The 56,474-nt window shown below is 68.9% G+C and carries 56 protein-coding genes and 2 pseudogenes (2 of these 58 only partly in view); 31 read left to right on the forward strand and 27 right to left on the reverse strand.

The genetic code is table 11. The annotated features are described in order from the left end of the window. Positions 1 to 156, forward strand: partial view of a hypothetical protein gene (locus AB0J87_RS21845; protein ID WP_363967660.1) — the 3' end only. The gene continues 264 nt to the left of window position 1, outside the view; only the last 156 of its 420 coding nucleotides appear in the window; the start codon falls outside the window, past its left edge; the stop codon is at positions 154 to 156. 124 nt (positions 157 to 280) lie between these two features. Here AB0J87_RS21845 and AB0J87_RS21850 read toward each other — a convergent pair whose 3' ends face one another. Continuing rightward, positions 281 to 922, reverse strand: a complete 642-nt coding sequence (locus AB0J87_RS21850; protein WP_350724704.1) for a response regulator transcription factor — start codon at positions 920 to 922, stop codon at positions 281 to 283. Next, positions 919 to 2,115 (reverse strand): histidine kinase, encoded by a 1,197-nt coding sequence (locus tag AB0J87_RS21855; RefSeq protein WP_363967662.1) that lies wholly within the window; start codon positions 2,113 to 2,115, stop codon positions 919 to 921. The genes AB0J87_RS21850 and AB0J87_RS21855 overlap by 4 nt, the downstream gene beginning before the upstream one ends. A gap of 113 nt (positions 2,116 to 2,228) precedes the next feature. On the opposite strand from AB0J87_RS21855, the gene AB0J87_RS21860 reads away from it, so the two are divergent. The 3 genes from AB0J87_RS21860 to AB0J87_RS21870 all read left to right on the forward strand — a co-directional run bounded on the left by AB0J87_RS21860 (position 2,229) and on the right by AB0J87_RS21870 (position 5,242). Then, the gene (locus tag AB0J87_RS21860; RefSeq protein WP_350724700.1) at positions 2,229 to 2,948 is read left to right on the forward strand and encodes an ATP-binding cassette domain-containing protein; all 720 of its coding nucleotides are present in this window, start codon (positions 2,229 to 2,231) and stop codon (positions 2,946 to 2,948) included. Next, positions 2,945 to 3,709 (forward strand): ABC transporter permease subunit, encoded by a 765-nt coding sequence (locus AB0J87_RS21865; RefSeq protein WP_363967664.1) that lies wholly within the window; start codon positions 2,945 to 2,947, stop codon positions 3,707 to 3,709. Before AB0J87_RS21860 ends, AB0J87_RS21865 begins: the two co-directional genes overlap by 4 nt. A 756-nt stretch (positions 3,710 to 4,465) precedes the next feature. Then, positions 4,466 to 5,242 (forward strand): ABC transporter permease subunit, encoded by a 777-nt coding sequence (locus AB0J87_RS21870; protein WP_363967666.1) that lies wholly within the window; start codon positions 4,466 to 4,468, stop codon positions 5,240 to 5,242. A 437-nt stretch (positions 5,243 to 5,679) separates the two neighbouring features. Here AB0J87_RS21870 and AB0J87_RS21875 read toward each other — a convergent pair whose 3' ends face one another. The 3 genes from AB0J87_RS21875 to AB0J87_RS21885 all read right to left on the reverse strand — a co-directional run bounded on the left by AB0J87_RS21875 (position 5,680) and on the right by AB0J87_RS21885 (position 9,757). Further along, complete coding sequence (locus tag AB0J87_RS21875) at positions 5,680 to 7,365, reverse strand: ribonuclease J (protein ID WP_363967668.1); 1,686 nt, start codon at positions 7,363 to 7,365, stop codon at positions 5,680 to 5,682. 54 nt (positions 7,366 to 7,419) lie between these two features. Next, positions 7,420 to 8,337, reverse strand: a complete 918-nt coding sequence (gene dapA / locus AB0J87_RS21880) for a 4-hydroxy-tetrahydrodipicolinate synthase (protein WP_363967670.1) — start codon at positions 8,335 to 8,337, stop codon at positions 7,420 to 7,422. A gap of 976 nt (positions 8,338 to 9,313) precedes the next feature. Beyond that, positions 9,314 to 9,757, reverse strand: a complete 444-nt coding sequence (locus AB0J87_RS21885; RefSeq protein ID WP_363967672.1) for a GNAT family N-acetyltransferase — start codon at positions 9,755 to 9,757, stop codon at positions 9,314 to 9,316. A 1,200-nt stretch (positions 9,758 to 10,957) separates the two neighbouring features. On the opposite strand from AB0J87_RS21885, the gene AB0J87_RS21890 reads away from it, so the two are divergent. From AB0J87_RS21890 to AB0J87_RS21915, 6 genes and pseudogenes are all read left to right on the forward strand, one after another. Then, on the forward strand, positions 10,958 to 11,674 hold the full coding sequence (locus AB0J87_RS21890) for a GntR family transcriptional regulator (RefSeq protein ID WP_363967674.1): 717 nt from the start codon (positions 10,958 to 10,960) through the stop codon (positions 11,672 to 11,674). Positions 11,675 to 12,318: 644 nt separating this feature from the next. After that, entirely contained in the window at positions 12,319 to 12,819 is a 501-nt protein-coding gene (locus tag AB0J87_RS21895; RefSeq protein ID WP_363967871.1) for a TetR/AcrR family transcriptional regulator, read from the forward strand. 98 nt (positions 12,820 to 12,917) lie between these two features. Further along, positions 12,918 to 13,574 carry a DNA repair protein RadC gene (gene radC / locus AB0J87_RS21900; RefSeq protein ID WP_363967676.1) on the forward strand — a complete coding sequence of 219 codons (657 nt, stop codon included), beginning with the start codon at positions 12,918 to 12,920 and terminating at the stop codon, positions 13,572 to 13,574. A 415-nt stretch (positions 13,575 to 13,989) separates the two neighbouring features. Next, positions 13,990 to 14,097: pseudogene (locus AB0J87_RS21905) on the forward strand (hypothetical protein); the annotation flags it as partial. A 101-nt stretch (positions 14,098 to 14,198) separates the two neighbouring features. After that, positions 14,199 to 14,318, forward strand: a pseudogene (locus tag AB0J87_RS21910) (transposase); the annotation flags it as partial. A gap of 250 nt (positions 14,319 to 14,568) precedes the next feature. After that, positions 14,569 to 14,793: a hypothetical protein gene (locus AB0J87_RS21915; protein WP_363967887.1), complete on the forward strand. Its 225-nt coding sequence runs from the start codon at positions 14,569 to 14,571 to the stop codon at positions 14,791 to 14,793. Positions 14,794 to 14,892: 99 nt separating this feature from the next. On the opposite strand, the gene AB0J87_RS21920 is transcribed toward AB0J87_RS21915, so the two are convergent. Then, on the reverse strand, positions 14,893 to 15,192 hold the full coding sequence (locus AB0J87_RS21920; protein ID WP_363967678.1) for a hypothetical protein: 300 nt from the start codon (positions 15,190 to 15,192) through the stop codon (positions 14,893 to 14,895). A 110-nt stretch (positions 15,193 to 15,302) separates the two neighbouring features. Here AB0J87_RS21920 and AB0J87_RS21925 point away from each other — a divergent pair, with 110 nt between their 5' ends. From AB0J87_RS21925 to AB0J87_RS21940, 4 genes are all read left to right on the forward strand, one after another. Next, positions 15,303 to 15,779, forward strand: a complete 477-nt coding sequence (locus tag AB0J87_RS21925; RefSeq protein WP_350724680.1) for a GntR family transcriptional regulator — start codon at positions 15,303 to 15,305, stop codon at positions 15,777 to 15,779. Between the two features lie 41 nt (positions 15,780 to 15,820). Beyond that, positions 15,821 to 16,312: a winged helix-turn-helix domain-containing protein gene (locus AB0J87_RS21930; protein ID WP_363967680.1), complete on the forward strand. Its 492-nt coding sequence runs from the start codon at positions 15,821 to 15,823 to the stop codon at positions 16,310 to 16,312. Positions 16,313 to 17,009: 697 nt separating this feature from the next. Continuing rightward, positions 17,010 to 17,498, forward strand: a complete 489-nt coding sequence (locus AB0J87_RS21935; protein ID WP_350724676.1) for a GntR family transcriptional regulator — start codon at positions 17,010 to 17,012, stop codon at positions 17,496 to 17,498. A gap of 39 nt (positions 17,499 to 17,537) precedes the next feature. Further along, positions 17,538 to 18,008, forward strand: coding sequence for a GntR family transcriptional regulator (locus AB0J87_RS21940; protein WP_363967682.1), 471 nt, complete (start codon positions 17,538 to 17,540; stop codon positions 18,006 to 18,008). Here AB0J87_RS21940 and AB0J87_RS21945 read toward each other — a convergent pair. Genes AB0J87_RS21945 through AB0J87_RS21955 form a run of 3 tightly spaced genes read right to left on the reverse strand, consistent with a single transcriptional unit; the run spans position 17,972 to position 20,349 of the window. Continuing rightward, positions 17,972 to 18,400, reverse strand: coding sequence for an ASCH domain-containing protein (locus tag AB0J87_RS21945; RefSeq protein WP_363967684.1), 429 nt, complete (start codon positions 18,398 to 18,400; stop codon positions 17,972 to 17,974). The two genes, AB0J87_RS21940 and AB0J87_RS21945, sit on opposite strands and share 37 nt — an antisense overlap. 10 nt (positions 18,401 to 18,410) lie before the next feature. Then, a complete protein-coding gene (locus AB0J87_RS21950) occupies positions 18,411 to 19,433 on the reverse strand; it encodes a hypothetical protein (protein ID WP_350724671.1) in 1,023 nt (340 codons plus the stop codon). A 46-nt stretch (positions 19,434 to 19,479) separates the two neighbouring features. Then, a complete protein-coding gene (locus AB0J87_RS21955) occupies positions 19,480 to 20,349 on the reverse strand; it encodes a DMT family transporter (protein ID WP_363967873.1) in 870 nt (289 codons plus the stop codon). A gap of 51 nt (positions 20,350 to 20,400) precedes the next feature. On the opposite strand from AB0J87_RS21955, the gene AB0J87_RS21960 reads away from it, so the two are divergent. From AB0J87_RS21960 to AB0J87_RS21980, 5 genes are all read left to right on the forward strand, one after another. Continuing rightward, positions 20,401 to 21,807, forward strand: coding sequence for a PLP-dependent aminotransferase family protein (locus AB0J87_RS21960; RefSeq protein ID WP_363967687.1), 1,407 nt, complete (start codon positions 20,401 to 20,403; stop codon positions 21,805 to 21,807). 118 nt (positions 21,808 to 21,925) lie between these two features. Further along, positions 21,926 to 22,534 (forward strand): GNAT family N-acetyltransferase, encoded by a 609-nt coding sequence (locus tag AB0J87_RS21965; RefSeq protein WP_192790985.1) that lies wholly within the window; start codon positions 21,926 to 21,928, stop codon positions 22,532 to 22,534. A gap of 16 nt (positions 22,535 to 22,550) precedes the next feature. Next, complete coding sequence (locus AB0J87_RS21970; protein WP_363967688.1) at positions 22,551 to 23,426, forward strand: 1,4-dihydroxy-2-naphthoate polyprenyltransferase; 876 nt, start codon at positions 22,551 to 22,553, stop codon at positions 23,424 to 23,426. A gap of 10 nt (positions 23,427 to 23,436) precedes the next feature. Further along, entirely contained in the window at positions 23,437 to 24,444 is a 1,008-nt protein-coding gene (locus tag AB0J87_RS21975; RefSeq protein ID WP_363967690.1) for an adenosine deaminase, read from the forward strand. Between the two features lie 165 nt (positions 24,445 to 24,609). Continuing rightward, positions 24,610 to 25,338, forward strand: a complete 729-nt coding sequence (locus AB0J87_RS21980) for an AAC(3) family N-acetyltransferase (protein ID WP_363967692.1) — start codon at positions 24,610 to 24,612, stop codon at positions 25,336 to 25,338. Between the two features lie 21 nt (positions 25,339 to 25,359). Here AB0J87_RS21980 and AB0J87_RS21985 read toward each other — a convergent pair whose 3' ends face one another. The 6 genes from AB0J87_RS21985 to AB0J87_RS22010 form a co-directional block, all read right to left on the reverse strand. Then, positions 25,360 to 25,833 carry a GNAT family N-acetyltransferase gene (locus tag AB0J87_RS21985; RefSeq protein WP_363967694.1) on the reverse strand — a complete coding sequence of 158 codons (474 nt, stop codon included), beginning with the start codon at positions 25,831 to 25,833 and terminating at the stop codon, positions 25,360 to 25,362. 173 nt (positions 25,834 to 26,006) lie between these two features. Then, on the reverse strand, positions 26,007 to 26,744 hold the full coding sequence (dapB, locus tag AB0J87_RS21990) for a 4-hydroxy-tetrahydrodipicolinate reductase (RefSeq protein WP_350724657.1): 738 nt from the start codon (positions 26,742 to 26,744) through the stop codon (positions 26,007 to 26,009). Positions 26,745 to 26,834: 90 nt separating this feature from the next. Further along, positions 26,835 to 28,148, reverse strand: a complete 1,314-nt coding sequence (locus tag AB0J87_RS21995; RefSeq protein WP_363967696.1) for a pitrilysin family protein — start codon at positions 28,146 to 28,148, stop codon at positions 26,835 to 26,837. A gap of 64 nt (positions 28,149 to 28,212) precedes the next feature. Continuing rightward, on the reverse strand, positions 28,213 to 30,579 hold the full coding sequence (locus AB0J87_RS22000) for a polyribonucleotide nucleotidyltransferase (protein ID WP_363967698.1): 2,367 nt from the start codon (positions 30,577 to 30,579) through the stop codon (positions 28,213 to 28,215). A 299-nt stretch (positions 30,580 to 30,878) separates the two neighbouring features. Continuing rightward, entirely contained in the window at positions 30,879 to 31,148 is a 270-nt protein-coding gene (gene rpsO / locus AB0J87_RS22005; RefSeq protein ID WP_185071789.1) for a 30S ribosomal protein S15, read from the reverse strand. A 201-nt stretch (positions 31,149 to 31,349) separates the two neighbouring features. Beyond that, a complete protein-coding gene (locus tag AB0J87_RS22010; RefSeq protein WP_363967700.1) occupies positions 31,350 to 32,276 on the reverse strand; it encodes a bifunctional riboflavin kinase/FAD synthetase in 927 nt (308 codons plus the stop codon). Positions 32,277 to 32,358: 82 nt separating this feature from the next. Between AB0J87_RS22010 and AB0J87_RS22015 the strand changes: the two genes are divergently transcribed. Next, entirely contained in the window at positions 32,359 to 33,378 is a 1,020-nt protein-coding gene (locus AB0J87_RS22015; protein ID WP_363967702.1) for an SAM-dependent methyltransferase, read from the forward strand. A gap of 25 nt (positions 33,379 to 33,403) precedes the next feature. On the opposite strand, the gene truB is transcribed toward AB0J87_RS22015, so the two are convergent. The 8 genes from truB to rimP all read right to left on the reverse strand — a co-directional run bounded on the left by truB (position 33,404) and on the right by rimP (position 41,273). Next, positions 33,404 to 34,276, reverse strand: a complete 873-nt coding sequence (gene truB / locus AB0J87_RS22020) for a tRNA pseudouridine(55) synthase TruB (RefSeq protein WP_355201592.1) — start codon at positions 34,274 to 34,276, stop codon at positions 33,404 to 33,406. Then, entirely contained in the window at positions 34,258 to 35,313 is a 1,056-nt protein-coding gene (locus AB0J87_RS22025; RefSeq protein WP_363967704.1) for a DHH family phosphoesterase, read from the reverse strand. Before AB0J87_RS22025 ends, truB begins: the two co-directional genes overlap by 19 nt. After that, positions 35,310 to 35,765 carry a 30S ribosome-binding factor RbfA gene (rbfA, locus tag AB0J87_RS22030; protein WP_350724643.1) on the reverse strand — a complete coding sequence of 152 codons (456 nt, stop codon included), beginning with the start codon at positions 35,763 to 35,765 and terminating at the stop codon, positions 35,310 to 35,312. The genes AB0J87_RS22025 and rbfA overlap by 4 nt, the downstream gene beginning before the upstream one ends. A 39-nt stretch (positions 35,766 to 35,804) precedes the next feature. Continuing rightward, the gene (locus tag AB0J87_RS22035) at positions 35,805 to 36,101 is read right to left on the reverse strand and encodes a DUF503 domain-containing protein (protein ID WP_350724641.1); all 297 of its coding nucleotides are present in this window, start codon (positions 36,099 to 36,101) and stop codon (positions 35,805 to 35,807) included. A gap of 120 nt (positions 36,102 to 36,221) precedes the next feature. Then, positions 36,222 to 39,362 carry a translation initiation factor IF-2 gene (gene infB / locus AB0J87_RS22040; protein ID WP_363967706.1) on the reverse strand — a complete coding sequence of 1,047 codons (3,141 nt, stop codon included), beginning with the start codon at positions 39,360 to 39,362 and terminating at the stop codon, positions 36,222 to 36,224. Between the two features lie 125 nt (positions 39,363 to 39,487). Next, positions 39,488 to 39,787 carry a YlxR family protein gene (locus AB0J87_RS22045; RefSeq protein WP_363967708.1) on the reverse strand — a complete coding sequence of 100 codons (300 nt, stop codon included), beginning with the start codon at positions 39,785 to 39,787 and terminating at the stop codon, positions 39,488 to 39,490. Then, the gene (nusA, locus tag AB0J87_RS22050) at positions 39,771 to 40,775 is read right to left on the reverse strand and encodes a transcription termination factor NusA (RefSeq protein WP_363967710.1); all 1,005 of its coding nucleotides are present in this window, start codon (positions 40,773 to 40,775) and stop codon (positions 39,771 to 39,773) included. The genes AB0J87_RS22045 and nusA overlap by 17 nt, the downstream gene beginning before the upstream one ends. A gap of 12 nt (positions 40,776 to 40,787) precedes the next feature. Continuing rightward, positions 40,788 to 41,273, reverse strand: coding sequence for a ribosome maturation factor RimP (rimP, locus tag AB0J87_RS22055; protein ID WP_355201583.1), 486 nt, complete (start codon positions 41,271 to 41,273; stop codon positions 40,788 to 40,790). A gap of 298 nt (positions 41,274 to 41,571) precedes the next feature. Here rimP and AB0J87_RS22060 point away from each other — a divergent pair, with 298 nt between their 5' ends. Both AB0J87_RS22060 and AB0J87_RS22065 read left to right on the forward strand, forming a co-directional pair. Continuing rightward, positions 41,572 to 42,039 carry a hypothetical protein gene (locus AB0J87_RS22060; RefSeq protein ID WP_363967712.1) on the forward strand — a complete coding sequence of 156 codons (468 nt, stop codon included), beginning with the start codon at positions 41,572 to 41,574 and terminating at the stop codon, positions 42,037 to 42,039. Continuing rightward, positions 42,036 to 42,509: a ferritin-like domain-containing protein gene (locus tag AB0J87_RS22065; RefSeq protein ID WP_363967714.1), complete on the forward strand. Its 474-nt coding sequence runs from the start codon at positions 42,036 to 42,038 to the stop codon at positions 42,507 to 42,509. Before AB0J87_RS22060 ends, AB0J87_RS22065 begins: the two co-directional genes overlap by 4 nt. A 72-nt stretch (positions 42,510 to 42,581) precedes the next feature. Here the strand turns inward: AB0J87_RS22065 and AB0J87_RS22070 are convergent, their stop codons facing one another. Next, positions 42,582 to 43,649, reverse strand: coding sequence for a DUF5937 family protein (locus tag AB0J87_RS22070; RefSeq protein WP_355201577.1), 1,068 nt, complete (start codon positions 43,647 to 43,649; stop codon positions 42,582 to 42,584). Between the two features lie 68 nt (positions 43,650 to 43,717). On the opposite strand from AB0J87_RS22070, the gene AB0J87_RS22075 reads away from it, so the two are divergent. From AB0J87_RS22075 to AB0J87_RS22090, 4 genes are read left to right on the forward strand one after another with little or no spacing between them, the layout of a single operon-like run. Then, the gene (locus AB0J87_RS22075; RefSeq protein WP_363967717.1) at positions 43,718 to 44,566 is read left to right on the forward strand and encodes a hypothetical protein; all 849 of its coding nucleotides are present in this window, start codon (positions 43,718 to 43,720) and stop codon (positions 44,564 to 44,566) included. Beyond that, the gene (locus tag AB0J87_RS22080; protein ID WP_363967719.1) at positions 44,563 to 45,549 is read left to right on the forward strand and encodes a tripartite tricarboxylate transporter substrate binding protein; all 987 of its coding nucleotides are present in this window, start codon (positions 44,563 to 44,565) and stop codon (positions 45,547 to 45,549) included. The genes AB0J87_RS22075 and AB0J87_RS22080 overlap by 4 nt, the downstream gene beginning before the upstream one ends. Continuing rightward, positions 45,546 to 46,025 (forward strand): tripartite tricarboxylate transporter TctB family protein, encoded by a 480-nt coding sequence (locus tag AB0J87_RS22085; protein WP_363967721.1) that lies wholly within the window; start codon positions 45,546 to 45,548, stop codon positions 46,023 to 46,025. Before AB0J87_RS22080 ends, AB0J87_RS22085 begins: the two co-directional genes overlap by 4 nt. Position 46,026: 1 nt before the next feature. After that, on the forward strand, positions 46,027 to 47,526 hold the full coding sequence (locus tag AB0J87_RS22090; RefSeq protein ID WP_363967723.1) for a tripartite tricarboxylate transporter permease: 1,500 nt from the start codon (positions 46,027 to 46,029) through the stop codon (positions 47,524 to 47,526). 632 nt (positions 47,527 to 48,158) lie between these two features. Here AB0J87_RS22090 and AB0J87_RS22095 read toward each other — a convergent pair. Both AB0J87_RS22095 and AB0J87_RS22100 read right to left on the reverse strand, forming a co-directional pair. Beyond that, positions 48,159 to 49,901 (reverse strand): proline--tRNA ligase, encoded by a 1,743-nt coding sequence (locus AB0J87_RS22095; protein ID WP_363967725.1) that lies wholly within the window; start codon positions 49,899 to 49,901, stop codon positions 48,159 to 48,161. Between the two features lie 93 nt (positions 49,902 to 49,994). After that, positions 49,995 to 50,666: a hypothetical protein gene (locus tag AB0J87_RS22100; protein ID WP_363967727.1), complete on the reverse strand. Its 672-nt coding sequence runs from the start codon at positions 50,664 to 50,666 to the stop codon at positions 49,995 to 49,997. 133 nt (positions 50,667 to 50,799) lie between these two features. Here AB0J87_RS22100 and AB0J87_RS22105 point away from each other — a divergent pair, with 133 nt between their 5' ends. Next, positions 50,800 to 51,735 (forward strand): acyl-CoA dehydrogenase family protein, encoded by a 936-nt coding sequence (locus AB0J87_RS22105; RefSeq protein ID WP_363967729.1) that lies wholly within the window; start codon positions 50,800 to 50,802, stop codon positions 51,733 to 51,735. A gap of 58 nt (positions 51,736 to 51,793) precedes the next feature. Here the strand turns inward: AB0J87_RS22105 and AB0J87_RS22110 are convergent, their stop codons facing one another. Continuing rightward, a complete protein-coding gene (locus AB0J87_RS22110) occupies positions 51,794 to 52,279 on the reverse strand; it encodes a hypothetical protein (protein WP_363967731.1) in 486 nt (161 codons plus the stop codon). Between the two features lie 91 nt (positions 52,280 to 52,370). Between AB0J87_RS22110 and AB0J87_RS22115 the strand changes: the two genes are divergently transcribed. The 4 genes from AB0J87_RS22115 to AB0J87_RS22130 all read left to right on the forward strand — a co-directional run. Next, positions 52,371 to 53,438: an LLM class flavin-dependent oxidoreductase gene (locus AB0J87_RS22115; protein WP_350724612.1), complete on the forward strand. Its 1,068-nt coding sequence runs from the start codon at positions 52,371 to 52,373 to the stop codon at positions 53,436 to 53,438. 55 nt (positions 53,439 to 53,493) lie between these two features. Then, on the forward strand, positions 53,494 to 54,531 hold the full coding sequence (locus AB0J87_RS22120; protein WP_363967733.1) for a hypothetical protein: 1,038 nt from the start codon (positions 53,494 to 53,496) through the stop codon (positions 54,529 to 54,531). A 16-nt stretch (positions 54,532 to 54,547) separates the two neighbouring features. Further along, the gene (locus AB0J87_RS22125) at positions 54,548 to 56,074 is read left to right on the forward strand and encodes an AMP-binding protein (RefSeq protein WP_363967735.1); all 1,527 of its coding nucleotides are present in this window, start codon (positions 54,548 to 54,550) and stop codon (positions 56,072 to 56,074) included. Between the two features lie 85 nt (positions 56,075 to 56,159). Then, positions 56,160 to 56,474: the start of an AMP-binding protein gene (locus AB0J87_RS22130; RefSeq protein ID WP_363967737.1), read on the forward strand. It continues 831 nt past the right edge of the window; only the first 315 of its 1,146 coding nucleotides appear in the window; it begins with the start codon at positions 56,160 to 56,162; the stop codon falls past the right edge of the window.

A 56,474-nucleotide genomic window follows, 5' to 3' on the forward strand; every position in this document is an offset into this window, starting at 1 on the left:
GCATCTCATCACCGCCCGGCACCTCACCACCGCGCCCACCGCGCCCACCGCGCCGCATCCCGCCACCACGCCGCACTTCACCACCGCCCGGCATCCCGTCACCACGCCGCACTTCACCACCGCGGCATCTCACCACCACGCCGCATCTCGCTATGACGTCACCCGAGACCCTGGCCATCAAGACCTCGGCCAATTCCTCAAACAAGGTCGCCAATATCGCCCTAGCAAGCGCCGACAGCTCCAACATCAGCTCCGTGACTCGGCGCCGGCGCGCGCGAATTTAGCCCGCAGCGGAAACGAGCCCACTCTCATATGCCGCGATAACAAGCTGTGCTCGATCCCGAGCCTCCAGCTTGGCCAGCAACCGAGTGATATGAGTCTTTACCGTAGCCAAGCTCACCTGAAGATATTCCGCGATCTCCCCATTGGACAAGCCGCGCGCGATCAACATCAGAACCTCGCGCTCCCGCTCCGTAACCCCGTCCAACCCCTTCACCCGAGGCAGAACCGGTGTACGCGTGAACTCCTCAATCAGCCTGCGCGTAACCGTAGGCGCCAACAAAGCTTCCCCACTCGCGACCACGCGGATAGCGGCGAGTAGATCCGCAGGCGGCGTGTCCTTAAGCAGGAATCCGCTAGCCCCAGCCCTCAGTGCATCATAGACATAAGAATCGAGGTCGAACATCGTCACGACAAGCACTCGGGAAACATCCCGGAGACGCCGAGCGGCCTCGATCCCATCCATTTCGGGCATTCGAACATCCATAAGCACGACATCCGGCCGCTGTTCCAAAGCGACAGTAACAGCCTCCACCCCAGTGGCCGCCTCACCGACAACAGCCAGATCTGGCTCGGAGTCCACAAGCACGCGAAAACTTCCCCTGAGCAACGCCTGATCGTCGGCGATAACGACCCGGATCACAAGACCTCCTCATAAGGCAGTTCGGCGAAAACACGAAACCCTCGGCCAGAAAGGCGCCCGGCTTCAAACGTCCCGCCGTACATCATGACCCGCTCCCGCATCCCGATCAGACCATGCCCGGTGCCGGCAGCAGACGACGTACGACTGCCAGTCCCGTCATCCACCACCTCGATCCGTACTTTCTTGCCATCGGCGACCACGGACACCCTGCAGCGAGCGCGCGCGGCATACTTGATGACATTCGTCAGCGCTTCCTGCACGATGCGATAAACCGACAGCCCCACGCCCTCAGGCATCCGCCCTCGCCTGCCGGGCTCCCCTTCTCCGCGTCCATCGCCATTCCCGATCCGTACCTCGAGCCTGACCTCGACCCCGGCCAGCCGAGCCTGCGCCACCAGCCCTTCGATCCCCGCCAGACCAGGCGCGGGGACAAGGTCGGGCTTGGATGAAGAGCGAAGCACACCGAGCAAATAGCGCATCTCAACCAGCGCGCTCCGGCTGGCCGTCTCGATCACACGCAGCGCGTCATGCGCCTCGTCCGGCTTGGTCGCCATCACGTGATTGGCCACGCCGGCCTTGACGGCGATCAATCCCACGCTGTGTGTGACCACATCGTGCAGCTCGCGAGCGATCCGTAAACGCTCCTCCGTCACCGCCTGCGCCGCCAACCGCTCAGCGTCGCGGGCCGCGTAGAGCCGGCGCTCCTGCACGGCCCGGCCGACCGTCCAAGCGCCGCCCAGCGCTGCGATCCCCATGAGTGGCTGGTCGAGATGCAACAGCCATCCCGGAGCGGTGTCACGCGGCGCACCCGCTAGAGCCAGGCCAAGGACCGTGACCAGGCTCAACCCGCCGATGGCCGACGTCGGGACCACGGCTCCGAACCTGTCGGAGAGGGCGACTATATAAAGCGCGTACGCAGGCGCGAGGTAGGCGAACCCCACGGCGTCGACCAGCGCGGCGAAGACGGCGACCACAAGCGTGAAGCAGAAGACGGGCAGGGGCCACAGTCTTCGCAGCCCCAGCGGCAGCCCCAGCCAGAAGGGGATGGCGATCCTCATCCAGGGCGGCAGCGCGGTGGCGTTCACCGCCACCGTGAAAGAGACAAGGGCAAAGCACATCCCCGCCGCCAGATCGAGCATGATCAGCTGGCCACGGCTCAATCGCCTGGCGAAGAAGGGATGGGTGTCGTCCACGCGTTGAACGGTAGCCGCTGCGGCGGTCTCCTCACGTCAACCCAGGGTCTGACCTTGAGATTCGAACCGTGGTCCGACGCGCGGGCGGCCCGCCGTCCCGCATCCTTTACCGCGTGATCGAACTCCAGCACCTCACGAAGCGCTACGGCGGCACCCTCGCCGTGGACGACCTGTCGTTCAGGGTCGAGCCGGGCCACGTGACCGGCTTCCTCGGCCCCAACGGCGCGGGCAAGTCCACCACGATGCGTCTGATCCTCGGCCTCGACGCCCCGACCTCCGGCCAGGCACTGGTCAACGGGCGCCGATACACGTCGATCGCCAAGCCGATGCACGAGGTGGGCGCCCTCCTCGATGCCAGTGCTGTCCACGGCGGTCGCAGCGCCTACAACCACCTGCTGTCCCTGGCCCGCACCAATGACATCGGCCCTACACGAGTGGCCGAGGTGCTCGACCAGGTCGGCCTGGCAGGCGTGGCCCGAAAACGGGTGGGCGGGTTCTCACTCGGCATGAAACAGCGGCTCGGAATAGCGTCGGCGCTGCTCGGCGATCCGGCCGTGTTGATGTTCGACGAGCCAGTGAACGGCCTGGATCCAGATGGTGTGCGCTGGATCCGCGACCTCATGCGTTCTCTGGCCGCCGAAGGTCGCACGATCCTGCTCTCCAGCCATCTGATGAGCGAGATGGCCCTCACCGCCGAGCGCATCATCATCGTGGGCCGCGGCAGGCTGATCGCCGAGGCCACCGTCGCGGAGCTGACAGCGCGCTACCCCTCGCTAGAAGACGCCTACATGGCCCTGACCGCCGGAAGCGTGCAGTACGGAGCGTCCCGATGAAAGCGGTCTTCTCCGCCGAATGGCTGAAGCTGCGCTCAGTGACCTCCACCTACCAGACGCTGGGTACGGCGGCCCTCACAGCGCTCCTGGGCGTGGCCTGGACCCTCTATGTGAGCGGCCTGGCCGACGAGCGGGGCGAGCTGCGGGCAGCGGCCCCAGAGCAGGGTTTCCTTCCGCTCGTCCAGATCAGTCTGGCGGTGCTGGGCGTGCTCGCGATCACTTCCGAGTACACCACGGGGACGATCAGCACCAGTCTGATCGCCGTCCCGAAACGCGGCACATTACTTCTGGCCAAGGCCGGCATCGTCGGCCTGGCCACGTTGACAGCCGCGAACGCGGTGCTCCTGGTCACCTATTCGGCGAGCCGCTTGATAGCGAGCGGTCACGAGCTGGGCTTCAACAACACCTCGATCACCGACGACCTGCCCATGCTGCTCGCTTCCGGCCTGTCGGTGACCGCCCTGGCACTGGTAGGCCTCGGCCTCGGCACCGCGATCCGCTCAACAGCGGGAGCAATCGTCTCGATCGTGGCATTGCTGTTCGTGCTCCCAGGTGTCGTCAACTACTTGCCCCCACCCTGGAACACCCGCGTGGCCACGCTCCTCCTACCGAATCTCGTCCCCCAAATAGCCGACCAGCGCCTCTCCTCGCGCTTGGGCGACGGTCTTCTGCCTCCCTGGGCCGCACTTGCCGCCCTCCTCGCCTATCCCCTCGTCGCCCTCGCCATCGGCTACTACCAACTCAACCGCAGAGACGTCTGAATCCTCCCTCCCTTTCCAGAACGAACACCACAGACGTCACCACACAAACGAGACCAGCCCCGACAGAGCACCATCAGCCCCGAAACGAGCGCCCATGCAGGCGCGCTCCAACGCGAACCGAAATACCCGTAGGAGCATCCGGCGCCAGAAGTGACACGAGCATCCCCTACGCCACGATCGAGCAACCGCAGACGCACTCTCACCACGGAAGCGCGGGCCGCGAAGCCGCCCTCACCGCTGGCGCGCGAACGGCGAAGCCCACTCTAAGCACTGGAGCAGGACACCAAAGCCCGCTCTCGCCAAATGAGCAGCCAGTGAAACGAACGCTCTCGCCCGAAGGACGCACGAGCGTTCGAGCATCCCCGTACCAAGAACCAACGACCATGAACGCCCCCAACCGCGGCAACAACGCGGACGAGCACGCTTTCGCCCTACGAAGGGACGCTCGTATGAGCATCTCCCAGCAGCAGGAAGAGCCACTTGCATAAGCGTTTCCCGGCGGAGCTGCGGCACGCTCTCGCTCAAAGTTCTTCAGTAAGCGCTATGACGACGGCCGCACGAGCTTCCTCACCATCACCTGACCGAACGTTCCCACACCACAGCAATGGCTCTGGAACGCAAGGCCACACGAACGCTCCTGCCTCAGGAACAGGCTAACGGAGCATCTCCCTCACGAACGGACCAACCCCACATGACCGCACTCATCCGAAGAATGGGTACCCGCATCGGCATCCTCAGCTCGGAGCGGACGAAAGCATGAGCGTTCTCACCTCGGAATGGCTGAAGGTACGTTCCCTCCGCTCCACGCACCTGATTCTCGGCCTCAGCCTAGGCACGGTTGTCTTGGGGTTCGCACTCGCCACGATGGCCGCCGACATGTACGACACCGCCCCCGCCGCCCGGCGACCTGGCGCTCGGATCGCGGATCTGGAGGAGGTGATCGTGATCGTGCCCCAACTGTGCATGGGCATCCTGGGCACGCTTGCCATCACTTCCGAATACGTGACCGGCTTGATCAGAACGAGCTTGACCATCGTCCCGCGTCGTTGGCCCGTCCTCGTCGCCAAATCCGCCATCGTCGGCACGCTGGGCCTGATCATCGGCTTGGTGACGGTCTTCGGCACCTACTTCGTCACCCGATGGGTGATAGGCGACCGCTTCTCCGGCGCGTACACCGACGCCTTCATGGACCGACTGCCACTCCTCACTGCCATCAGCCTCACAGTGCCTACGTTCGCGCTGCTCGGCTTGGGCTTGGGCGCGCTCTTCCGTTCGACCGCCGCCTCGATCGCCACCTTGGCCGGCCTCGTCTACGTGATCCCCATAATCATCGGCAACATCCCGGAGCCATGGAGTGAACGCCTCGGCTCTGTGATGATCGGCGCACTTCCCCGCGAGATCACGGGTGAGCTGATCACCACATCGGTATACGGCTCCCTCCTGTCTCCCGTAGCGGCCGCCGCAGTGCTGGTCGCGTACGCAGCGTGCCCGTTGGCAGTGGCCCTGAGGCTGGTAGGCCGGAGGGACGCCTGAGACGTCCACACTGGGGCCTTTGAGGCCGTTCCGGAAGGCGAGACCACCAAGCACCTCAGATGCCCGGCATCCACCCTGGAGGGCGAGAGCACCAAGCATCAGTGATGACCGGGCCCCGCCCCGCAGGACAAGACCGCCAAACACCGGTAACGACCAGCACCCACCTCGAAGGACGAGACCACCAAACACCCGTAACAACCAGCACCCACGTCGAAGGGAAAGGTCGCTGGAACCCGCAGACCGCCAGTGCCCCGAAGAGGCAGCAGCACCGCATCGTCCGGGCCGGTAGTGCCGCTAGCCCGGAGGGGCGAAGGCAGCGAATCGCCTGGCCTTCGGTCGGCCTCCCGAAGGAGCAGGCGATGTGGTCGGATGCCCGTCCCACGCCTGCTCCCCCGGGGGTACGGCAGACGAACGCGTCTGCCGTACCGTGGGAAAGCTCAGACCTCGAGGATCACAGGGATGATCATGGGGCGGCGGCGGTAGGTGTCGCTTACCCAGCGTCCCACCGTGCGGCGGACCACCCGTCGGATCTCCTGCATGTCGACCACCCCGTCTGCGGCCTTCTCCGCGAGGGCTCGCTCGATCTGCGGGATGAACTCCTCGAACTGGGCAGGGTCGATGCCGGAACCACGCGCGTGGATCTCGGGGCCGGCGGTGAGCTTGCCCGTGTTGGAGTCGACCACGACGACCACCGAGATGAACCCCTCGTCGCCGAGAATCCTGCGGTCCTTCAGCGAGGTGTCGGTGATCTCGCCCACCGACGAGCCGTCGACGTAGACGTACCCGGCGTGAACCGCACCGACGATCTTCGCTCGGCCGTCGACCAGGTCCACCACGACGCCGTCCTCGGCGATCACGATGTGGTCGTCGGGCACGCCCGTGAGAGCGGCCAGCTTGGCGTGCGCACGCAAATGACGCCACTCACCGTGAACGGGCATGAAGTTCGACGGGCGGGTCAGGTTGAGCACGTACAGGAGCTCGCCGGCGGCCGCGTGGCCGGAGACGTGCACCTTGGCGTTGCCCTTGTGCACGACGCGAGCGCCCCACCTGGTCAGTCCGTTGATGACCTTGTTGACCGCGGTCTCGTTCCCCGGAACCAGCGACGAGGCCAGGAGTACGGTGTCACCCTCGGCGATGCGGATCGGATGATCGCGGTTGGCCATCCTGGACAGCGCGGCCATGGGCTCGCCTTGAGAGCCGGTGCAGATGAGCACCACGTCCTGCGGCGGCCACTCCTCGATGTCGCGCGAGTCGACGATCAGCTCCGGCGGCACCTTGAGATATCCCAGGTCGCGGGCCACGCCCATATTGCGCACCATCGAACGTCCGACCAGGGCCACCTTGCGGCGGTGCTTGGCGGCGGCGTCCATCACCTGCTGAATGCGGTGCACGTGCGAGGCGAAGCTGGCCACGATGACCCGCTGTTCGGAGGTGCGGATCACCTCGTCGATGACCGGCCCGATCTCGCGCTCGCTGGTGACGAACCCTGGCACTTCGGCGTTGGTGGAGTCGGACATCAGCAGGTCGACGCCCTCGGTGCCGAGCCTGGCGAAACCGCCGAGGTCGGTGAGGCGGCCGTCGCTCGGCAGCTGGTCCATGCGGAAGTCGCCGGTGTGCAGGACTATGCCCGCAGGCGTCCTGATGGCGACGGCCAGTGCGTCGGGGATCGAGTGGTTGACCGCGAGGAACTCGCAGTCGAACGGCCCGAAAACGTGCCGTTCGCCCTCGACGACCTCGAGCTTGGTCGGTTGGATCCTGTGCTCGGTGAGCTTGGCCTCGATCAGGGCAAGCGTGAGCCTCGATCCGATGAGCGGGATATCGCGCCGCTCGCGCAGCAGATACGGCACCGCCCCGATGTGGTCTTCGTGAGCGTGCGTGAGCACCACGGCTTCGACGTCGTCGAGCCGGTCTCTGATGTATTCGAAGTCAGGCAGGATGAGGTCGACACCCGGCTGATCGGGCTCGGGGAAGAGCACCCCGCAGTCGACGATCAGCAGACGGCCGTCATATTCGAAGACGGCCATGTTCCGGCCGATCTCCCCCAACCCGCCGAGCGCGACGATGCGCAAGCCGCCGTCAGGCAGCACCGGCGGGGGACCAAGCTCAGGATGCGGATGGCTCATGCCTGGCCCCCACGGTCAGTTCGTGTTCTCAAAACTCCCGGTTCCTCCCCGTTCCTATGCGTCTGTCAACTTCACCCCGCCGGCTACCAGGCAAGCACGCAGCTCGGCGATTTGCGTCTCTGTCGCGTCCACGAGCGGCAGTCGTACCGAACCCACCGGTACGCCGACCATGCTCAGTGCCGCCTTTGCCATGATCGCGCCACCGGCGCGCAGCATGATCCCGTCTACCACGGGGGTCACCTGGCTGTGTACGGCCAGGGCCTGGGAGACCTCACCGTTCTTGTGCAGGTGGATCATGCGCGCCAGCTCGGCGCCCACTACATGCCCGACGACGCTGACGAACCCGGCCGCCCCCAGGGAGAGCCAGGCCAGGTTGAGCAGGTCGTCGCCGGAGTAGAAGGCCAGCTCGGTCGCGCTCATCACCTGGCTGGCGGCGAACAGATCACCCTTGGCGTCCTTGACGGCCACGATGCGTTCGTGCTGCGCCAGCCTCAGCAGAGTTTCGGTCTTGATCGGCACGCCACTGCGCCCCGGAATGTCGTACAACATCACCGGAAGGTCGGTCGCGTCGGCGACGGCGGTGAAGTGCTGGTACAGCCCCTCTTGAGGGGGCTTGTTGTAGTAAGGCGTCACCACCAGCAGACCGTGCGCGCCCGCACGTGCCGCCTGCTTCGCGAGCTCGACACTGTGGCGGGTGTCGTTGGTGCCCGCCCCTGCGACCACAGTCGCGCGATCGCCGACCGCCTCGAGGACGGCGCTGACGATGCGCTGCTTCTCCTCGTCCGACGTGGTGGGCGACTCACCGGTCGTCCCGTTGACGATCAAGCCGTCGTTGCGCTGCTCGTCCACCAGGTAAGCGGCAAGACGTCGCACAGCCACATAATCGACCTCGCCGTCAGGAGTGAACGGCGTGACCATGGCGGTCAGCATGCGGCCGAAGGGCGCGTCTGTGGTTCCAGTTGGCGATGCCATAGTGCGAACGCTACCTGGATTCAGAAATCCATTGGACGCCGCCACCCCGCTTTGCCTGCCTGGAGCCGCTTTTTGCCCCCTTTCGCGGGCATCTCAGAGGCTTCCCTGACGACGACAACCATCTCACCTGACATCGGAGCCCGTCCACTGGTCCACAGCGACGCACCCAGCAGGCCACGCTCCACACCACACCTGCCCACCACACCCGCCAGGCGGGGCACCATGCCTGGCCAGCACGCCCGTCTGGCGGCCAGGCGGAGCGCCGGACCTGACCGCAGTATCCAAAGCACCCGTCAGGCCGCAAAGAGCGCTACGTCTGACCGTCGCCGCCGAAATCAGTACGGCTTACCGGATCTTCCCACTGCAACCGAAACACCCATCGGGCCGCATAGCGTGCCGATCCCACCGCCATAGCCGACAGCAGCGCCGGCTACTCGATCTTGCCGCGGCAGCCGAAACACCCGTCGGATCGCATAGTGCGCCGCATCCGGTTTGCGTCCACGAGAGCGGTGTACGAGTTTGGCCTGGTCATGGGCGTGGCGTCGTAGAAGAGCGACGGCTACCCGACCTCCCCAGCGCGGCCAAGGCGCCCGTCAGGCCGTATAGCGTTCCGCACCCCGCCGCCGCAGCCGACAGCAGCACCGGGTACTCGACCTTCCCACCGCGGCCAGAGCACCTGTCAGGCCGCATAGCGTGCCGTATCCGACGGCCGAAGCCACACCAGGCCGCGGCGGGCAGGTGAACGTTGGGTCCGCAGTACCCAGCTGGCTGAGCGGCCGCCGGCTTCGGTGATCCCGACGCGTATCCCCCGTCCGCCCACGCCCCTCGTCCGGAGGGAAGCCGCAGGTGGAAGGTGCGAGCGACTTTCCTGCCCTGGCGGCCACCCCTGAGGAGTGCGGCGGCCGTTACGCTCGCCCAGCTTCCAAAGGTGAGCCCGGCTGCGCTCGGTTGCCCCGGTCATGTTGCAAGGCTTCTACTAGGACAGTTCGATCTGGTATCTGATGAAACCTCGATTCTCAGCCACCTTCTCGTACAAGCGGCGTGCTGTCGCGTTGGACTCATGCGTGTTCCAGTACACGCGGGAGCAGCCGCGCTCCCGGGCCCAGGCGGTCACAGCCTCGATCAGCGCGCGAGCCACGCCTCTGCCTCGGGCTTCTGGAGCGGTGAACAGGTCCTGCAGGTAGCAGACATCGGTGTCAGGCGCCGAGGTGTTCGCGTGGGTGAAGAAGTGTGTGATGCCGACGAGCCTGCCGTCCAGCCTCGCGCCGAAGGCGTGCAGACGGGTGTCCGCCTGGAACTCCTGCCATGCGCGGTCGTACATCTTGTCCGGTTCGACACGCTGATAGAAGTCGATGTACGCGCGGAACAAGTCCTCCCAGACATCCCGGTCGGATGGAAGGAGCTTGCCTATGTCGATCATGGAGCTTCCTCATGCTTGGACATCTCCGAGGAGCACAGGCCTGCTGTGGCTTGGCGCGGCAGTGCGGGATATGTCCTGGAGAGTGATTGATGTCGGAGTCAGTGCCACCAACTTAGGGAAAAGTGGCCCAGTGAGGTACGGCCACTCGGCGGCGATATCAGAAGACCACTTGCACCTGATGGTTGGTCGCCACGCGCACTGACGTGGATGGCAATGCGCGGTACAACAGTGCGCCCCATCGCACCGCAGCGAACAGCAGTGCATCCGTCGCGCGCCTCGATGCAGCGCACCCATCGCACGCAGCCGGTCGAAAAACTGCAGTCCACTGCACGGCTCGAACGGCAAGGCGCCCGTGGCACGCCTGCAAGGTGAAGGGTCAGTGCACGTCCCGAAAGGCGACGCATCCACCCGCTCTCAAAGACCACGCCGCTATCAGGCCTCTGTAAAGCATCGTGGCCGGCCAGGCCGCCTCAACCCAGGCAACGCGGCCATCCCGCCTCCAAAACTCACGTTGACCGCAAGCCTCGCACAGCAACGCGCCGACCAGGCTCCACCTCACTGGCAAGGCTGCCTTGAGAGGCATCGCGGCCACCGTGGACCTCGACAGCCCGCCCATCGCATGCCTCACAAGAGAGCCCTCCAGCGGACTCAGCCGCCGACCGGCCAGGCCGTTTCACGCACGCAACGCAGCCACCGCAGCTCCAAGGCCGCATCCACCGCCGGACTCAAACGACTGCGTACCCGAGCGACAGTGCAGGCCCCGCTCGTTTCGAAATCCCGCGCCCATCGCGGGTCTCACGAGGTAACGTGCGACCAGGAGCCTCACTGATCAGGACCGCTCAAGGGGCAGCGCACTCACCGGACTTCCGAGGTCTGCGCCCATCGCAGACGCCGGACGGTGCGGATGCGTCCAAGGGACCGGGCCAGCAGCCGCGTTCGGCCAGGTCAAACCACTGGTCAGGGCGCTGCTGCAGCCCCAAGTACGCGAATTGGAAGAGGTCGCCGATATGTGCTCGGGGGTACACACATCGACGACCTCTATCGGAGAATCGGCCCCTCTTACACCGGCGTTACAGGGTTTCTCCGATAATTTTCTGCCATCGCAAAGTTGGGGCTCCAACGACCATCGATGACGGTCGGTTACCTGCCGAATACGGCAACATGGGGCAACGCCTCACACGAACCCCCAGGGATGGACTAGTGGCCACCTCAGATCCGGTCTACCTGCGTGTCGTCGAAGACATTCGGCGGCAGATCACCGACGGCACCCTTCCCCCCGGCGCGCCGATCCCATCACGAGCGCAGCTGACCCGTAAATATCAGGTCGGAGAGACCGCCGCCCGGCACGCGCTACGCGTGCTCGCAGGTGAAGGCCTCATCATCGGCCGCGTGGGCTCGGGCCATTACGTCAGGGAACGCCCCGACCTCACCCCGCTCTACCGATGGCGCTTTCTCGATCACCCCGCCCCGTTCGCGGCCGATCTACAGTCACAGGGCAGACGCGTGACATGGGACTGGCACAGCGAACCAACCGAAGCGGGGCCCGACATCGCCAAACGCCTGCGCCTCAGCGAGTCGACCACGCTGACCAGAACTCACTACATCTTTCGCGGCGAGGGCAGACCGCTGCAGCTCGCCACGTCGTACGAGCCGCTGGAGTTCACCCCCCACTCCGAGGAGGAGCGGCGGAGCCTGGTCGCCAGGATGTACGCGCACGGCATAAAGATCACTGAAGTCGTCGAGAGCGTGCACACCCGGGTTCCGCGCCCCGCGGAGAGTGACGCGCTCGATCTGGCGGCTGGCGTCCACGTGCTGCACATCGAGCGCACCCACTGGGCAGGTGACCGTCCCGTCGAGACGAGCGACATCGTCGTTCCAGGCGACCGGTTCAGAGTCACGTACAGCATGCCCGTCTGAGCTCTCGGACGCGGGCGTCTCCGGGCGAAGCCCCTTCTCGCCCGGAGCCCCTCAGCCCGGGCATTGCGGATATCACCCTCCTTTCGGACGGACAGGCCGGTTCCGATGGCGCGGTGAGCCTCCTCAAGGCTCGCCAGCGGGTCAATCTGGTCCGCAATCGGGCGTATTTGCCCTGATCTACGAATTCTGCGAGCACGGTGGGAGCGGGCGCACACGCCGGGTCCGTCGGCAGCTCGAACCTCATCCCGTCCGTAGGCCTGGTCACGCTCCGGCCTCCGCGCGGGAGCAAGTGACAACGGTACGCACCCAGCGAACCGCCGAAAGCGTTGAGGATCGCATCGAAGTCCTCGTCCGGGCCTGGCGCGAGCCGCATCGTCACTCAGGGCGGCGCCGAGATTGCGGCGGCACTGCGCGTTTACGGCGCCGGCAGTGACCTTGGCGCCCGTGTCCTGGCCAAGTTGGAGCCGGAGGCCGCCCACACCGTCGCCGACGAGCAGCGAACCGCAGGCGTACGGCGCTGCGATGCGCCCACGGCGACGGGGGGCTGGGCGGCGCCGACCAAGGTGAGACCGATCCATGGCGGAGGCCTCGCTGGGGTGACAGTGACGTAGTCGGGGCATCGGTGCCCGCTGCTACGGGACGCGCTGGTCGATCTCATCGGGGAACGCGGGTTCAAACGCCCCACCGTAGGCGAGATCACCGAGCGAGCGATGGCGAGCCGTGTCGCTTTTTATCGGAATTATCGCGGCAAATACCACCTCGTGGAGCAAATCTTCGACGAGGCCATTGCGGCGCTGCTGGGCAGTATGGGCGATGACGGCGAGCGGCCCTCGATCGAACACTGGGCCGCGTTCTTTGAATATGTCGCCGAACATCAGCCTTTGTGCGGCGCATTGTTCGGCAAAAAAGGCGGCCCGTGGTTCGCGGCGAAGAAGCGGTCCTCGCTCTCGAACATGGTCGCCCAGCGCCTGGTCCCGCTCCCCACGTCGAGCGGCCTGGTCGCGACGCTAGCTGGCGGGATGTTCGTACAGGCGATCACGTGGTGGCCGGAGAACGGGCGGCCGATGTCACCGTACGAGATCGCTGTGCAGGCGGGGCGACTCGCCTCCACCTTGATCACCGAGGTCGACCGCGCGCCAGGCTGACACATTTTTCCCATCCGGCGATGAACGCTGGATTCCCGGCAAAAGCGCAGGTCAGAGATTGTCGGTGCGCGCTGATACAACGGACGCGGAGGTTGCCGATGCGAGTCAAAGACCTGTCCAAGAGCGACCGGCCACGCGAACGGCTCATGTCCAGCGGCGCCGCCGCGCTGGCGGACCGCGAGCTGCTGGCCGTGCTGCTCGGCTCGGGATTTCGCGGGTCGAGTGCCCTGGATCTCGCCAGCCAGGTGATCAAGCACTGCGGAGATCTCGATGGCCTCCGCCGTTCGGACCCGCATCGGTTACTCGCCGTGCCCGGAGTGGGCCCCGCCAAGGCCGCGCGAGTCGCCGCGGCCTTCCATCTCGTACGCCGTGCGGACGCGTGGCCGGAGCGCGAACGGATCACCAGCACATCCGACCTCGCCAACCACTGCGCCCCGCTGCTCCGGGGCCGCAAGCAGGAGCGGCTTGTCCTGGTGGTGTGCGACACCCGTGGCAGGGTGCTGAAGCATTCGATCCTGACCGAAGGCGCGTCCGACCACACGGCGGTGCCGATCCGGGAGGTGATCACGGAGGTGCTCACCGCGAGCGGGGCCATGTTCGGCCTCGCCCACAACCACCCGGCCGGCTCCCTCGAACCGAGCCAATCCGACCTCGAGGCCACCGCCCAACTCATCCGAGCCGCCGAGACGGTAGGGCTACGGCTCCTCGACCACCTGATCATCACGGATGCCGCCTGGCGGCGAATCCCTACATAAATCAATTCCTCTAGGGACCATGAACCCACCGAACACCAAAGGGAATCATCCTGTGTATAGCGCCGAACTGCAGTTTTCCAAGGGACGGCCATGAGAATCTAATACCGCGGGTAGGCCGTTACGGACGTCAGCCGGCCATTACTCGCAGCGGCATGGTCCCTTGCCTCCGGAGGGCTCGGGACCATGCCCGACACTCGCACCGATCCCAGGCGAAGCCCGGCGCTCTTCGGCGGGCGTTCGGGCAGGCGCGTCGCCTGGGATCGCAAGGTGCGCCCCCGATGGCACCTGCGTTGTGCCATCACCTAGGGTGTCCGGTTCGCGCGCTCGGCGGCCTAAGCGCGAACCGGACACCTGTCCATCCTCGCCAGAACCGCGGCAAGCGGTGAGAGCCCTATCCGCTGAGTGTGGCGTGACGGGCAAGGCCATCCCGTACGGCATTTACGACCCGACCTCCGGCAGCGGCCAGGTCGACGTCGGCGCTGACCACGACACCGCCGCGTCCACCATGGAGTCCATCCGCCACACCGCCGACGTCCTAGATGCCTGGCTGTGCGCTCACCCGACGTGCAGGTCGTGGCTGTGCGCTCACCCGACGTGCAGGTCGTGGCTGTGCGCTCACCCGACGTGCAGGTCGTGCGCCGGGACAGCTCGGGCGCCTACGCCGAAGCGATCCGCCGCGCACTGCCTGATGCCATCCAGGTCGCTGATCGGTGGCACCTGCGGCACAACTTTGGCGAGGCGGTTTTGAAAGAGGTCACCGCCCAAAGCGCCTGCTGCGGCCAAGACCGGACCGCCCCTGCAGAACGGGTAAGCACCTCTCTACCGCGACATTCACCCAAGGTCTACCGCTACACTCACCCAAGGCCGCAGCGTCGAAGTCGACCGCCTTCCCATCTCCCCGCGCCGATTTGCCCGGCTGCTGCTCACCCGGCCCGGCACCCTCAGCGAAGAGCACCGGAGCCTGCTGGACGGCCTCACCGTCGCCTGCCCGGAGATGATCGACCTGGCGGGACTCATCCGCAGTTTCGCCGACCTGCTCCGGCCATGCGAAGGCAATGCTGACCGTCTCGATGCGTGGATCCCCGCAGCTGACGCCACCCATCTGCCTCACCTGCACTCCTTCATCCGCGGCCTTGCCCAGGACCACGATGCCGTCATCTTGCCCTTTCACAACGGTGCGCCCGAGAGTGTGAACACCAAGACCAAGAGCATCATGTGACAGATGCACGGCCGTGGCGGGTTCGACCTTCTGCGCCACCGCGTCCTGCTGCAATGGATCACCCAGGCCACCACCGATTACGGGACAGAACCGTTGTTCTTACCGTCCCGTGCCGTCCAGCAGGCTGCTCCAGATAGCCAGCACGCTTGCCTGGGTGTTCCAGAGACTTTCCTCGATCACCACCTTTTGACGAAAGCGACGAGTTCTGCGGATGAAGTACTGGCCGCCGCTCTGGCACAGCTCGTAGAACGTCGGCTTACAAGCGCACGTGTAATCCCGGACTCTCACACGTACGGCGCGCGGCGACGAGGGATACCACTTGATGACGGCGTGATCGGGCTGTGGGTCCGGCACGTGGACCGCAATCTGGCAGCAGGGCCAGTCGAGGGGCTTGGGCACGGTTGAACAGTACGTCTGGTCGTCTCCTCTTGTCTAGCAAGTAGGGATGCTCTGTCTATATAGACAGCACAATATGGGAGGTCTTGCACCTGTTGGTCTAAGTTGCAGGCGTGCTCGACTATGACGGGGACACCCACATCTACCTCCAGATCGCCGAGATCCTTCGGCGACGAGTCTCCGGGCTCGCGTCCGGACACCCGGTGCCGAGCGAGGCGGACATCCAGCAGGAGTTCGGCGTCGCCCGGACCACTGCCAGGCGGGCGGTGCACGTACTTCGCGAGGAAGGGCTCATCTACACCGTTCAGGGCGAAGGGACCTTTGTCGGCGGACCAGACGAAGCGCCTCGTAAGCAGCGGAAAGTCCCTCTATACCAACAGATCGCGACGGACATCGCCGAGCAGATCAAGGAGGGACATTTCTTGCCTCGGCGCTCCATACCGGGCGAGTCGGCGCTGGTGGAGCAGTACGACGTGGCTCGGGAGACTGTGCGGCGCGCGATGGCGCTCCTGCGGGAGCAAGGGTGGATCTACACCGTTGCGCAGCGCGGCAGTTACGTGTCGCCGAAGGAGTCGTGGCCCCAGGGCTGACTGTGCTCGCCTGCTTGTATCCAGACGTCTACGCTGTGAGCATGCTCGACCGCGACGGGCCGGTCCCGATCTACGTACAGATTGCCGACGAGATCCAGGAGCAGATCGTCGGCGGGCGGTTGCGAGCCGGCGAGGCCGTGCCGAGTGAGGCGGCGTTGGAGGCGGGGTTCGGTGTCGCGCGATCGACCGCACGCAACGTGGTTCGGGAGCTGCGCGAGCGTCGTCTTGTCCACACCGTGCAAGGCGAAGGCACCTTTGTTGGGCCTATCGGCATTCCTCGGATAAGGGCGAAGAGGGCCCTCTATCTGGATATCGCTCATGATATCGCTGCGAAAATCAGGCGCGGTAAGCTCCGGCCGAACTGTTCGATAGCGAGTGATGCGACCTTGATGCTGCGGCATGGGGTTGCCAGGGTCACGGTCCGGAAGGCCATCGCGCATCTCAGGGAGCAGGGTTGGGTGTTCACTGTTCCTTATAGAGGGACTTATGTGAATGAGCCCGGAAAGTGGCCCTCGCACGAGAGCGTCCGATAGTCCCACTGCGCCCCCCACAGGGCCTTGTGCCCTACTGCGCCTTGTGCCTCGCTGCGTCCTTGGGTAAGTGCGGCGCCTTACTAGGCGAGGGAGGTCGCCGGGGGCATGTTGCCGGCGTCATGGAGGAGGGGCGCCTTGTGACTGGACCCAGTGAGCGATGTCGGGGACGGGGGACGGGTTCATACGGCGGCGAGCGAGGGAACCGATCTCCGCCTATACGACAGTGGACGGGGGAAGGGATCTTCGCCGCGGCTGGCCCAGCGAGTCGCCCGGGGCGCGTCGCCGTGCGTCCGGTGAGTGCCTACTGCCCGTGAGTGCCCACGTCCCGTGAGTGCCTACCGCCGGCGAGTGCCCACGTCCCGTGAGTGCCTACCGCCGGCGAGTGCCCACGTCCCGTGAGTGCCTACCGCCGGCGAGTGCCCACTGCCGGCGAATGCCCGGTGCCGGCGAGTCGTCACCCAGCTGAGTTGCTTCGATTTCGTGATGCGTGATCCGAAGTCGCCGGTTTTCTGTTGCTTGGTGGTAAGGCCGGGGGTGGCGATCGGGGAGGCACGGCGGCTGGAGTCACCGATAGTGCTTCCCGGATAGCCGTCGGTTCTCGCATCATGCTGGGTCCGTATGTTTGGAGCACGTATCCACCCTTCCACCAGACGTTTTCCTTGTGCAGGTCTGTACGGTTTCGTCTACGATCCGTACCGTGTTAGATCGCGAAGGTCCCGTGCCTATCTACAAGCAGGTCGCTGACCTGGTCCGCGATCAGATCGAGCGGGGTGAGCTCAAAGCCGGCGATCCGGTGCCCAGCGAGGCGACGCTCGAGAAGGACTACGACATCGCCCGCACCACAGCCCGGCGGGTGGCTCGTGAACTGCGGGAGCAGGGGCTGGCGCACACCATTCAGGGTGAGGGGACGTTCGTCGGCCGGCCGGGGACGCCGCGCTCACCCAGGAAGGTGCCGCTGTATCAGCAGATCTCCACGGAGGTCTCCACGCGTATCGTCCAGGGCGAGCTCTCGCCGAACCGGGCTATTCCCGGCGAGAAAGTGATGATGCGGCAATACGGCGTAGCCAAGGTGACGGTGCGGCAGGCGGTCGCGCATCTCAGGGAGCAGGGATGGGTGTTCACCGTCCCTTATAGGGGCACTTTTGTGAATGAGCCGGAAAAGTGGCCCAGGAATAGGGATTCTTAATCCCCCTCCCTTGTCAGGCCGCTTGTATATCATTGAGACGTGCTGGATCGCTCGGGGGACACGTACCTCTATCTTCAGATCAGCGAAGTCCTCAAGTCACGCATAACCGGCAAGCTCTCCCCAGGGGATCTCGTGATCAGCGAGGCGGGGATCCAGCGGGAGTTCCGGGTGGCCCGGACCACGGCGCGCCGGGCGATTCGGGTGCTGCGCAACCAAGGGCTGGTCCACACTCGCCAAGGCGAGGGCACATTCGTCAGCTCCCCCGGCGAAGGGGCCGAGCAGATTCCGCTCTACCAGCAGATCGCCGACGAAATCAGGAAACGCATCAAGGCCGGCGAGCTGGCCGCGCACCGGCCGCTGCCGCGCGAGGTGACGCTGGTGCGCCAGTACGGCGCCGCCCGCGAGACCGTACGGCGGGCCATAGCGCTGCTGCGGGAGCAGGGATGGGTGTTCACCGTCCCGCACCGCGGCAGTTACGTCGCGCCCGAGGAGCACCGGCCGCCTTCCTGAGCCACGACGCGAAACCACAGGCACACCACCATGGTCGAGTCGTCCACCTCGTACCCCTGGCTCTTCCAGTAGCGGCGGTGCCCCTCGCGCCAGTGCTCCACCGAGCGGAAGCCCTCGCCTTCGGCCTGGGCGAACTCCCAGGTGACCGCCGCGAACGGGGTCAGCTCCACCCGCGTCATCTCTATCTCGGCCACCCGCGCACCCGCGTCGTCCACAAGGACCAGGCGCTCGCCGACGTGCTCCACCTCCTCCCCCTCGGCGTGGTAGTCGAGGGGCAGCAGACCGGCCGTGGCCGTTTTCTCGCCCGCCAAAGTAAGGTCGGTCAACTGGGTACGGAACTCGCCGGGCGTGCCCAACTCCAGAACCCTGAGTCCGTCGATGCGTGGCCACATAGGACGCATATTAGAAGACCGGGATGATGTCCTCCGGATCGATGAAGTCCACTTCTACGCCTTCCAGGTCCAGCTCGGGAATGGCGGGGAAGGCGATGCCCCAGCGTTCCACGATCGCGCGGATCCTGGCCATGGCCACGCGCCAGTTCTCCGCCTGTTCCTCGTAGGACAGCACGCCCAGGCCCGCCTGCCTGGCGTGGTCCATGAGAACGCGGTGGTTGGGCAGGAAGTACGGCGGCAACTCCCAGAAACCCCCGGGCGGCTCCCACAGAATCATGCTGAGGAACACGAAGCCCGCTCTGAGCTGGCGGGTGATGAGGGTGCGGGTCTCGTCGGTGAGCCCCGGCCATTCGTTCTCCAGAATGGTCATGCAGATTTGCAGATGGCGGGACTCGTCCCTGCCTATTCGCTGGAACATCTCGCTGAAGACCGGATGTTGCGTGCCCGACGACATTCCTCTGAACAGCGTCGAGGCGGCCATTTCCCCCATCATGAAGCTGGTGAAGAGGACCGGCAGCGAATATTTGCCGACGGCGGAGGTGTAGCCGGTCCAGTAGCGGCCGCCGTTGTGGTAGAGCCAGCCGATGTTGTTGTGGGCGGCCCTTTCGAGATCATCCGACGGGGTCCAGTCGAGCGGGCCGCCGGGCCACAGTTTGGCGATGGTGCGCTGGCAGCATTCCTCGTGGTTCATCTCGTCACGGGTGATCGAGAAGAAGCACTTCCTGACCGGGTCCTCTTCGTGCTTTTCGAAGGCCTGGATCGTGGCGCGGGCGAACACCGCCGGCCCCGAAGCGTCGAAGTTCGCCAGGACCGCGAACCAGTACATGATTCCCAGCCGCTGCTCCCGGGTGAAGTCGTCCGGGTCCAGGCCGTCCCAGGGCAGGTCGGCCGGGTTCCAGACCACGCGCTTGGACTTCTCGTAGATCGCGGCGAGTTTCTCGGTCTCTACCCGCCACTCCATGGGATAGATGTTGGGCTGCGGGATCTCCGGCGCGGGCCAGAAGCCGCCCTCTGGGATCGTGAGGTCCGCCATTGTTGTGACACCTCCTCTCCCATCCTGCGTGCAGGCGTCACGCCTTTCAAGTACGGGCACGCTGGGTGACGGCCACGCACACGAGCACGGCCAGCGCGGTGGCCACCGTGGCCGGGCCGAACCGCTCCCCCATCAGGAACCAGGCCCAGAGCAGGGTGAGGAGGGGCTGGGTGAGCTGGGTCTGCCCGGCCCGGGCGATGCCGCCCCGCGCCAGACCCGCGTACCAGGGGATGAAGCCGAGGAACATCGAGATCAGGGACACGTACGCGAAGCCCGCTATCGCGTGGGGAGTCGGCGTGATGGGGGTGAGGAGGGCCAGCGCCACGGTCACGGGGACGGTGAGGGGGAGCGAGAGGACGAGGGTGTGGGAGATGACCTGCCAGCCCGGGGTCCGCCTGGACAGCCGCCCGCCCTCCGTGTAGCCGATCGCGGCCGACAGCAGCGCGCCCACCAGGAGCAGGTCGGGCCAGGTGGGCGTGCCCTGGTGCTGGGTGAGGGTGAAGGCCGTGATGGCCAGGGCGCCCGCCGCGCAGGCCACCCAGAAGAGCGGACGGGGGCGTTCCGCCGCCCTGACGACGGCGCAGGCGGCGGTGGCGGCCGGGAGGAGGGCTATCACGACGGCGGCGTGCGACGTGCTGGCGCCCAGGGCCAGGGCCAGGCCGCTGAAGACGGGGAAGCCGAAGACCACACCCAGCGAGATGAGCGCGTACGCGGGCCAATCACGCTTTTGCGGAATTATCGGGATTTTTGCAAATTTAAGGCAAATCAGCGCGATAAATCCGGCTACGCCTGCGCGGCCGATCGCCACCAGCCACGGATGGAAGCCCTCCATGGCAAAAACGGTGGCGGGGAAGGAGCCGGAGAAGGCCAGAACGCCCAGGAAAGCCAGAGAAGTGCCCTGCGCGGCGCGATCCAGAACGGGAGGGAGTGCTACTCCATCAGAGCAGTAGCGCTATTCTGTCTCTTCATGGACAACGATAGCAGTATCGCCCAGATCGCCGCGATACTGCGCGAAGAGGCCGGCCGGGCGGGACCCGGGGCGCGGCTGCCGTCCAGCCGGGAGATCATGCGGCGGCACAACGTCTCCCCCGTCACCGTGTCCAGGGCCATCGGGCAGCTGGCCGCCGAGGGCAGGGTGGTCGCGCGGCCCGGCAGCGGGGTGTTCGTGACCCCTCAGGTGGCCGCCGCGCAGGAGCCGGTCGATCTCTCGTGGCAGACGGTGGCGCTCGGGGACCGGGTGGTCGACGAGGAGCCCGTGGCGACGCTGCTGGGGGCGGCGGCCGAAGGGGTCGTACCCCTCACCGGCGGGTATCTGCCGGCGGGCCTGCGGCCGGACAGGCAGCTGGGGGCCGCGGCGGCGCGGGCGGTGCGCAGGCCGGACGCGTGGGCCATGCCGCCCCTGGCGGGGCTTCAGGAGCTGCGCAGGTGGTTCGCGAGGCAGACCGGGGGCGACGTGACCGCCGCCGACGCGCTGATCGTGAGCGGGGGGCAGGCAGCGCTCACCCATGCGTTCCGGGCGCTGGCGGCTCCGGGCACGCCGGTGCTGGTCGAGACGCCCACCTACCCGGGCGCGCTGGCGGCGGCCAGGGCGGCCGGGCTGCGGCCCACGGCCGTGCCCGTCGACCGGGACGGTGTACGTCCTGAGCTGCTGGCCGAGGCGTTCGCCGTCACGGGCGCGAGGGTCTTCTTCTGCCAGCCCACCCTGCAGAACCCGACGGGGGCCACCCTGCCGGTGGAGCGCAGGGAGCAGGTGTTGCAGGTGGCCAGGGCGGCGGGGGCGTTCGTGGTCGAGGACGACTTCGCGCGGTACCTGACCGAGCAGGCGCCGGCGTCCCTGGCCTCCATGGACCAGCACGGCACCGTCGTCCACGTGAGATCGCTGACGAAGATCCTGTCGCCGAGCATGCGGGTGGCGGCCGTGATCGCCAGGGGGCCGGCCGCGCACCGGCTGCGGGCCAGCCAGCTCGTGGAGTCGTTCTTCGTGGCGCGGCCGCTGCAGGAGACGGCGCTGGAGTTCGTGGGGTCGCCGGCCTGGCAGCGGCATCTGGCGGCCGTGCACAGCGAGATCAGGACCAGGCGCGACGCCCTCGCGGCGGCGCTCGCCACCCACATGCCACGGGCGGAGGTGCACCTGCTGCCCATCGGCGGGATGCACCTGTGGGTGCGCCTGCCCGCCGAGGTCGACGAGAACGCGCTGGTCGAAGCCGCCAGGCGGAACGGCGCGCTGGTGAGTCCGGGCAGGCTGTACTACCCGTCGGAGCCGCCGGGGCCGAGGATCCGGGTGACGCACATCGCCGCCGCCCATCTGGCCGAGTTGCACGAGGGGGTGCGGCGACTCGCCGGGGCGTTGGCTGAGGCGACTCGAACCGGCTGAGGAAGCTCTGGGCGAGATCGGCGGCGAAGAGGGGTTCGCGTCGTCTCCAAGGGTCAAACACCGATACGGTGTAACTCGTGCCTTGTGGCATGGACGGCAGGCGAAGGAGCGGGCCGAGATGGCAGACGTAGGCGTCCGGGCGGCCCGGCGCGAGGATGTGCTCCAGGTTGCGAATTGTCAGATCCGCGCCTGGCGCTATGGCTATCGGGATTTCCTTCCCGAGGGGCCACTCGAGCAGATGACAGGCGCGGCGGCCGAGAAGATGTGGCTGCGCCAGTGGGACGAGGCGATCGTGGCCCCGCCCACCCCCAGGCACCGGGTGCTGGTGGCGGTGGAGACCATCCTCGACACCGAGGGCTTCCCCGCCCTGGGCGCGGGCGGCAGCGCCGCCCTGACCACCCCCCGGGGTGGCGAACGCGTGGTGGGGCTGGCCTCACACGCTCCCGCCGAGGATCCCGACCTGGATCCCACCGTGGTGGCCGAGATGCTGACGCTGCTGGTCGACCCCGATTTCGTACGCCGGGGCCACGGCAGCCGGCTGCTCAACGCGACCGTCGACTACCTGCGTGAGGACGGCTTCCGGCAGATCGTCACCTGGGTGTTCGCCGACAACTACGCGGTGCTGGGCTTCCTGGAGTCGGCCGGCTGGGGCGAGGACATGGCCGAACGCGTGCTCGACATGGGCCGTCCGATCCGGATGATCAGGCTCACGACGGACATCAGCTAGAGGACGAACGACAGACATGGCAACCCCTGGCCAGTGGATCGCGGGCGCCCGCCCGCGCACCCTCCCGAACGCCGTCGTGCCCGTCATGGTGGGCACGGGCGTGGCGATCGGCGAGGGCGGCTTCGTGTGGTGGAGGGCGGTCCTGGCGCTGCTCGTGGCGCTGTCGCTGCAGATCGGCGTCAACTACGCCAACGACTACAGCGACGGCGTCCGCGGCACCGACGACCAGCGGGTCGGCCCGATGCGGCTGGTGGGCTCGCGGGCGGCGAGCCCGCGTGACGTGCTGGTCGCCGCGCTGGGCTGCTTCGCGGTCGCGGCGGTGCTGGGGCTGATCCTGGTCGTCGTCACGCGGGCGTGGTGGATCCTGCTGGTGGGGGCGGCGTGCATCGCGGCCGCCTGGTTCTACACCGGCGGCAAGCGCCCGTACGGCTACCGCGGGCTCGGCGAGATAGCCGTGTTCGTGTTCTTCGGGATCGTCCCCGTGGTGGGCACGGCATATGTGCAGACCGAGTCGCTGAGCTGGCCGGCGTTCTTCGCCTCGATCCCGGTGGGGCTGCTCTCGTGCTCGATGCTCGTGGTCAACAACCTGCGCGACGTCGGCACGGACGGCCAGGCCGGCAAGCGCACGCTGGCCGTGGTGCTGGGGGCCGAGCGCACCCGGGCGCTCTATGTGGCCTGCCAGGTGGTGCCGTTCGTGGTGGCGCTGGCGATGGTCCCGGTGACGCCGTGGGCCGCGCTCGTGCTGCTGGCCGCGCCGCTGGCGATCCCCCCGATCAGGACCGTGCTGGGCAAGGCCGTCGGCCCCGCGCTGATCGCGGTGCTGCAGCAGACGGGCAAGCTGCAGATGGCGTACGGGCTCCTGTTCGCCGTGGGGCTGGCGATCGTCTTCTAAGCTTGGGCGTGTGAAGGACTTCATCGCGGGACTGCCCAAGTGCGAGCTGCATCTGCACATCGAGGGCACACTGGAGCCCGAGCTCAAGTTCGAGCTGGCCGGTCGCAACGGCCTGGAGCTGCCGTACTCGTCCGTCGAGGAGATGCGGGCCGCCTACGCCTTCGACAGCCTGCCGTCCTTCCTCACGGTCTACTACGAGGGCATGCAGGTCCTGCGGACCGAGCCCGACTTCTACGACCTGGCCATGGCCTACCTGCGCAAGGCCGCCGAGCAGAACGTCCGCTACGCCGAGATCTTCTTCGACCCGCAGGCCCACACCTCGCGCGGCGTGCCGTTCGACGTGGTGATCCGCGGGCTGCGGCGGGCGTTGATGGACGCGGAGGCGCGTCTCGGGGTGCGGGCGCAGCTCATCATGTGCTTCCTGCGTGACTTCCAGGCCGAATACGCGATGGCGACGCTGCTGGAGTCGCTGCCGTACAAGGAGTGGATCGCGGGCGTGGGGCTCGACTCCGACGAGAAGGGCAACCCGCCGGTCAAGTTCGCGGCCGTGTACGAGCGCGCCAGGCAGGAGGGCTACCTCCTGACCATGCACTGCGACGTCGACCAGGAAAACTCGGTCGAGCACATCCGCCAGGCCGTCGAGGACATCGGCGTCAACCGCATCGACCACGGCGTCAACATCCTTGAGGACCAGCGGCTCGTGGAGGTCGTCCTGGAGCGGGGCATGGGGCTGACCTGCTGCCCGATCTCCAACGGCTACGTCACCGACTCGATGAAGGCCGAGGGCATCCGCAAGCTGATGGACCTGGGCGTGCGCGTGACGATCAACTCCGACGATCCCGCCTATTTCGCGGGTTACGTGGCGGAAAACCTCGAGGCGCTGCACGGCGCGCTCCAGCTCAACCGCGAGGAGCTGGCCCAGCTCGAACGGAACGCCTTCGAGATCACCTGGCTCCCCCGGCACCTCAAGGACGCCTACCTGGCCGAGGTGGACGCGTACGTCGCCGCGACCGGCTGACCAATCATCAATCGGGAAAGCGGGAAAGCGGGAAATGGTCACGGCGCACGAAAGTTAAGCTGACGCGATGCCCGGTCAATGTGCTCCCCAAAAGGGAATGTCATGGTGAATTATACCCGCATAAGTCGGGATTTCTCCGCTCTGGGTGTTAAGCCGGGGCAGGTCGTGCTGCTGCATTCCTCACTCAGCAGCATCGGCCGGGTCGAGGGCGGGGAGCACACGGTGGTCGCGGCGCTCAGGGAGTCGCTGGGGCCGGACGGCACGCTCACGGTGCCCACCGGCACCTCGGCCAACTCCGACACCTCCCCGGTCTACCGCGCCGCCGTGGCCGGGATGACGACGGAGGAGATCGAGGCCTTCCGGTCGAGGATGCCCGCCTACGACCCCGGCTCCACCCCGTCCGTACGGATGGGCCGGATCCCCGAGTGCGTCCGCACCGCACCGGACGCCCGCCGCAGCGCGCACCCGCAGACGTCCTTCGCCGCCGTGGGCCCGCAGGCGGCGCACATCATCGGGGATCACGCCCGCGACTGCCTCCTGGGCGAGCGATCCCCGCTGGCCAGGCTCTACGAGGCCGGCGCCCTCGTCCTGCTGCTCGGCGTCGGCTACGACAGGTGCACCGCGTTCCACCTGGCCGAATACCGCTACCACCCGGACCCGCCGCGCCGCAGCTACCGCGCCGTGGTGGACGACGGGGAGGGGCGGGCGTGGTGCGAGTTCGAGGACGTGCGGGTGGATGACAGCGACTTCGCGCGCCTGGGGGCCGACTTCGAACGGGCCGTTGACGTACGGTGTGGGCCGGTCGGCGCGGCGCAGGCCCGGTTGTTCCCGCTGGCCGCCGCCGTCGACTACGCCGCCGCCTGGTTCGCCGCCAACCGCGCGCCGCATCCCTGACGGCGCCCGTAACCTTCCGGCCTAGTGGCGCATCACCACGCGGGGCGCGATCTCGATGCCCAGCTCCCGCTCGTGCTCCACCAGCGCGCGCAACTCCGGGCCCCACTCCTCCTCGGGCAGCACCGAGAAGCCGTGCCGCGTGTACCACGGCGCGTTCCAGGGCACGTCGCGGTAGGTCGTCAGCGTCACGGCAGTCGCTCCGGCGGCCCGCGCGTGGTCGAGCACCGCCGCGACCAGCCGCCCGCCGATGCCGTGGCGCATGTGGCCCGGATGCACGGCGAGCTGGTCCAGGTGCAGGTTGCCGTCCACCCACCCGATCAGCGCGAACCCCGTGGGAGGCGTGCCCTCGACCAGGACCCTGAGGGGGTCGTCGACCTCTTCGATCATGGTGGTGCCGGGCGGGAAAGCGATGTCCACCTGCTCGAAGAGCTTGTCCGCCGCCAGCTCGATCGCGGTCAGCCCTGGGAGCTCACCTGCTTCGGCCCATCGCACCATGCCGACACGATCTCATGGTGGAGCCGGATCCCGCCTCTCATATTTTAATGTTGATGATCGTAAGGCCCGGCTGTGCGGAGCCGGAACCCTCTCCTCACGACGTGCCCGCGACCGTACGGTTGTGGGCACGTCGTGTGCGGCCCCTGCCGAGGTCGCTGCCGAGGTCAGGAAGGTCAGAGGTCGAGGAGCGGCTCGAGGCCCACGGTGAGGCCTGGCAGCTCGCGTACGCGGCGCACCCCGAGCAGCACGCCCGGCGTGAACGACGCCCTGGTCATCGAGTCGTGCCGGATCGTGAGGATCTCGCCCTCACCGCCCAGCAGCACCTCCTGGTGCGCGATGAGCCCGGACAGCCGCACGGAGTGCACGGGGACACCGCCGACGTCGGCCCCGCGGGCGCCGTCCAGCGCCGTGCTCGTGGCGTCGGGCATCTGGCCGAGCCCCGCCTTGGCGCGCGCCTCGGACACCAGCTCCGCCGTGCGGCGGGCCGTGCCGGACGGCGCGTCGGCCTTGTTGGGGTGGTGCAGCTCGACGATCTCGACCGACTCGAAGTAGCGGGCCGCCTGCTGCGCGAAGTGCATCATGAGCACGGCCGCGATGCCGAAGTTGGGCGCGATCAGGCAGTGGGTGCCCGGCGACTCGGCCAGCCAGCCGCGCACGGTCTCCAGCCGCCCCTCGTCGAACCCGGTCGTGCCCACCACCGGGTGGATGCCGTGCCGGATCGCCCATTCGAGGTTGCCCATGACGACATCGGGATGGGTGAAGTCGACCACCACCTCGGCGCCTTCGAGGCCCTCGATGGGGTCGTCCTTGTCGATCGCGGCCACCAGCTCCATGTCGGAGGCCGCCTCGACCGCCTTGCACACTTCGACGCCGACGCGCCCGCGGGCGCCCAGCACACCTACCCTGATCACAGGCCAACCCTATACCAGCGGGAAAACCCGCCCATGGGACCGCCGGCTCACTGTCGTGGCCGTTCAGGACCCCATGTGGCGGGTTCGTTCCTACGGGCGGACGGCCTCGGTGAAGTCCTTGTCACCGTACGGGCCGATCACGGCGAGCGTGAGCGGCCGCTTGAGCACGTCCCGCGCCACCTCGTCGATCTCGTCGGGAGTGACCGCCTCGATGCGTGCCAGCACCTCGTCCACCGACATCAGCTCGTCGTAGACGAGCTCGTTCTTGCCGATGCGCGACATGCGCGAGCCGGTGTCCTCCAGGCCGAGCACGAGCCCGCCGCGCATCTGGCCCTTGCCGCGCATGATCTCGTCGGCGCTCAGGCCGTCGGCCACCACCCTGGACACCTCGTCCCGGCAGATCTTGAGCACGTCGTCGATCTTCGACGGCAGGCAGCCCACGTAGATCCCGAACTGGCCGGTGTCGGCGTAGGCGGAGGTGTAGCTGTAGGCGGAGTAGGCCAGGCCGCGCTTCTCCCTGATCTCCTGGAAGAGCCTGGACGACATGCCGCCGCCCAGCGCCGCGTTGAGCACGCCCAGCGCGAACCTGCGGTCGTCCGTACGGGACAGGCCGGTCGTGCCGAGCACCAGGTTGGCCTGCTCGGTCGGCCGGTCGAGCACCCGCACGCCGGAACGCATCTCGGCCCCGGGACCGCTGGTGCGCGGGGCCGCGAACTCGGCCGGCCCGCCCAGCGCGCCCGCCCGCTCGTACGCCCTGGTGACCAGCTCGACGACCTCTTCGTGCCGGATGTTGCCCGCGACGGACACGACCGTGCGGCGGGGCCGGTAGTAGCGGTGGTAGTACTCGGCGATCCGCTCGCGCCCGAGGGCGTTGATCGACTCGACCGTGCCCAGGATGGGCCGGCCGATGGCCGAGTCGCCGTAGAGCGCGGCGGCGAACTGCTCGTGCACCACGTCAGAGGGGTCGTCGTCGTGCATGGCGATCTCTTCGAGGATCACGCCGCGCTCGGACTCGACGTCCTCCTCGGTCACCAGCGAGCTGGTCACCACGTCGGCCAGCACGTCGACCGCGACCGACAGGTCCTCGTCGAGCACGCGTGCGTAGTAGCACGTGTACTCCTTGGCGGTGAAGGCGTTGATCTCACCGCCGATGCCCTCGATGGAGGCGGAGATCTCCATGGCGTCGCGCGTCGGGGTGCCCTTGAACAGCAGGTGTTCGAGGAAGTGGGTGGCCCCCGTGTGCTCGGGGGCCTCGTCACGCGAGCCGATGCCGACCCACATGCCGACCGCGACGCTACGCACGGTCGGCATGGTCTCGGTCACCACGCGCAGCCCACCTGGGAGGACGGTGCGCCTCACCACCCCGGCTCCGTCCCGGCCGGGGTGCAGCGTGGTGGTCGTCACGGGGCCTCCTTCGTCGGCCCCGTGACCAAGGTGCTGCGTTTAATGGTTCCCTCGCTTCGCTCGGTCACGAGTTCCGGTCGTCCCCGTCGGCGCTGCTGCCGCGCGTGCGGACGCGGGTGCGGGTGCGGCGGGGCCGCTCCGCCTTCTCCTCGGCGGGCGCGGCGGCCTCCTCGGCCTGCGGGGCCTCGGCGTCGTCGTCGCCCTCGGCGGCGGGCGCGGCGGCGGCCCCAGCAGCGGCCTTCGCCTCCTTCTCCGCGGCCTCCTTCTCGATGACCTCGACGGGCACCAGCGAGAGCTTGCCCCGGGCGTCGATCTCGGCGATCTCGACCTGGATCTTCTCGCCGACGCTCATGACGTCCTCGACGTTCTCGATGCGCTTGCCGCCGTGCAGCTTGCGGATCTGGGAGACGTGCAGCAGGCCGTCCTTGCCGGGCAGGAGCGAGATGAACGCGCCGAAGGCCGCGATCTTGACGACCGTGCCGATGTAGCGCTCACCGACCTCCGGCATGTGCGGGTTGGCGATGGCGTTGATCGCCGAACGGGCCGCCTCGGCCGACGGGCCGTCGGTGGCGCCGATGTAGATCGTGCCGTCGTCCTCGATGGTGATCTCGGCGCCCGTGTCGTCCTGGATCTGGTTGATCATCTTGCCCTTCGGGCCGATGACCTCGCCGATCTTGTCGACCGGGACCTTGATGGTGATGATGCGCGGCGCGGTCGGGTTCATCTCCGCCGGAGAGTTGATCGCCTCCTGCATCACGTCGAGGATCGCCAGGCGCGCGCCCTTGGCCTGCTTGAGGGCGGCCGCGAGCACGCTCGCGGGGATGCCGTCGAGCTTGGTGTCGAGCTGCAGGGCGGTGATGACGTCCTTGGTGCCGGCGACCTTGAAGTCCATGTCGCCCATGGCGTCCTCGGCGCCGAGGATGTCGGTCAGGGTGACGTACGTGTCGCCCTCACCGATCAGGCCCATCGCGATGCCCGCGACCATCTCCTTGAGCGGCACACCCGCGTCCAGCAGCGCCATCGTGGACGCGCAGACCGAGCCCATCGAGGTGGAGCCGTTGGAGCCGAGCGCCTCGGAGACCTGGCGGATGGCGTACGGGAACTCCTCGCGGGTCGGGAGCACCGGGATCAGCGCCCGCTCGGCCAGCGCGCCGTGACCGATCTCGCGGCGCTTGGGCGAGCCCACCCGGCCGGTCTCACCGGTGGAGTAGGGCGGGAAGTTGTAGTTGTGCATGTAGCGCTTGGTCCGCTCAGGGTTGAGCGTGTCGATGACCTGCTCCATGCGCAGCATGTTGAGCGTGGTGATGCCCAGGATCTGGGTCTCGCCGCGCTCGAACAGCGCCGAGCCGTGCACCCGGGGCACCACGTGGACCTCGGCGGAAAGGGCGCGGATGTCCTTGGTGCCGCGGCCGTCGATGCGGATGCCCTCCTTGACGACCCGCTCGCGCATGAGCTTCTTCATCACCGAGCGGAACGCGGCGGAGATCTCCTTCTCGCGCCCCTCGAACTCGGGCAGGAGCTTCTCGGCGGCCAGCGCCTTGACCTTCTCCAGCTCGTTCTCGCGCTCCTGCTTGCCCGCGATGGTCAGCGCGGCGGTCAGCTCGGTCTTCACCGCGGCCTCGACCGCGGCGTAGACGTCCTCCTGGTAGTCGAGGAAGACCGGGTACTCGGCCGTCTCCTTGGCCGCGACCTGCGCGATGCGCGACTGGGCCTCGCACAGCACCTTGATGAACGGCTTGGCGGCGTCCAGGCCCTGCGCGACGGTCTCCTCGGTGGGCGCGACGGCCCCGTCGGCGACCAGCTTCAGCGTGTCCCTGGTGGACTCGGCCTCGACCATCATGATCGCGACGTCGCCGTCCTCGAGCACGCGGCCCGCGACGACCATGTCGAACGTGGCCCGCTCCAGCTCGTGGTGCGTCGGGAACGCCACCCACTGGCCGTCGATCAGGGCGACGCGCACGCCGCCGATCGGGCCGGAGAACGGCAGCCCGGCGAGCTGGGTGGACAGCGACGCGGCGTTGATCGCCACCACGTCGTAGAGGTGGTCGGGGTTGAGCGCCATCACCGTGGCGACGACCTGGATCTCGTTGCGCAGGCCCTTGACGAACGACGGGCGCAGCGGCCGGTCGATCAGGCGGCAGGTGAGGATCGCGTCCTCGGAGGGACGGCCCTCACGCCGGAAGAACGAACCGGGGATGCGGCCCGCGGCGTACATGCGCTCTTCGACGTCGACGGTGAGCGGGAAGAAGTCGAAGTTCTCCTTCGGGGACTTCGACGCGGTGGTGGCTGAGAGCACCATCGTGTCGTTGTCGAGGTAGGCGACGGCGGAGCCAGCCGCCTGGCGTGCGAGACGACCGGTTTCGAACCGGATCGTGCGCGTGCCGAATGAGCCGTTGTCTATGACGGCTTCAGCGGTGTGGACACCCTCCACGGGGGACCTCCTTGTGGTCGGTCTCCCGCGCCCTTTTTCTCACCGGCACCCTCGTTAGGTGCAGCGCCGGTCTTCGATCGAAGCGCCCGGTCTCACTGTCAAATTCCTACCGGAAGCCACTACCGAGGACCGGCCCGCAGGCGTCGCGGGTCGCATGGTGCTGAACGGACGCGGGGGCTGTGTGTCTCGGATCTTCAGTTGTAGGTCAGATGTGACAACGTATCCACATCGCCACATATCCGACCATATGGCTGTACCCATATGAGAAGGGAGCGGCGCGTTCGCCGCTCCCTTTCATGCTATCGGCGCAGGCCCAGCCGCTCGATGAGCGAGCGGTAGCGCTGGATGTCGACCTTCTGCAGGTACTTCAGCAGGCGGCGCCGGCGACCGACGAGCAGAAGCAGGCCACGACGGCTGTGGTGGTCGTGCTTGTGCGTCTTCAGGTGCTCGGTGAGCTCGCTGATGCGCTTGCTCAGCAGTGCGATCTGCACCTCGGGCGACCCGGTGTCGCCTTCGGCCGTCGCGTATTCGCCGATGATGGACTTCTTGGCAGCGGTGTCGAGGGACACGGCTCTCCTTTGAGCTACGGGCACGCGTGAACGATGATGAAAGATGCGAACGACCGTGCGTGCCTACAGTCGCCGCGTGAAGGCCGTCATGGGCAGCGCGCAGCGGCGCCGCTACTGAGCCGACATGCAAGGTTACCACTTCACGCGCGGTGCTCGGGCGCTCCTTTCCCGGGCTTTAACCGCGTCGCGATTTCGCGGATTTCAGCTCGTGAGGCGGCGGGCGGCGTCGACATCGGCGTGAATCTGCTCGATCAACGCGTCGATTGAGTCGAATCGCGTGTTGCCACGCAGCCGGGCGTGGAATTCGACCGCCACATGCACCCCGTAAAGCTCTAGATCATCCCGATCAAGCGCATAAGCCTCGACCGTCCGCGGCACTCCCTCGAACGTCGGATTCGTACCGACCGAGATCGCCGCCGGCCACCGCTCCCCCTGGTAGAGCGCGGGCAGATTGGCCATCGGCACGCACTCCAGCCACCCCGCGTAGACCCCGTCGGCCGGGATGGCGGTGTGCTGGGCGGTCTCGACGTTCGCCGTCGGGAAGCCGAGCTGGCGTCCGCGCTGGTAGCCGCGTACGACCACGCCCTCCACCCGGTGCGGCCGCCCGAGCTGCTCACTGGCGCCCTCGACGTCGCCTGTGACGATCCGCGCGCGGATCGAGGCCGAGGAGACGGCGTCGAGCAGGGGCACGGCCTCCACCTCGAAGTCGTACTTGTCGCCCAGCGTCCGCAAAGTCTCGACGTCCCCGCTGGCCTCGTGGCCGAACAGGAAGTCCTCGCCCACCACGACGACGGCCGCCGCCAGCCGCTCGGCCAGCACGGCCTGGACGAAGTCGTCCGGGCTCGTCCGCGACAGTTCGAGCGTGAACTCCACCACGTCGATCTCGTCCACCCCCAGCCCGGCCAGCAGTTCGGCCCTGCGCCGCGGGCTGGTGAGCCGCAGCGGATGCGTCCCGGGCCGCACGACCTCGTCGGGGTGCGGCTCGAACGTGACGGCCACGCTGCGCAGCCCCCGCTCGCGGGCGATGGCGACAGCGCGTTCGACCACCCGCCGGTGCCCGCGGTGGACCCCGTCGTACACGCCGATGGTGACGACAGACCTTCCCGAACCCTGCACGCTAGGCCCCATTCGCTTGTGGCGGATCAATCCCCCACAAGCCTGCCACGCGCGTCACCGTTCGCTCCAATCGAGGGCGATAGGATCGGGCATCATGCCTCGTTACGCGCTTCTGATCCTGCCTGCCTTCAACCGGGTCTACGGGGAGAGCTCCATCCGGCTGACCAGGAGTGAGCTGGCGGTCTTCAGCAGGTACGGCTTGGACGGGAAGGTCCTCGCCAGCGAGGAGACCACCATCGGCGGTGTGCCGTATGTGATTTTCGAGACATCCGAGCCGCTGACGCAGCCGGATATTTCTCTTTTGTCGAATCTTTCCTCTGTTTATGCGATTTTCGGGGTTGAGGGGGAGCTGCTCCGGCCGCTCTCCATGTCGTCGCTCGACCGGCTGACCAGCGACCTGATCACCATCCAGAAATACGCCGGCAAGACCAACGAGCACTTCACCAAGCTGCTGCTCAACGTCACCCTGCTGGCCGGGGCCAAGGGGCTGGGCGAGCGGCTCTCGGTCTTCGACCCGCTGTGCGGGCGCGGCACGACGCTCAACCAGGCCCTCATGTACGGCTACGACGCGTACGGGCTCGACGTCGACGGCAAGGACTTCGAGGCCTACTCCGGGTTCATCAAGACCTGGCTGCGCAACAAGCGGCTCAAGCACACCGCCGAGACCGTGCCGGTGCGGCGCGAGCGGGCCCTGGTCGGGCGGCGGCTCAACGTCACCTTCGGGCTGTCGAAGGAGGCGGTCAAGGCCGGCGACGTGCAGCACCTGGCCGTGGTCAACGCCGACACCCTCAAGAGCAGGGACTTCTTCAAGCCGCGCTCGTTCGACGCCCTGGTGACCGACACCCCCTACGGGGTCCAGCACGGCAGCAAGGGCGGCGGCGGGCTGTCGCGCAGCCCGATGGAGCTGCTGCGACAGGCCGTGCCCGGCTGGGCCGAGCTGCTGCGGCCCGGCGGGGCCATGGGGATCTCGTGGAACACCTACGGCGGCAAGAGCTCGGAGCTGGCCCAGATCCTCGAGGGGGCGGGGCTCCAGGTGATGGACTACCCCGACTTCGAGCACTGGGTCGACCAGGCGATCGTCCGCGACATCATCGTCGCCCGCAAACCCGAATAACCCCTTACGAAGCCCTCAGAGGGGTCTAGGAGACGAAGACGGCGAGGGGCTTGGCCACTCGGCCCTGCTCCTCCACCAGCGCCAGCAGCTCGCCCTCAGGCCCGAACACGCCGATCGGCCCCTTGCCCAGCCCGGCGGCCGCCAGCCGTCCCCCGTGCCCGATGACGCGTGCCTCCTCGGCCGTCACGTCCCGGCGCGGGAACGCCGCCGCCACCGCCTCGCCGATCGGCAGGATCACGCACTCCTCGGCGAGTTGGTCGATGGTCCTGGCCAGCGACAGGCCGTAGGGCCCCACGCGGGTGCGCCGCAGCGCCGTCAGATGCCCTCCGACCCCGAGCGCCGCGCCCAGGTCGCGGGCCAGCGCGCGGATGTAGGTGCCGCTGGAGCAGGTCACGACCGCGTCCACGTCCACGACGTCGTCGTGCGCCCGGATGTCGAGCACGTCGAACGTCCGCACGGTGACGGGCCGGGCCCGCAGCTCGACCTCTTCGCCCGCGCGGGCCATCTTGTAGGCGCGCTGCCCGTTCACCTTGATGGCGCTCACCTGCGGTGGGATCTGCATGATCTCCCCGGTGAGCGCCGCGACGCCCTTGTGGATCTCGGCCGCCGTGACGCCGGACGCCGGGGCCGTGGCGGTGACCTCGCCCTCGGCGTCGTCGGTGTTCGTGCTCACGCCGAGCCTGATCGTGGCCTCGTACACCTTCTCGGTCAGCGTCAGGTGGCCGAGCAGCCTGGTGGCCTTCTCCACGCCGACCACCAGCACGCCCGTCGCCATCGGGTCGAGCGTGCCCGCGTGTCCCACACGGCGGGTGCCCGCGATGCGCCGCATCTTGGCCACCACGTCGTGGGACGTCCACTCGCCCGGCTTGTCGACGATGATCAGCCCGCTCTCGACCATCCAACCTTCCCAAGTTCGCGCCGGAAGGCGTCCATGGTCGCCTCCACGGTCTCGTGCGAGGTGTAACCGGCCGCGTTGTGGTGCCCGCCGCCGCCCAGGGCCGCGCACGCGGCCCCGACGTCGGCATTGCCCTTGGATCGGGTGGACACCTGCCAGTCGCCCTGGTCGTCCTCCTTGAGCACGACCGCGACCTCGGCCTCGTCCGTGCGCCGGACGATGTCGATGATGCCTTCCAGCTCCGCGTACGGGAGCCCGTGCGCGGCCCGGTCGACCCGCGTCACGTACGTCCAGACCAGCCCGTCCTCCAGCGCCGCCCGGTCGAGGGCGGCGGCCAGCACCTTGAGGTAGCCGAACGGGGAACGGTCCCACAGCTCACGGGCGATCTCGTCGGTGCGCAGCCCGGTCGCCACGAGCCTGGCCGCCATCTGGTGCACGGCGGGCGTGGTCGAGGAGTGCCGGAACGACCCCGTGTCGGTCACCAGCCCGGTGTAGAGGCAGACGGCGATGTCGCGGTCGAGCCCTCCGCCGAGCCGGTACATCAGCTGCTCGGCCAGCACGGCCGTCGCGGCTGCCGTGGAGTCGATGAGGCTGAGCGTGCCGAACCCCTCGTTCGAGGGGTGGTGGTCGACGACGATGACCTCTCGGGCCCTGGCGGTGTTCTCGCGCAGGAGCCCGAGGCGTTCGAACGTCGAGACGTCGAAGGTGATCATCAGCTCCGGCGCCGCCGGATAGTCCGCCGGCGGCACCAGCATGTCCTGGCCGGGCAGGAAGCGCAGCAGCCGCGGCACCACGAAGTGGTGGTCGCCGAACGACGCGACGACCCGCTTGCCCAGCGACCGCAGCACGAACCCCACGGCCAGCATCGACCCGAGGGCGTCGCCGTCGGGCGTCACGTGACAGGCCAGCGCGATCTCGTCGGCCCGGCCGATCAGCCGCAGGGCCCGGTCCCATGCGGCCTCGGGGATCGCGCCGCCGGTGACCGTGCGGGAGTCCGCACGGAACGGGCGATCCGCTCTGTCGCGCACGTCGGGCGTCACGCCTGGTCGTCCTCGCTCAGGTCCGCTTCGCCCTCCTCGGGCTTGCGGTAGGGGTCGGACTCGCCGGCGTAGGAGGCGTTCTCGGCCCGGCGCGCCACCTCCGCGTCCCGGGACCGGGCGGCGGTGATCAGGTCGTCGAGGTGACGCGCGGAGTCGGGCAGCGGGTCGTGCTTGAACGTCAGCGTCGGGGCGAAGCGCACGCCGGTCTGGCGGCCCACCTCGGAGCGGATGATCCCCTTGGCGCTCTCGAGGGCGGCCGCGCTGTCGGACCGCTCGGCCTCGGAGCCGTACACGGTGTAGAACACGGTCGCCTCGCGCAGGTCGGCGGTGACGCGCGTGTCGGTCACGGTGACGAAGCCCAGGCGCGGGTCCTTGATCCGGCGCTCCAGCATCTCGGCGACGATCTGCTGGATGCGGTCGGCGAGCTTCCGCGCTCGTGCGGCATCCACCATGTTCGCTCCCCCTCACGCACGACCTGGCCGTGCAGTCGTTCAATCTTCGTCGTTGTAGAGCCGGTGCCTGGCCGACAGCAGCTCGATCTCCGGGCGGAAAGCCACCATCCGCTCGCAGGCGTCCATGATCTCGTTGCAGTTACCCGCGGAGGAGGAGACCACCGCGACGCCGACCTCGGCCCTGCGGTGCAGGTCGAGATGGCCGACCTCGGCCACCGCGATGCTGGGATAACGGCGCTGCAGCTCGGCGATCAGCGGCCGTACGACAGAGCGCTTCTGCTTCAGCGACCTGACGTCGCCGAGCAGGATGTCCAGGGTCAGAGCACCCACATACATCGTTGGCAACCACCGCTTGATCTGGTGTGGTGAACGCACGCCCGGCCTGCTGCGGTGGGGACCAGGCCAGGACGTGCGAGAGGCGCCCGGCGGATCTCCCGCCGGGCGCCGCGCCGCGCGTTAGTCTCGCGGCTTCTCCCGCATCTCGAAGGTTTCGATGACGTCGCCTTCCTTGAGATCGTTGTAGCCGATGCCGATACCGCACTCGAAGCCCTCGCGGACCTCGGTGACATCGTCCTTCTCCCGCCGCAGCGAGGAGACGGTGAGGTTGTCGGTCACGACGACACCGTCGCGGATGAGGCGGGCCTTGCTGTTGCGCACGATCCGGCCCGAGCGGACCAGCGAACCGGCGATGTTGCCGATCTTCGGCACCTTGAAGATCGCGCGGATCTCCGCCGTGCCCAGCTGGACCTCTTCGAACTCGGGCTTGAGCATGCCCTTGAGCGCCGCTTCGATCTCCTCGATCGCCTGGTAGATGACCGAGTAGTAGCGGATGTCGACGCCCTCGCGCTCGGCCAGGTCGCGCGCCCGAGGCTCGGGGCGGACGTTGAAGCCGATGATGACCGCGTTGTCGTCGGCCACGGCCAGGTTGACGTCGTACTCGGTGATCGCGCCGACCGCGCGGTGCAGGACACGGAGCCTGACCTCGTCGCCGACGTCGATCTTGAGCAGAGCGTCTTCCAGGGCCTCGACCGAACCGGACACGTCACCCTTGATGATGAGCTTGAGCTCGTCGACGCTGCCCTTCTCGAGGTCCTTGAAGATGTCCTCGAGGCTGCGGCGACGGCTCGACTTCGCCATGTCGGCGCTGCGCTTGCGCGCCGCGCGCTGCTGGGCGATCTGGCGGGCCATCCGGTCGTCGGTGACGACGATGAAGTTGTCACCGGCGCTCGGCACGGCCGTCAGACCCATCACCAGGACGGGACGGGACGGCGTGGCCTCGTCGACCGGCTCGCCGTTGTCGTCGAGCAGCGCCCGGACGCGGCCGAAGGCCTCGCCACAGACGATGGAGTCGCCGACGCGCAGCGTGCCGCGCTGGACCAGGACGGTCGCGACGGGGCCGCGGCCACGGTCGAGGTGAGCCTCGATCGCGATGCCCTGGGCGTCCATCGTCGGGTTGGCCCGCAGGTCGAGCTCGGCGTCCGCGGTCAGCAGGATGGCCTCGAGGAGGTTGTCGATGCCCGTGCCGTTCTTCGCCGAGATGTCGACGAACAGCGTGGAACCGCCGTACTCCTCCGCCACCAGACCGTACTCGGTGAGCTGGGCCCGCACCTTGTTGGGGTCCGCGCCCTCCTTGTCGATCTTGTTGACCGCGACCACGATCGGCACGTCGGCCGCCTGGGCGTGGTTGAGAGCCTCGATCGTCTGCGGCTTCACACCGTCGTCGGCCGCGACCACCAGCACCGCGATGTCGGTGGACTTGGCGCCTCGGGCACGCATGGCGGTGAACGCCTCGTGACCCGGGGTGTCGATGAAGGTGATCTTCCGGTCGATGCCCTCGTGCTCGGCGGCGACCTGGTAAGCACCGATGTGCTGGGTGATGCCACCCGCCTCGCGCGCCACCACGTTGGTCTTGCGGATGGCGTCGAGCAGCTTGGTCTTACCGTGGTCGACGTGACCCATGACGGTCACGACCGGCGGACGCGCGGCGAGGTCGTCCTCGTCGCCCTCGTCCTCGCCGAACTCGATGTCGAAGGCCTCGAGAAGCTCGCGGTCCTCCTCCTCCGGGCTGACGACCTGGATGTTGTAGTCCAGCTCGGTGCCGAGGATCTGCAGCGTGTCCTCGCTCACCGACTGCGTCGCGGTCACCATCTCGCCGAGGTGCAGCATGATCTGCACGAGCGAGGCGGGGTTCGCGCCGATGCGGTCGGCGAAGTCGGACAGCGACGCGCCGCGCGGAAGGCGGATCGTCGCGCCGTTGCCGCGAGCGACCTGCACACCGCCGATCGCCGGCGCCGACATGTTGTCGAACTCCTGGCGCCTCTGCCGCTTCGACTTGCGCCCGCGGGCCGGACGGCCGCCGGGACGCCCGAAGGCTCCCGCGGTGCCGCCGCCGCGACCGCGACCGCCGCCACCGGGACGACCGGCGAAACCGCCGCCGCCGCCACCGGGACCACCGGTGCCGGTGCGCTGGCCGGTGCCACCGCCGCCGCCGGGACGACCGGCGAAGCCGCCGCCGCCACCGGGACGACCGCCGCCGCCACCACCGGGACGGCCACCGCCGCCACCACCGGGACGACCGCCACCGCCGCCGCCGCCGGGACGGCCACCGCCGCCACCACCGGGACCGGCAGGACGACCCTGCGGCATCATCATCGGGTTGGGACGCGGACCGCCGGGACGGGGACCACCCGCACCGGGACCCGGACGCGGACCGCCCGCACCGGGCGGGCCCGGACGCGGACCGGGACGGGGACCGGCGTCACCGGTGCCACCGCGGCCCTGCGGCGGGCGCGGCATCGCGCCGTCGCGCGGCGGGCCGTCGCGGCGCTCGCGGCGGTCGGGACCGCCGCCGTCGCGCGGGCCGCCGGGACGCGGCGGACGGGACTGGCCCATGCCGCTGGCGGTCGAGGAGAACGGGTTGTTACCGGGACGCGGACCACGCGGGCCCGGCTTGGGACCCGGACCGGGGCGGGGACCGCCACCGGTGGGCGCGCCAGGACGCGGCGCCTGCCGGTCGCCCCGATCGCCGCGATCGCCGCCGCCGTCCCTGGGGCCCGGACGGGGCGCGGGACCCGGCTTGGGGCCGGGACGGCCACCGCCGCCACCACCACCAGGGCCGGGACGCGGACCCGGAGTCGGGCGCGCGGGCGCGCCGCTCTCGAACCGTGCCTGAGGAGCCCCGGACGTCTCACCGCGAGCAGCCTCGGGCTGCTGCGGCTGCTGGTGAGGCATGGGCACCGGCGGGCGCGGCTGACCGCCGCCCGCGGGACCCGGACGCGGACCCGGACCGGGCCTGGGGCCCGGCCCCGGACGCGGGGCTGAGGGGACCGGCGCCTGCGCGGCGCCGTTACCGGCCTGGCCTTCTGCCGGCCGGGGAGCAGCCTTGGGCGGCTGCGGCCTGTTGGACGGCTGTCCGCCGCCTCTGGAGGGCCCACCCTTCGATGCGCCCAGAGCTTCGGTGAGCCTGCGGACCACCGGCGCCTCGATGGTCGAGGACGCCGAACGGACGAACTCTCCCATCTCCTGGAGCTTGGCCATGACGACCTTGCTCTCTACGCCGAACTCCTTAGCGAGCTCGTATACCCGGACCTTCGCCACTGCACTCCCTTACTCGGCCCGGGAGGCTGGCTATGCCGTCCGGACCGTCGCTAACTTGACGTCTTCATCGCCGCGTGCTCATCAGGCGCTCATAGCAATCTGACTCCGCCCATCAACTCGGCGTCCTACATGACATTTGCGTGGTCTCCCTCCAGTTGCGCCCGCACGCGCGAGACGTCAAGCGGCCCCGCCACGCGGAAAGCGCGCGGAAACGCTCGGCGACGCTCGGCAAGCTCCAGACAGCTCAAGGACGGATGCAGCGATGCACCGCGGCCAGGAAGCCGTCCTCGCAGGTCAGGGACCACATGGTCCTCGACCCGCACCAGACGGACCAGCTCGGACTTAGCCGTACGAACCCTGCAGCCCACACAGGTGCGCTGTGGGGTCGCTTGGCCACCATATTCCAGCTTACCGTGTTGACGCATCTACGGAACCGGCGGCATCTTCGGCCTGAGTATCCGGCCGGATGTCGATCCGCCATCCGGTGAGTCTCGCGGCAAGCCGGGCGTTCTGACCCTCTTTCCCGATGGCCAGCGAAAGCTGGTAGTCGGGCACGGTCACCCGTGCGACGCGCCCCTCGAGATCGAGCACCTCGACATGGGAAACACGCGCCGGTGACAGAGCATTCCCCACGAACTCGGCCGGATCTTCCGACCAGTCGATGATGTCGATCTTCTCGCCGTGCAGCTCGGTCATCACGTTGCGCACCCGCGAGCCCATCGGCCCGATGCAGGCGCCCTTGGCGTTGACGCCGGGCTTGCGCGACCTGACCGCGATCTTCGTACGGTGGCCCGCCTCGCGCGCCACCGCGGCGATCTCCACGGTGCCGTCGGCGATCTCGGGCACCTCCAGCGCGAACAGCTTCTTCACCAGCCCGGGATGCGTGCGCGACAAGGTGACGGAGGGGCCCTTGTGGCCCTTCTTCACCTGCACGACGTAGGCGCGGATGCGCTCTCCGTGCACGTAGTCCTCGCCGGGGACCTGCTCGGGGTGCGGCAGCACGGCCTCGATCTTGCCGAGGTCGACCAGCACCACCCGCGGGTCCTTGCCCTGCTGGATGACGCCGGAGACCAGCTCGCCCTCGCGGCTGGCGAACTCGCCGAAGTTGATCTCGTCCTCGGCGTCGCGCAGCTGCTGCAGGATGACCTGCTTGGCGGTGGTGGCGGCGATCCGGCTGAAGTTGCTGGGCGTGTCGTCGTACTCCCTGACGACCTCGCCGTCCTCGTCCAGCTCGGCGGCCCAGATCGTGACGTGGCCGCTGCTGCGGTCGAGCTGGGCGCGCGCCTTGGAGGCGGCGCCGTCGGTGCGGAAGTAGGCGATCAGCAGCGCGTCCTCGATCGCCTTGACGACCAGGTCGAAGGAGATGTCCTTTTCTCGCTCGAGGCTGCGCAGGACGCTCATGTCGATGTCCACGACGGCTCCCCCTTAGCCTTCGTCGCCGTCGACGTCGTCGATCCGGCGGAACTCCACCTGTACCCGTCCCCGGGTCAGGTCCTCGTAATCAAGTCTTCGTGCGGCGCCCTCGACGTCGAGGTCGACACCGGCCTCGTCCGCGGCCAGAATGCGGCCCTCCACCACGGTGCCGTCTCTCATCTCGGCCTTCACCAGGCGTTTCGCGGCGCGGCGCCAGTGGCGTGGCTCGGTGAGCGGGCGGTCGACGCCCGGCGAGGAGACTTCCAGCGTGTAGGCCGCCTGGCCCATCGAGTCGTCGTCGTCGAGGGCCGTGGAGACCGCCTGGCTCACGTCGGCCACGTCGTCGAGGCTCACGCCGCCGTCGCGATCGACGATCACGCGCAGCAGCCGTCTCTTGCCGGCCTGGGTGACCGTGATGTCCTCAAGATCGAGGCCCTCCGCGCTGACCACAGGCTCAAGGAGCTTCATCAGGTGGTCGCGGGGTGATGCGCTGCCCATATCGACCTCCCCTATTGTCATGTCTCAGCCGGGCGGACCTCGCCTCTGGCTCTCCGCCGTCTGGCCGCTCAGCCAGCGACGACAGTTGACACCCTATCTGTATGGGGGCACGGAAAGAGCGCCACTCGTCATGGTCGAATGGCGGAGCGTCGCCTGACAGCGATCGCGGGCACCAGCCCGTACGATGCTACCGACGAGAAAGCCCCCGAAGGGCCCGCCGCCGCGGCGTCGATCGGGTGCGCCTGCCCATGGGCGGCTTTCCGTCGGTCGGCTCCACCGTCACTGGAGGTTCTAGCCCGTGCGCCCGCGTCACCTCTCCCGGCGAGCCTTGCTGGCGGGCGGAGCGGTCGCTCTCACCGCCTGCAGCGCCACCGGCCCGCCGCAGCCGTCCGTCCGGGCCTCCGACTCCCCTGAGACCACGCTGCTGAAGGACCTGATCGCGGAGAAGGAGCGGACGATCGCGCTCTATTCGGCGCTGATCTCCGGCGGGGCGCAGAAACTGGTGCCGTTCCGTGATCGTCACCAGGCCCACGTGAACGAGCTTCGCAAATACGTCACCGTGGCCTCGGCCCCGCCTGTCACCGCCACCTCCACCCCGACCTCCTCCCCCAAGCCGTCCCTGTCGCGCCTGCGCGATCTGGAGCGCAAGGCGGCAGCCCTGCGGATCCGCCAGCTCGACCGCGTCTCACCGGGCGTGGCCCAGCTCATCGCCAGCATCGGGGCCTGCGAGGCCGCCCACGTGCTCGCCCTGCCGAGGTCGCTGTGAACCCCGACGACGTCGAGAAACTCCGCAAGGCGCTGGCCGCCGAGCATGCCGTGCTGTTCGCGTACGGGCTGCTGGGGGCGCGGACGTCGGGGTCGCTGCGGGCCAGGATGAGCGAGGCCTTCGACGCCCACCGGACGCAGCGCGACCAGCTCCGCACGTTGATCACGGCGCGCGGCGGGCGGCCGGCCGAGCCCGACGCGTCCTACGCGCTGCCGTTCTTCCCCTCCGGGCCGGCGCTGGCGGTCAAGCTGGCGGTGCACCTGGAGACCGGCGTCACGGCCGCCTACCTCGAGCTGGCCGCCGCGCAGGACGTCTCGCTGCGCCGCTACGCCGCGCAGGCCATGCAGGAGGCGACGACCCGCTCGTACGCCTTCCGCCCCGCCCAGCCACCGGCCTTCCCCGGCATGCCCGCGGCGGCGCCGCCCCCGTCCCCGCCCTCGTCACCCTCGGCGTCGCAGGAGGGCGGCTGACCCTCCGCCCTTCGGCTGGTGTCCCTTCGGAGGAGAGATCGTCAAGGGACCGGTCGGCGTCCTTCGGGCGCTTCACCGGTAGAGGACGGAGAGCAGGTCGGGGCCGAGGCGTTCGACGGCGTCGGCGTCGAGCTGGTAGTAGACGACCGAGCCGCGCCGGTGGGTGTGCACGAGCTGGGCCTCCCTGAGCCTGCGCAGGTGCCTGGAGACCTGGGGAGCGGTCATGCCGAGCTGGATGGCCAGCTCGGAGGTGGCGACGGGGTTGCGCAGGATCGCGTACGCCAGCCGCAGCCTGGTCGGATCCTGGAGCGCGGCGAGCCGGCGCCTGGCCGTCTCCAGCGTCGGCGTGGTGGCGCCGTCGGCGCTGTACTGGATGACGACCGGGTAGCCGGGATAGTGCTTGATCACGAAGTGCGGCCGGCCGTGGACGGTCGGGACGAGCAGGCAGGGCCGCCCCTCGTCCACGCGGGCGGTGGCGTTGTAGAGCTTGTCGAACACGATGCGCAGCGGCCTTCGCGCGCCTGACGACGTGGACGCGGTCGGGAGGTCGGCCAGGACCAGGGCGCCACGCCGGTGCAGGTCGCGTACGCGTTCGGCGCGGTCGCGGTCGAGGGCCGGCCGCAGCGACGGCCATTCGGCGTCGAAAGCCGCGGCGGCGAAGTCGGCGAGGAAACCGAGCAGCTCGCCGCGGAACGCCTCGGGGTCGGCGCGCAGCCGGGCGCCGATCTCCATGCGGCTGGTGGAGATCAGCCGCAGCCGCTGCAGCACCTCGTCACTGAGCCTGGGCGCCAGCTCGGTGTCGTTCTTGCCGATGAGGGCCTGCACGGTCATCGCCACGAAGTCGCCGATGGGCAGCCCGGCCACCTCCCGCAGCTCGCCGGCCAGCGTACGCGCCGGCCCCGCCGACAGCGGCAGCAGGTAGCGGGCGCGGAAGGCGCTCCAGAGCGGCGCCCAGGCGGCGGCGGTGGCCAGCAGCTCGCTGTCCAGCCCGGCGTGCGCCCTGGCCACCCAGCTCGCGCTGCCGGGGTGGTGGCCGGGCTCGTCGAGGACGTGGAGGCAGGCGCACAGCTCGGCCAGCGGCGAGCGCTGGACGGCGACGGATCCGGTGCCGGGGGAGTCGAGGAGGAGCGTGACAGCCACCCTGCACATTACCGCGTTGACGACAATCTGCTTGAGAGTCACCCGGCGTTTGCCCAGGCTGTGGCGTCATGGCTGAGGAACTGCACGTGGTCAAGCATCCGACCGGCTTCTATTCGGCGGGTGCGACGACCGTATTCGCGTCGAGGTACGACCAGAGGTTCTCCTACTGCTTGTACGTCCCGTCGGCGCACGACCAGGACGGCGCTCCCCTGCCGCTGGCGGTTCTGCAGCACGGCACGGGACGGCGCGGCCCGCAGTACCGGGACAACTTCGCCGAGTGGGCCGAGAAGCACGGCTGCCTCGTCCTGGCCCCGCTCTTCCCCGCCGGCATCGGCGACGACCCTTACGACCTGCACAGCTTCAAGTTCCTCAAGTACGGCGACATCCGCTTCGACCACGCGCTGCTGGCCATGGTCGAAGAGATCGGCGAGCGCTTCAACGTACGGACCGAGCGGTTCCTCCTGCACGGGTTCTCGGGCGGCGGCCAGTTCGTGCACCGCTTCGCCTACCTGCACCCCGACCGGCTCACCGGATTGTCAATCGGTGCACCAGGGCGGATAACGTACATCGATCACAGCAGCCCGTGGTGGATCGGGCTGGAGGGGTTCGAGGAGGAGTTCGGCAGCGCTCCCAGATTCGAGGAGCTTCGTGACGTGCCGGTGCAGATGGTCGTAGGCAGTGCGGACGTGGAGACCTGGGAGATCAACAACCAGGGCGACTCCAACTGGATGGACGGCGCCGACGCCCACGGGGTCACCCGCATCGAACGGCTCAAGGCGCTGCGCGACAACTTCGCGGCCCATGGCATCGACGTGCGGTTCGACGTCGTGCCTGGCGTGGGTCACGACCCTATGTCGGTGCTCGAGCCGGTCAAGGACTTCTTCGCATCGATCCTCACCCCCCGGGAGTCATCATGAAGATCAAGCTGTTGGCCGCCGCCGCGGTGGCCGTGACGCTCAGCGGCTGCGCCGTGGGCGAGGCCACCGACTCGGGTGGCGGCTATCCCAGCAAGCCCTTGGCGATCATGGCGCCGGGCAGCCCCGGCGGCGGCTGGGACACGCGGGCGCGCGGCATCGCCAGCTCACTCAGCGAGTGCAAGGTGGCCGACGTGGACACCACGGTCACGAACGTGCCCGGCGCGGGCGGCACCATCGGGCTGGCCCAGTTCGCCAAGAAGAAGGGCGACCCGTACCAGCTCATGGTCATGGACAGCGTGACCATGCTGGGCGGCATCGTGAACAACAAGTCGCCGGTCGACCTGGCCACCCTCACCCCCGTGGCCGGGCTGAGCCGGGGGCCGACCGCGATCGTGGTGGCGGCGAAGTCGCCGTACAAGGACCTGAAGTCGCTGCTGGACGCCATGGAGGCCAAGCCCCACAGCGTCAAGTGGACGGGCGGCTCGCTCGGCGGGCCCGGCCAGATGACGGTGGCGGGCCTCGCCAAGGAGCGGAACGTCGCCGCCAAGGACGTCAACTTCGTGCCCACGGCGGGCGGCGGCGAGTCCCTGAACCTGCTGCTCAGCGGCGCCGCCACGGCCGGCATCGACACCGTCGCCGAGTTGCGCGCGCAGATCTCCGCGGGCGAGCTGCGGGTGCTGTCGGTGGACTCCGAGCAGCGGGTCGCGGGCATCGACGCGCCCACGATGAAGGAGCTCGGCCTGGCCAACGCGGCGATCTCCACGCTGGCCGGCGTGCTCGCTCCCGCCGGGCTGACCAAGGAGCAGCAGCAGGACGTCATCGGACTGCTGGACAAGGTGCGCCAGACCCCCTGCTGGAAGAAGGTGCTCGAGCGCAACAACTGGGTCGAGGACTGGCAGCCGGGCGACCAGTTCGGCCAGGTGCTGGCCCAGCAGCGAACCCAGGTCACCACCATCCTGGGCGAACTGGGGCTCGGCAAGTGACCCAGCGGATCGTCTCGCTCGGCTTCCTGGCGGCGGCCGTGGTGGTGCTGGCCCAGGCGTTCGCGATCCCGCAGGGCGAGGGCTACCAGGCGGTGGGGCCGCGCGCGTTCCCGCTGCTGGTGGGGATCGGGCTGGCGGTGGTGTCGATCATCGGGGTCGTCCAGGCCTTCAGACCGGGTACGCGGGAGCCGGCCCCAGCCACCACCGATGCCGGCGCTGAGGTGGCGGAGAAGCCGCACTGGCCCTCCGTCCTCCTCCTGATCGGCAGCCTGGCCGGCTACGCGATCCTCCTGGTCCCGGCCGGCTACTGGCAGGCGACCACCGCCTTCTTCGTCGCCGTCGCCAGGGTGCTGGGCAGCAGGAGGCTGGTGCGCGACGTGCTCGTGGGGCTGGCGCTGGCGCTGGCCACGTACTTCCTGTTCGACCGGCTCCTCGGCATCTCGCTGCCGCCGGGCCTGGTCAGATTGGCGATCTGAGATGGACGTGCTCGGCAACCTGCTGGACGGCTTCGGCCACGCGCTGAGCCTGCAGAACCTGCTGCTCGCCATGCTCGGCGTCACCGTCGGCACGCTGGTCGGCGTGCTTCCCGGGCTCGGGCCCGCCACGACGATCGCGTTGCTGCTGCCGCTGACGTTCGTGTTCGATCCGGTGGGGGCGTTCGTGATGTTCGCCGGGATCTACTACGGCGGCATGTACGGCGGCTCGACGACCGCGATCCTGCTCAACATCCCGGGCGAGACGGCCTCGATCCCCACGACGCTCGAGGGTTATCCGATGGCCAGGCGCGGCCGGGCCGGGGCGGCTCTGGCCACGGCGGCGATCGGGTCGTTCGTGGCGGGCACGATCTCGACGGTCGTCATCACGTTCCTGGCCCCCGGCATGTCGAACATCGCCAAGCTGATCCAGCCGGCCGAGTACTTCTCGATCATGGTGCTCGCGTTCGTGACGGTGACCTCGCTCATGGGGGACTCGATCGTACGGGGGTTGTCGAGCCTGTTCCTCGGCCTGACGATCGGGATGGTCGGGATCGACCAGATGACCGGGCAGCCGCGGTTCGCGTTCGGCGTGCCGGACCTCTACGAGGGACTGTCGGTGGTGGCGGTCGCCGTGGGACTGTTCGCGGTGGCGGAGGCGATCTCCACGGCCGCCTCCCGGCACCAGCCGGCGCAACCTCCGGTCGCGGTCTCCGGGAAAGTGGGGATGACCCGCGAGGACTGGCGCAGGTCGTGGAAACCCTGGCTGCGCGGGACCCTGTTCGGCCTGCCGATCGGATCGCTGCCCGCCGGGGGCGCCGAGCTTCCCACGTTCCTGAGCTACAACGTCGAGAAGCGGCTGTCCAAGCACAAGGAGGAGTTCGGCCAGGGCGCGATCGAGGGCGTGGCCGGGCCCGAGGCGGCCAACAACGCGGCGTTCTCGGGGGTCCTGGTGCCGCTGCTGACGCTGGGCATCCCGACGTCGGCCACGGCGAGCATGCTGCTGATCGCGTTCCAGATCTACAACGTGCAGCCAGGGCCTCAGCTCTTCGACCAGCAACCGGTGCTGGTGTGGACGCTGATCGCCAGCCTCTACATCGGGAACGTGATGCTGCTGGTGCTCAACCTGCCGCTGATCCGGGTCTGGGTGAAGCTCCTCACCGTCCCCGCCGCCCTCCTCACGGCCGCCATCCTGACCTTCGCCACGCTGGGGGTCTACTCGATCTCCCAGAGCATCTTCGAGGTGCTGGTGGCGTACGGGTTCGGGCTGCTGGGCTGGATCCTGCACCGGGCCCGGTACCCGGTGGCGCCGCTGATCCTGGGAGCGGTGCTGGGGCCGCTGATGGAGGTCCAGTTCCGCCGCGCCCTGGCCTTCAGCGAGGGCGACCCCTCGATCTTCGTCACCCGCCCGGTCTCCCTGGCCATCCTGCTCATCGCAGCCGCCTGCCTCATCGGCCCACCCCTGCTCCGCCGCCGCACCAAAACCCCCGTGCCCATCGCCTGATACCTCGAGCCCGTCACTCGCGTGCCTCCCCCGCATCACCTCGTCGGAACGGCACGCGACGACGTCCGACCACAGCGCCGTTCAAGGGAAGCGCCGTCCACCGGAAGCGGAGCGGGACGGCGCAACGGGGCGCGACGGCGGTGGCGGTGGCTGCGGCGCGATGGGGCGCTGGTCGGTACGACGCAACGCGGCATCGCAGTGGGAGACGTCCCCAATCGCAGCAACCGTGGGGAGACCCCCCAAACGCGCCGCGTCGGCGGGACGGCGTGCGGCGGAGCCCGGCGCACATGGACGGCGGCCAACCACGTGAGCGGTGCTCATCACGACAGCGCCCGGCACGTCGTGGTGGCGGGAGGTGGGCGCGGCGTCGCCCCCAAGAAGCGGCGTCGCCCCAAGAAGAGACATCGCCTCCCGGGCCCCGGAGCCCCGCGAGCCGGAGCCCGACGTCTCCGGAGGCACGTCACCGCCCCGGGCGCATCGGCTCCCGAGGGCGCATCCCTACCCGGCGCACGACCCCACCCGAGGGCGCATCGCCGGCCGCGGTGGGTGGTGTTCGAGGGCGCCCCGCCTCCAAGGGTGCGTAACCCCCGAAGGCGCGCCGAGCCCCGTGGGGCCCGGCGCGAAGGCGTGGGTCAGGCGAGGGCGGCGATGATGCGGTCGGCGGCCTCGGACAGGGGGATCTCCGACTTCTCACCGGAGACCCGGTCCCGAAGCTCCACGACCCCCTGCGACAGCCCGCGCCCGACCACCACGATGGTCGGCAGCCCCAGCAGCTCGGCGTCCTTGAACTTCACCCCCGGCGAAACCGAGGGCCGGTCGTCCACGAGCACCCGCACCCCGCGCGACTCCAGCTCGGCTCCCAGCTCCAGAGCCGCCTCCACCTGGTTTTCCTTGCCGGTCCCGACGATGTGCACGTCCGCGGGAGCGACCTCGCGGGGCCACACGAGCCCGAGCGCGTCGTGGGCCTGCTCGGCGATGACCGCCACGGCCCGGGAGACGCCGATGCCGTAGGAGCCCATCGTGATGCGGATCGGCTTGCCGTCGGGGCCCAGGGCGTCGAGGCCGGCGGCGTCGGCGTACTTGCGGCCGAGCTGGAAGATGTGGCCGATCTCGATGCCGCGGTCGATGGACAGGCCGGAGCCGCACCGGGGGCAGGGGTCGCCGGCGCGTACCTCGGCGGCCTCGATCGTGCCGTCGGGCGTGAAGTCGCGCCCGGCCACCACGTTGGCGGCGTGCTTGCCCGGCTCGTTGGCGCCGGTCACCCAGGACGTGCCGGTGACGACCCGGGGGTCGACGAGGTAGCGGATGCCGAGCGAGCTCAGGACCTGCGGCCCGATGTAGCCGCGTACGAGCCCGGGGTGCTTGGCGAAGTCGGCGGCCTCGAAGATGGCGGGCTCGCCGGGCGCCAGCACCGCCTCCAGGCGCTTGAAGTCGACCTCGCGGTCTCCGGGCACGCCGATGATCAGGGTCTCGACCTTGTCGGAGCCCGGCGTGGTGACCTTGACCACCACGTTCTTGAGCGTGTCGGCGGCGGTGACGGACAGGCCGTGGTGCTCGTTGACGTACGACACCAGCGTCTCGATGGTCGGGGTGTCGGGCGTGTCCATGACCTGCAGCGGCGCCGCGTCCTCGACCGGACGGGCGGCGGGCGCGGTCGTGACGACGGCCTCGGCGTTGGCCGCGTAGCCGCACGAGTGGCAGGCCACGAACGTGTCCTCGCCCGTGGGCGTGGGCGCCAGGAACTCCTCCGACGCCGACCCGCCCATCGCCCCCGACTGGGCGAACACGATCTTGTAGTCGATGCCGAGCCGGTCGAACGTGCGGATGTAGGTGTCGCGGTGCTGCTCGTAGGAGTGCTTGAGCCCGTCGTCGTCGAGGTCGAACGAGTACGAGTCCTTCATCAGGAACTCGCGCCCGCGCAGGATGCCCGCCCTGGGCCGGGCCTCGTCGCGGTATTTGGTCTGGATTTGGTAGAGGGTGACCGGATAGTCCTTGTACGAGGAGTATTCGCCCTTGACCATGTCGGTGAAGAGCTCCTCGTGCGTGGGGCCGAGGAGGTAGTCGGCGCCCTTGCGGTCCTGGAGCCGGAAGAGCGTGTCACCGTATTCGGTCCAGCGGCCGGTGGCCTCGTAGTATTCGCGGGGCAGCAGGGCGGGGAAGAGCACCTCCTGACCGCCCATCCGGTTCATCTCCTCGCGGACGATCCTGGCGACGTTCTCCAGCACCATCTTGCCGAGGGGCAGCCAGGAGTAGATGCCGGGTGCCACCCGGCGAACGTAGCCGGCGCGGACCAGGAGCTTGTGGCTCGGCACTTCCGCGTCTGCCGGGTCGTCCCGCAGGGTGCGAAGAAACAACGACGACATGCGCAGCAACACGGCTACTCCTTGCTCGAACCTGGATGTGAAGGATTACAGGCTATCGACTCCGGGTGCCGCCGCGCGCGAGCTTATCCACAGGTCCCGCAGGACTCAGACCGTCAACGGGATCCAGCCGGACACGAAGGCGGCCAGAAACGCCGTGAACAGAGCGGAGAACACCGCCGACAGCGCCAGCGCGCGTACCCGGCCCCAGGCGTTCCTGCGCAGCATGAACACCAGCGCGACGGACAGCAACCCGATCAACAGCGCCGGGACCGGCCAGAAGGACCGCTCACTGTCGATGAACCCCGGCGTCGCCCGGTCCACCACGTCCGCGATCAGCGCCGCGCCGACCGCGCCCGCCGCGAGGTCGCCCCAGACGTCCTCCCTGCGGGTGGTGAACGCCAGCAGGCCCAGAGCGACGAGCAGGGCGAGCGTCCAGTTGAGCCCGGCGGCGCTGCCTCCGACGACGTCGAAGGCCATACTGCCGCTCAGCGCGCTCGTGCCCATGGCCGCGACCAGCGTGGACGCCACGGCCAGGAACGTCGTCAGCAACGCCCACCCGAACCCCGACGCCGTGGCGCCCACGGCCAGCGACAGGCCGAGGTAGACGTACGGGTCATAGATCTGACCGACCCAGGCGGGACCCTTGCCGGCGAGGAGCATGCCGACGAGCCCGACGGCGAGTCCTCCGAAGAAAGCCGACAGAAGGTGACGTTCGATGCCGCGCTGTCGCCGGTCGTACTCGGCGAGGTCGGCGTAGTCGATGCTGGTGTCGTCCATATCCATTTCCCTGGTCAACCCTCCCCCGGGTAACCCTTGGGATGACCAGTGCCAGATTATGTGACTGTACAAAAAAGGCAAATTTGGGCAACCCGAATGCAAAAACAAACAATCGCTTGGTTAGCATGGGTCCGTGGCACTCCCCGATGAGCTCCGCGCCGTCGTCCGCGACTACCTCGCCGACCGGCCGGACGCACCATGGCAGGCTTTCGCGCACGACGTGGGAATCGCGGGGCTGCTGATCCCCGAGGAACACGGCGGCGCGGGATGCGGTCCGGCCGAAATGGCCGCCGTGAGCGAGGAACTGGGCCGGGCGCTGTCGCCCCACCCCTTCCTGCAGACGGCGGTGATGGCCGTCGAGGCGCTCACGGCGAGCGGGGCGCACGACCTCCTCCCGGCGCTGGCCGACGGCGCCACGACCGCGACCGTGGTGCCGCCGGGCGAGGGTGCCCTCCGGCTGGAGTCCGGCCTGCTCACGGGCGTGGTCCCGTACGCGCTGGCGGGCGAGCTGGCGCTGGTCTACGCGGACGGGCTGCTGGTGGCGGCAGTGCCCACCCGGGCGAGGACGTACCGGACCATGGACGAGAGCCGGCCGCTGCGGGAGCTCTCCTTCCAGGACACCCCGGTACGGCGGCTCGGCGACGGCTCTTCGTGGCCCCGCGTACGCGACCTCGGGATCGCGGCGCTGGCCGCCGAGCAGGTGGGCGGGGCTCAGCGGTGCCTGGAGATGGCGGTGGAGCACGCGAAGCGGCGGCGGCAGTTCGGGCGGCCGATCGGGTCGTTCCAGGCGATCAAGCACAAGCTCGCCGATCTGCTGCTGGCGGTGGAGTCGGCCAGGTCGGCGGCGGGGGCGGCGGCGGTCGACGAGGTGTACGCGGCGATCGCGGGGTCGTACTGCACGGAGGCGTATCTGACGGCGGCGGGCGAGAACATCCAGGTGCACGGCGGGATCGGGATCACCTGGGAGCATCCTGCGCACCGCTACCTCAAGCGGGCCACCTCGGACGCGCAGCTTTTCGGGCCGCCGCAAGCCCATCGCGCCCGCCTGGCGGCCCACGCCCTCGCCTAGCGCTCCCGCATCCCGCCGCACTTCGGCGAAGGTCCCTTTGGAAGTAGTCGCGGCGGGGTCAGCCGCCGAGCAGTTCTTCCCAGGGGTGGCGGGTGTTGGTGCGGCGGGTGGTGTCGAGGGCTTCGGCCAGGCGCCAGAAGCCGGGCCGCTCCCGTACGGTGGCCCGCCCGATCGGGTCGATGGCGCGCAGCTCGAACCGCACGCCCATCACGTCGAGCACGGCCGAACCGCTGCTCCCCGGACCGGCCTCGGTGACGAGCGGGCCGTCGTAGTCGGGGTCGCGCACCTGCTGGACCAGCAGTGAGGCCACCTCGGACGCGTATGGCCCGTCGCGCCACTCGATGTGCCAGCTGTGATCGGCCCCTCGCCACCACGTCAGGTCGCGGCACGACTCGATGAAGTCGGCCTCGGTCGCCAGCGCGGCCATCACCCGGCCGAACGCCTCATACCTGCGGGCGCTGGTGAGCGAGAGGTCGTCGTCGGCGGAATCGGGATACGGGCCGTCCTTAGGCCGCCGCAGCGCGCGCTTTCGCTTCACAGCCATCCACTCTGATCGGGCACGCGCCCTTCCCGCAAGTCTTCGCTGCTGATACGCTCTACCAAGCGAGCGCTTGGTTCACTACTTCGGAGGCGCGATGACGTCCCTACGGATCAGCCTGGGGTATGAGCTGGAGGTTCGCGGTCGCACCCGCGAAGTGGAGCAGCAGACCTTCCAGAACGTGGTCGACCAGGTCGTGCTGGGCGACCGGCTGGGGTTCGACACGGCCTGGTTCGTGGAGCACCACTTCACCAGGGGCTTCTCCCACTCCTCCGCGCCCGACCTGGTCCTGGCCGCCATTTCGCAGCGCACCGAGCGCATCCATCTGGGGCTCGGCGTGGTGCTGCTGCCGTTCCAGTCCCCGATCCGCACGGCGGAGCGCGTCGCCACGCTGGACGTGCTGAGCGGCGGCCGGGTGGAGTTCGGCACGGGACGGGGGGCCTCGCCCCTGGAGTATCAGGCGTTCCAGCGGCCGTTCGAGAAGTCGCGGCAGATCTGGGAGGACTCACTGGAGGCGACGCTGGCCATCTGGCAGGCCGACGGCGAGCCGATCAGCCGGTCGAACGAGTTCTTCGAGATCCCCGACGTGGCCGTCTACCCGCGCCCGGCCCAGCGGCCGCACCCGCCGGTGTGGGTGGCGTCGACCTCGCTGGAGGGCTATCTGGCGGCGGCCAAGCACGGGTACAACCTGCTCGGTATGACGATGCTCAAGGGCATCGACGACGTGGCCTCCGACATCACGAAATATCGGGAATGTCTGGCGGAGCACGGCTTCGACCCCGCGAGCCGCCGCGTCGCCCTGATGATCCCCTGGTACGTCGCCCCCACCCGCGACGAGGCGACCGCCTCGGCCGCCGACGCCGTCCTGTGGTACATCCGCCGCCAGGTCAACCTCGTCACCCCGCCCGACTACTACGACGCCCGCCACGCCACCCACCGGGTGCTGGGGCAGCTCGCGGCCGGGATGCCGCCCGACGAGTCCATGGCCACGCTGCGCGAGCACCTGATGGTGGTGGTCGACGACGTGGAGGGCTCGCGCAAGGCTCTGGCCAGGATCGCCGAGGCGGGCGCGACGGACCTCATCATCCAGGCGCAGGTGGGCGGGCTGGCGCATGACCGGGTCTGCGACTCGATGACGCTGTTCATGACCGAGGTGGCGCGTTGACGGGCCGCCCTCGCCCGACGCCCCGGACGCCCGACCGTACGGAGATGGTGCATTGATGGCCCGCTGGCTCACCCGTGACGACCTCGGCGCCGCCGCGCGGTCCGCCACCGGACTCCTGCTCGTCTCCCCCGACCTGTCGAGCGCCGTCCCGCTGGACCCCCGCGACCACGTGCTGACCGCGAAGGCCCTGCGTGAGTGCGGGGTCGGCGAGCGCGAGCGCGTCGTGGTGGCACTCGCCGAACCCGCCGGAGCGCTCTGGACGGCCGCCGCGGCCGACGTGGCCGAGGCCGCCGCCGACGTGGGCCCGCGCGGCCGGATGCGCCTGCACCACGCGCTGACCGCCCTCAAGGCCTCCACCCTGGTCAGCACCCCGACGGGCGCGATGGACTTCCTGGCCCGCCTGCATCTGGAGTTCCTGCTGGACCCGCTGGACCTCGGGATCAGGAACATCGTCCTCACCGGCGAGATCGCCTCCAAACGGACGATCGCCCACCTGGCGGGAGAGTTCGAGGCCAGGGTGACGGAGGTGTTCGCGAGCCCGTTCACCGGCGGCGCCCTGGCGTGGCGGGCGTCGGAGGACGAGCCGCTCACCCCGCTCGCCGACGACGTGCTGGGCCTGGCGGCGCTGACCAAGGACGACTCCCCCGACCCCGCGGCCGAGCTCGCCGAGCTGGTCGTCACCTCAGCGGCCGGCGACACCGTGCTCAGGACCGGCCAGGTCGCCCGGCTCGCCGGTGCCGGCATGCCCGCACCGGCCCACACGGTGGGCGACCACGTGCTGGTCAGAGGCGTGTGGCTGGCGCTGCCGCGCATCGAGAAGGCGCTGTCCAAGGTCGACGGCGTGTCCGGCTGGGACCTGTCGATCAGCCGCCAGGGGACGCTGGACGCGGCTGTGCTCACGGTCACGTTCAGCCGGGCGAGCCTGGTCCGCAACCCCATGTGGAAGTCGCGGATCCAGCAGGCCGTCCAGGCGCTGACGCCCATCTCGATCGACGTGGAGATCGCCCAGGACGTCTCCGAGAGCCCCGCGCCGGGCACGGTGAACGACCTGCGCGGCCACCACCTCGGAAGGGACCGCGCTCTCATCACCTAGGGGCAACATGGCAACGATGCCGGACTGGGGAACGCTCCCCCGCATGCTTCGCGACCAGGCAGAAACCCACCCCGGCGCCGTCGTGATCGCCGAGGGCGGCACGCGGACGACACTGTCCGAGCTGCGGGCCTCGGCGGCCGAGATCGCCCGCGGCCTCATCGCCCTCGGCGTCGGGCCCGGTGACCGGGTGGCGATGTGGGGGGTGAACTCGGCGTTCTGGGTGCGGCACGCGTTCGGGATCTGGGACGCGGGGGCGGTCATCGTGCCGCTCTCGTCCCGTTTCAAGGGCATCGAGGCCGCCCAGCTGATCGAGAAGACCGGCGCCAAGGTGCTCATCACCGGAGCGGGCCCGTCGGCCGCCCCCCTCGCCGACCTGCTGCCGCCCCTTTCCGGCCTGCACCGCCCCGACGACTTACGCGCCCTGGGCACGCGGGTCTCCGCCCGGGAGGCCGAGGGGCGGGCGCTCGCCGTACGCCCTGACGACCTGTGCGAGATCATGTCCACGTCGGGCACCACGGGCGTGCCCAAGGGCGTCATGATCGACCACTCCCAGGTCCTGCGCGGCTACTGGGACTGGTCCGAGATCGTCACCCTCGACGAGCGCGACCGCTATCCGATCGTCGCCCCGTTCAGCCACGGGTTCGGGCTGAACGCGGGGCTCATCGCCTGCGTCCTGCGCCGGGCCACGATGATGCCGATCCCCGTCTTCACGCCCGACGCCGTGATGTCGCTGATCTCCTCCGAGCGGATCACGGTGCTGGCCGGGCCGCCGACGCTCTTCCACCGGATACTGGACGAGCTGGACCGCGGGTCCTGGGACGTGTCCTCGCTGCGCGTGGCCATCTGCGGCGCCGCCGCCGTCCCCGCCCGCCTGATCACGCGGCTGGTGGAACGGGTCGGGCTGGAGCGGATGATCAACGCGTACGGGCTGATGGAGGGCACGGTCGTCTCCATGACCCGCGCCGGGGACCCCATCGACGTCATCGCCAACACCACTGGCCGGACCGTGCCCGGGATCGAGGTGCGGATCGTGGACGACGACGGCAAGGAGGTCGCGGCCGGGGAGCGCGGGGAGATCCTGCAGCGGGGCTACGGGGTGATGCGGGGGTACTGGGGCGAGCCCGCGCGGACGGCGGAGGTCGTGGACGGCGACGGGTGGCTGCACACGGGGGACGTGGGGGTGCTGGACCCGGCGGGCAACCTGGCCATCGTGGACCGCAAGAAGGAGCTCTACATCGTCAACGGGTTCAACGTCTCGCCGGCCGAGGTGGAGTCGCTGCTGCTGCGGGAGGGTTCGCTGGCGCAGGCGGCGGTCGTGGGCGTGCCGGACCCGGCCAGGGGGGAGGCGGGGGTGGCGTACGTCGTCCCGCGGCCCGGAGCCGCCGTCGATCCGGAGGGGCTGATCGGCTGGGCCAGGGACAACATGTCCAACTACAAGGTGCCCAGGCGGGTCGTGGTGGTGGACTCGCTGCCGGTGAACGTGAACGGCAAGGTGGACAAGCTGGCGCTCCGCACGTCGGCCGAGGCTCTCCTGAGGGAGTGAACTCCATCTCCGGCAAGGTGAGAACGTCTGCCGGGGCTCCAGGGCGGGTAGGGTCAAATTAGCGCCATCTGCCCCAGGAGCTGCCATGTTGCGCCTGTTGGCCGGGGAGGCCGCACGTAGATTCGGGGGGCGCGCCGCTGTCGTCACCGGCTCCGCCGTACTGACCTTCGCCGACCTGGACCGGCTCTCCGACCAGGTGGCCGCCGGGCTGGCCCATCGGGGGACGCGCGTCGGCGACGTCGTGGCGCTGGCGCTCCCGGACGGGCCCGAGTTCGTGATCTGCTACGTGGCGGCCGCGAAGATCGACGCGGTGACGGCCGGCATCGGGACCGAGCGGCCCGAACTGCTGGCCCGGCTGGACCCGGCCATCGTCATCACCGCCCCCGGGGTGCTCCCGCCG

Source organism: Nonomuraea sp. NPDC049625 (assembly GCF_040675285.1).
In the GTDB taxonomy this organism is placed as follows: Bacteria; Actinomycetota; Actinomycetes; order Streptosporangiales; family Streptosporangiaceae; genus Nonomuraea; species Nonomuraea angiospora_A.

Coding starts and splice junctions, on each gene's coding strand:
- AB0J87_RS22080 (WP_363967719.1), top strand. CDS start 44,563: ATGAAGATCAAGCTGTTGGCCGCCGCCGCGGTGGCCGTGACGCTCAGC.
- AB0J87_RS21875 (WP_363967668.1), bottom strand. CDS start 7,365: ATGAGCCATCCGCATCCTGAGCTTGGTCCCCCGCCGGTGCTGCCTGAC.
- rimP (WP_355201583.1), bottom strand. CDS start 41,273: ATGGGCAGCGCATCACCCCGCGACCACCTGATGAAGCTCCTTGAGCCT.
- AB0J87_RS22010 (WP_363967700.1), bottom strand. CDS start 32,276: ATGGGGCCTAGCGTGCAGGGTTCGGGAAGGTCTGTCGTCACCATCGGC.
- AB0J87_RS22045 (WP_363967708.1), bottom strand. CDS start 39,787: ATGCGTCAACACGGTAAGCTGGAATATGGTGGCCAAGCGACCCCACAG.
- truB (WP_355201592.1), bottom strand. CDS start 34,276: ATGGTCGAGAGCGGGCTGATCATCGTCGACAAGCCGGGCGAGTGGACG.
- AB0J87_RS22110 (WP_363967731.1), bottom strand. CDS start 52,279: ATGGCTGTGAAGCGAAAGCGCGCGCTGCGGCGGCCTAAGGACGGCCCG.
- AB0J87_RS21945 (WP_363967684.1), bottom strand. CDS start 18,400: ATGTGGCCACGCATCGACGGACTCAGGGTTCTGGAGTTGGGCACGCCC.
- AB0J87_RS22120 (WP_363967733.1), top strand. CDS start 53,494: ATGGCCCGCTGGCTCACCCGTGACGACCTCGGCGCCGCCGCGCGGTCC.
- AB0J87_RS21960 (WP_363967687.1), top strand. CDS start 20,401: ATGGACAACGATAGCAGTATCGCCCAGATCGCCGCGATACTGCGCGAA.
- AB0J87_RS22015 (WP_363967702.1), top strand. CDS start 32,359: ATGCCTCGTTACGCGCTTCTGATCCTGCCTGCCTTCAACCGGGTCTAC.
- dapA (WP_363967670.1), bottom strand. CDS start 8,337: ATGGCATCGCCAACTGGAACCACAGACGCGCCCTTCGGCCGCATGCTG.
- AB0J87_RS22075 (WP_363967717.1), top strand. CDS start 43,718: ATGGCTGAGGAACTGCACGTGGTCAAGCATCCGACCGGCTTCTATTCG.
- AB0J87_RS21985 (WP_363967694.1), bottom strand. CDS start 25,833: ATGGTGCGATGGGCCGAAGCAGGTGAGCTCCCAGGGCTGACCGCGATC.
- AB0J87_RS22115 (WP_350724612.1), top strand. CDS start 52,371: ATGACGTCCCTACGGATCAGCCTGGGGTATGAGCTGGAGGTTCGCGGT.
- AB0J87_RS21965 (WP_192790985.1), top strand. CDS start 21,926: ATGGCAGACGTAGGCGTCCGGGCGGCCCGGCGCGAGGATGTGCTCCAG.
- AB0J87_RS21930 (WP_363967680.1), top strand. CDS start 15,821: ATGCTCGACCGCGACGGGCCGGTCCCGATCTACGTACAGATTGCCGAC.
- AB0J87_RS21950 (WP_350724671.1), bottom strand. CDS start 19,433: ATGGCGGACCTCACGATCCCAGAGGGCGGCTTCTGGCCCGCGCCGGAG.
- AB0J87_RS22100 (WP_363967727.1), bottom strand. CDS start 50,666: ATGGACGACACCAGCATCGACTACGCCGACCTCGCCGAGTACGACCGG.
- AB0J87_RS22125 (WP_363967735.1), top strand. CDS start 54,548: ATGCCGGACTGGGGAACGCTCCCCCGCATGCTTCGCGACCAGGCAGAA.
- AB0J87_RS21865 (WP_363967664.1), top strand. CDS start 2,945: ATGAAAGCGGTCTTCTCCGCCGAATGGCTGAAGCTGCGCTCAGTGACC.
- AB0J87_RS21915 (WP_363967887.1), top strand. CDS start 14,569: ATGATCGACCTGGCGGGACTCATCCGCAGTTTCGCCGACCTGCTCCGG.
- AB0J87_RS21970 (WP_363967688.1), top strand. CDS start 22,551: ATGGCAACCCCTGGCCAGTGGATCGCGGGCGCCCGCCCGCGCACCCTC.
- AB0J87_RS22035 (WP_350724641.1), bottom strand. CDS start 36,101: ATGTATGTGGGTGCTCTGACCCTGGACATCCTGCTCGGCGACGTCAGG.
- AB0J87_RS21870 (WP_363967666.1), top strand. CDS start 4,466: ATGAGCGTTCTCACCTCGGAATGGCTGAAGGTACGTTCCCTCCGCTCC.
- AB0J87_RS22090 (WP_363967723.1), top strand. CDS start 46,027: ATGGACGTGCTCGGCAACCTGCTGGACGGCTTCGGCCACGCGCTGAGC.
- radC (WP_363967676.1), top strand. CDS start 12,918: ATGCGAGTCAAAGACCTGTCCAAGAGCGACCGGCCACGCGAACGGCTC.
- rbfA (WP_350724643.1), bottom strand. CDS start 35,765: ATGGTGGATGCCGCACGAGCGCGGAAGCTCGCCGACCGCATCCAGCAG.
- AB0J87_RS21885 (WP_363967672.1), bottom strand. CDS start 9,757: ATGATCGACATAGGCAAGCTCCTTCCATCCGACCGGGATGTCTGGGAG.